Genomic DNA, 56,695 nt, shown 5'->3' with positions numbered 1-56,695 from the left:
GGGTCTGACCCCGATCCTGCAGGTAGCTGAGCGCCAGCTCGGTCAGCCCGACCGGCAGGTCGCGCGCGTCGCGCAGGGTGGTTGCTCGCTGCGCGAGGTCGGCCTGGAGATGTTCGGTGGCCTGCCTCAGACCGGCGGCGATCAGGTCGTCGAGGGTGGGAAAGTAGTAGGTTGTCGCGCCCAGGGGGAGTCCCGCCCGGGCCGCGACCGCCCGGTGTGTCGTCCGGCCGATGCCGGCCTCGGCGATCACCTCGATCACCGCGGTGGCGAGGGCGGCCCGCCGCGCCTCCGGGTTGCGGGTGCGGCGTTCCGGCGGTCCGGTCCGGGTCGCGGCGGTCAATGGGAGCCGTTCAGGTTGAGGGTGACCACGCCGGCGATGATCAGGGCCATGCCGGTCACCTTGGTCACGGTGATCGGTTCGCCCAGGAAGGCGGCGCCGATCGCCACGATCGCGGCGGTGCCGAGGCCGGACCAGATCGCGTACGCGACGCCGACCTGCACGCCCTTCACAGCCTGGGCCAGCGCCACGAAGGAGATCAGGTAGCCGGCCGCGCAGGCCAGCGTCGGCCAGAGCCGGGTGAAGCCGTCAGTGCTCTTGATCGTGCTCGTCGCGAAGACCTCGGCGGCTATCGCCGCAAGGAGGTACAGGTAGGCCACCATGCTTACCCACTTTCTGTACGGACGTACTAGTACGATCGTACAGATGTCGATGATCTCGGTGCCGGGCGGCCGTGTGACCCTGTCCGACCGGCGTACGCAAAGCTCCTGGACGCTCGACCTCGCGCCGTTCCGCCTGGCGTCGGTGCCGGTGACCCAGGGCGGCTACGCCGAGGTGCTCGGGGAGTGGCCGAGCGCGAGCCGACGGGACCGGTGCCCGGTCGACGGGGTCTCGTGGAGCGACGCGATTAGTTACTGCAACGCGCGATCGCTTCGCGAGGGGCTGACGCCGGCCTACTCCGGCGACGACGAGGTCACCTGGGACGCGGAGGCCGACGGATACCGCCTGCCGACCGAGGCGGAGTGGGAGTTCGCGTGCCGGGCCGGCACGAGCGGACCGCGGTACGGCCCGCTCGACGAGATCGCCTGGTATCGCGGCAACTCGGGCGAGCGAAGCCACGACGTGGGCGAGAAGCAGGCCAACGCGTGGGGCTTCCACGACATGCTCGGCAACGTCTGGAACTGGTGCTGGGACCTCTACGACTCCGACGTCTACGGTTCCTACCGGGTGCTGCGCGGCGGCGGCTGGTTCGACGAGCCGTGGAGCTGCCGGGCCGGCGTCCGCCGCCGCAGCCACCCGACCTTCCGCGTCGACGACGTCGGCTTCCGCGTAGCCCGCACCGGCCCGTGACCGGCCGAGCGGATGCAGGCCAGGCCAACTCGGGCCGGGCGGATGCAGGCTGGGCCAACCCGGGCCAGGCCGACGAGAGGGGGGCCGGCGCGGGCCGGGCCGGGCCACCGATTGGTGGGCCACCGAGTGGTGGGTCAACGTGGGGTGGGGTCAACGTGGGGTGGGGTCAACGTGGGGTGGGGTCAACGTGGGGTGGGGTCAACGTGGGGTGGGGTCAACGTGGGGTGGGTAGGCCGGCGTGGGCTGGGCGGCCGGCGCCGGCTGGCTAGCGCGAGTCGCGCGGGGGAACGGCTCCGGCCGGCCCCGCCTGGGCGCCGACCGCCTCGGCCGGCGTCAAGGTGTCGAGCGGCTCGACCACGTCGGCCACGGCGGGCCGGGCCGCGACGACGGTCTCGGCGGAGTGGCGGCGTAGTTCGATCGGGAGGACTGCCAGGGCGATCAGGGCGCCGGCTCCGCCGACCGCCACGAAACCCCACGGCGGGGAGAGGTGGTCGGCCGCCAGGCCGGCGAGTGGGCCGCCCAGCGCCACGCCGACCGTGAGCGACGAGTTGTGCAGGCCCATCGCCTCGCCGCGGGCGCCCGCCGGGGTCATCCGGCTGACCGCGTCGGCGCTGGCCGTGATCGTCGGTGCGCAGAGGGCGCCGGCCGGGATCAGCAGGATGGCGATGAGCCACCAGTGGGCGCCGCCGATGCCGACCACGATTGTCAGGACGGCCATCGGGGCGAGCATGAAGACGGCCGGGAAGCGGCGGCGGAGTGTGCCGTATGCGAAGCCGCCGAGCAGCGAATAGAACGCCCAGAGTGACATCACCAGGCCGGTCCACGACAGCTCGCCGTTGGACCGCAGGACGGCGACCACGCTGACGTCGGTGCCGGAGAGGACCAGGGTGGCGGCCATCGTCACGGCCAGCACGGCCAGGAAGCGGGGGCGCAGCCACGAGCGGCGGGGGATGCGCTCGCCGGCCTCGATCGGGGTCTCGTGCGCGGCGCGGACCGGCGGGTTGAGCAGCCACAGGCCGAGGCCCGAGACGCCGATGCCGGCGGCCAGCGCGTACATGGCGATGTGCGGGCCGGGGCCGGTGGCGAGCAGGACACCGAGCGCCGGGCCGGCCATGAACGACAGCTCGGTGGTGATCGAGTCGAGTGCGAAGGCGGGCAGCCGGTGCGACTCGGGGGTCAGCGCGGCCACCGACTGGCGGGCCACCGCGAACGCGGGCAGCGCCAGGAGGCCGCCGACCAGCGCGGCGACCAGCAGAGCCCAGTAGGGCAGGGTCGGGGTGAGGGCCCAGAACAGCACCTCGGCGACCGTGGTGAGCACCAGCACGATGCGCAGGCCGCGGCGGTCGACGAGGCGGCCCAGCACCGGCGCGCCGGCCGAGCCGCCGATCGTCCATGCGGCGCCGACCAGGCCGGCCGCGCCGTAGCCCCGGCCGAGGTCGGTGACGACGTGCAGGGTCAGGACCACCGCGCCGGCAGCGATCGGCATCCGGGCGAGCGTCGCCACCGCGAGCAGCGATTTGAGCCCGGGCAGCGCGAGCGTCTCCCGGTAAGGCTTGAGCAGCATGACAGTCCTGACCTCCGACCGTCATCCTGCCTCGGAGGTACGACATTTATCCAACTGCTTTAAGCGAGCTCACGGTCGGAAATCAGGGCGAAAGTGCCCAGGTCACACCGGATCGACGATCGGTGCACCGGTGGTGTCGACGGACGCGGTGCGGAACTCTTCGAGCGCGGCCTCGGTGGTGCCGGCCGAGACGCCGGCGGTCAGTTCCAGGACGACCGTGGTGGCGAAACCCTCCGCCTTCGCGTCGAGCGCGGTCGCGCGTACGCAATGGTCGGTGGCAATGCCGACGACCTCGACCTCGGTCACCGACCGGGACCGCAACCAGTCGGCGAGGGTCTCGCCCGCCTCGGTTCTGCCCTCGAAGCCCGAATAGGCCGCCTTGTGCTCGCCCTTGTGGAAGACCGCCTCGATCTCGTCGGTCCGCAACTCGGGATGGAACTCGGCGCCCGACGAGCCGACCACGCAGTGGGCGGGCCAGGAGTCGAGGTAGTCGGGGTGCTCGCTGAAGTGGTTACCCGGGTCGATGTGCCAGTCCTTGGTGGCGACCACGTGGTCCCACCGCTGCCGGGTCTTGCCGAGCACCAGCGAGATGCCCTTGGCGACCGCGGCGCCGCCCGGCACCGCGAGCGAGCCGCCCTCGCAGAAGTCGTTCTGTACGTCGACGATGATCAGCGCACGGGACATCGGGACCCCTCAGGTGGTCGGGACGATCGTGACGGGGATGGCCGGATCTCCGGCGGAGAGCTTGAGACCCTCCCACGGTATCGAGATCAGGCACTGCCGGAGGTGTTCGCGGGAATCGGCCAGCGTGGGCATCTCGGCCGGCTCGCCCGCGGTGATGAACGGCCGCTGGAGCAGCCGGTCGTTGGCCTCGTGCTGCGGCGCGCGCTGGGAGAGGATGATCTCCTCCGTGGCGGTGCCGGTGGGCTTGTGACGGCGTACGGCAGTCTTGCGGCCACCGACGGTGGCCTTGTTTTCCGAGCGTTTGACCACGGGTTTGCCTTCGACCTCGACGAGCTTGTAGACGAGGCCGGCGGTCGGCGCGCCGGAGCCGGTGACCACCGCGGTGCCGGCGCCGTACATGTCGACCGGCTCGGCGGCGAGCGCGGCGATCGCGTACTCGTCCATGTCGCCGGAAACGACGATCTTGGTGTCGGGGGCGCCGAGCGAGTCGAGCAACTCGCGGGAGTGCTGGGCGAGCACCGACAGGTCGCCGGAGTCGATGCGGACCGCGCGCAGACCCGGGCCGGCGGTGGCGATGGCATTGCGAATGCCTTGCGCGATGTCGTACGTGTCGACGAGCAGTGTCGTGTTTTTGCCCAGGGCCGCGACCTGGGAGCCGAAAGCGGCCGGCTCGCTGTCGTGCAGCAGCGTGAACGCGTGGGCCGACGTGCCGGTGGTCGGTATGCCGTAGCGCGCGCCCGCCGCCAGGTTGGAGGTCGAGGCGAAGCCGGCCAGGTAGGCGGCCCGGGCGGCGGCGACCGCGGCGTCCTCGTGGGTGCGCCGGGAGCCCATCTCGATGATCGGGCGGCCGCGCGCGGCGGTGACCATGCGCGCGGCGGCCGCGGCGATCGCGCTGTCGTGGTTGAGCACGGACAGGATCAGCGTCTCGAGCACCACGCACTCGGCGAAGGTGCCGGACACGGTCAGGATCGGGGATCCGGGGAAGAACAGCTCGCCCTCCGCGTACCCCTCGATGTCGCCGGAGAACCGATAAGCCGCCAGCCAGGCGGCGGTGTTGTCGTCGACGACCTGCGCCCGGCGCAGGAAATCGACGTCGGCGGGGCTGAAGCGGAAGTCGCGGATGAGTTCGATCAGGCGGCCGGTGCCGGCGACCACGCCGTAGCGGCGGCCGGTCGGCAGGCGCCGCGCGAACACCTCGAAGACGCAGTGCCGGTCGGCGGTGCCGTCCCGGAGCGCGGCGCTGACCATGGTCAGCTCGTACTGATCGGTGAGCAGCGCGGGGGCGAAGGAGTCCACCCGACCACCCTATTGCAGGAAACCGCTCCTTACGAAGGTCGTCATGACCTGCGGTTCGGTGCTCCGATTCACCGATCGGCGGCAACCGGTGGCACCATGGGGGGCATGGCGTTGCCACAGGTCGCTCCCGTCGAGACGCCGGGGATCGAGGAATTGCCGGCCGGTGACTCACCTTGGGTCACCATCGTCTGGGACGATCCGGTAAACCTGATGTCGTACGTGACCTGGGTTTTTCAGAAGCTGTTCGGCTACAGCAAGGACAAGGCCGAGAAGCTGATGATGGACGTGCACACCAAGGGCAGAGCGGTGGTCTCCGTCGGTGCCCGGGAGCGTATGGAAATGGACGCCAACCGACTGCACGGATACGGTCTCTGGGCGACGGTCGACCGGTCCTGAACTCATCTGGAGAGCTGATGTTCCGACGCAAGGGGAGCCATTGCGTGGCCACCTTCGCCGTCGATGAGGTGCGCGTGCTGCGCAAGGTCGCCGGCGAGGTGGTGGCACTTCTGACCGACGGGATGGACCACGGTGATCCGGTGGTCTCCCGGCTCTTCCCCGACATTTACCCGGATCGCCCGGAGGACTCGAGCGAGTTCCGGCAATACACCGAGGGCGATCTGAAGACCGGCAAGATCGATCAGGCCGGCGCGATTCTCGCGGCCCTGCCCGACGAGGGCGAGGGAGAGGTACGCCTCGACGGGGAGGCCGCCGAGGCCTGGCTGCGGGCGATCAACGATGCCCGGCTGGCGATGGGCACCCGGCTCGGCATCTCGGCCGAGACCGATCTGAGCGAGGAACTGGACGAGGCGCTCCTGGACGATCCCGGTTCCAGCCGGGTCTTCCAGCTCAGCGTCTACGCGTACCTGGGCTACCTGCAGGAGTCGCTGCTGAACGCGATTCCGGAGATCGACTGACCCCCGGGTCCGCGGTGTGTGCACGGCCACTCCTGGGCCGCGAAATACAAAGGTAATGTGAACCTCGTGCTGACCATCGACAGTGCGATCGTCGACGCGATCGTCGCTCACGCCCGCCGGGATCACCCCGACGAGGCCTGCGGCGTGGTTGCCGGGCCGGTCGGCGGCGACCTGCCGACCCGCCTCATCCCGATGGACAATGCCGCCCGGTCGATGACCTTCTACGAGTTCGACTCCCTCGAGCAGCTGCGCGTGTGGCGCGAGATGGACGACAACGACGAGGAGCCGGTGGTCATCTACCACTCGCACACGGCGACCGAGGCGTACCCCTCCCGGACGGACATCTCGTTCGCCGGCGAGCCGGGTGCCCACTACGTTTTGGTCTCGACTCGCGAGCCGGACTCCGAGGAGATCCGCTCGTTCCGCATCGTGGACGGTGTGGTAACCGAGGAAGAGGTCAACATCGTGGATGCGACGGTTGACGCGTGAACGTTTGCGCTGTGCAGTCGTACATGTTCGGGCAGAGCCCGGTGACAGTGGTCTACGAGTGTCGCTGACGACACCTCAGTAGACCCGTCCTCTGTTCGACCTCAAACGAGGAGCATTCACTGCCATGGCCATCGAAGTTCGCGTTCCCACCATCCTGCGCAGCTACACCGGCGGCGCCAAGATCGTCGAGGGTGCGGGCGACACGCTCGCCGGCCTGATCGACGATCTCGACAGCAAGCACAGCGGCCTCAAGGGCCGGCTCATCACGCCCGAGGGCGGCCTGCACCGGTTCGTCAACATCTACGTCAACGACGAGGATGTCCGGTTCCTCGGTGCGCTCGACGCCAAGCTCAACGACGGCGACTCGATCACCATTCTGCCGGCCGTGGCCGGTGGCGCGCTCGGCTTCGCGGCCGCCGCGGCGCTGCTCGGGCGCTGCCCGTCCAACCACCCCGACCGCCGCCCCTGAGAAGACTGAAGGCTGATTAAAATGGCTCGCTACGAGAGCCTGCTCGACGCCTTGGGGGGCACGCCGCTGGTCGGCCTGCCCCGCCTGTCGCCGACGGTGCCCGACGGGGCACCGCCGGTGCGGCTCTGGGCCAAGCTGGAGGATCGCAACCCGACCGGCAGCGTCAAGGACCGCCCGGCCATGTTCATGGTGCGCGAGGCCGAGGAGTCGGGCCACCTCCGACCGGGTGACACCATCCTGGAGCCGACCAGCGGAAACACCGGCATCTCGCTGGCCATGGTGGCGAAGCTGCGAGGCTATCGCCTGGTCTGCGTCATGCCGGAGAACGTTTCGGCCGAGCGGGTCCAGCTCCTTCGGATGTACGGCGCGGAAATCATCTTCTCGCCCGCCGCCGGAGGCTCCAATCAGGCCGTGGCGACGGCGAAGCAGATCGCGGCCGAGCATCCGGACTGGAAGATGTTGTTCCAGTACGGCAACCCGGCCAACGCCCGCGCACACTATGAGACCACCGGTCCCGAGCTGCTGCAGGACCTGCCGACCATCACCCATTTCGTGGCCGGCCTGGGTACCACCGGCACGCTGATGGGCACCGGCCGATACCTGCGGGAGAAGGTCGAGGGCATCCAGATCATCGCCGCCGAGCCGCGGTACGGTGAGCTGGTCTACGGCCTGCGCAACATCGACGAGGGCTACGTCCCGGAGCTGTACGACGCGACCGTGCTCGACCGCCGCTTCTCGGTCGGCACCCGCGACGCCGTGCTGCGCACCCGCCAGCTGGTCGAGGTCGAGGGCATCTTCGCCGGCTTCTCCAGCGGTGCGATTCTGCACGCCGCGCTCGCGGTGGCGCACGAGGCGGTCAAGGCGGGGCGCCGGGCCGATGTCGCGTTCCTGATTGCGGACGGCGGCTGGAAGTATCTGTCGACCGGTGCCTATGGCGGCACCCTCAATGACGCCGAAGAGGCCCTCGAAGGACAACTCTGGGCGTGACGCGCCCTTTTGTTGTGTTCCGTACGCCCGGCCGCAGGAATTAGCGTTCCTTCCGCGGCCGGGCGCAATTCGTTAATAGAGCGTGGCGAGCAACACCGCGCCGGCCATCGGAACGGAAGCGCCGAGGAGCAACATCCACGGTAACGACGGTCGATGGATGGACAGGAACGCGCCGACTGCCGCGGCCACGCTGACCAGGCTGAGCATCGCCAAGGCGGGCATGAACCAGAACGGCGTGCCGCCCAATGCCGTCAGAAGCCCGCGTGCGCCGACGCCGATGCCGGTCAGCCCTAAAGCGGCGGCATAGAGCGACATGCCCAGTAGCCGGGCTGGTGCCGGTGCCGGATCGTCCGCCGCCGGAAAGCGGAAAAGTATCTCGTCGTCACCGAATCCGCCGATGATCGGTGTAGTCTCCCACGCACCGAACGGCATGATCGTCGTCGCTTCGGTGTGCGTGGTGCGGCCCTGCTCGACCGTGGTCACGTTGCCCCCGTCTCCTGTCCACAAGTCCTCACTTTGTGCAACGCAAACGACTCACCGGACGTAACGGGAATTGCGTTAATGGCCGAGGTCACGGGCGGTGTGATGTACGTTGTCGATTTAGCGACAAATCGATCAGACGTTTACGTGGCATGCTGCTTCCGGCGTACGCTTCGCCACGTGAATGACTGGTCTGCCGACTGCACCACGGACCGGTCGGGCGGAGCGTGGTCGACCCAGCGTGAGCCAAAGGGACCCGTATGCGACTGACCGTTCTCGGCTGCGCCGGCAGTTTTCCCGGCCCCGAGGCGGCTTGTTCCGCCTATCTCCTCGAGGCCGAGGGCTTCCGCCTGCTCATCGACTTCGGATCGGGCTCGCTCTCCGCGCTCCAGCGGTATTCGGACGTGAACGGCGTCGACGCGATCCTCCTGACGCATCTGCACTGCGACCACATGTTCGACGCGTGCCTTTACGTGGTGGTTCGGCGCTATGACCCGGCCGGCCCCAAGCCACCGATTCCGGTCTATGCGCCGCTCGGAGCGGCCGAGCGGATCTCCACCGCCTACAGCGGCGACAACGAACCGATCGACGACGTCTACACGTTCTACGGCCTTCAGCCGGGCACGTTTCCGATCGGGCCGTTTTCGGTCACGGTGGATCAGGTCAATCATCCGGTGGAGACCTACGGCGTACGCGTGGAGCAGGGCGGCAAAATCCTCGCCTATTCCGCCGACACCGCGCCGTGCGAGGCGCTTCTGCGCCTCGCCGCCGGAGCCGACATCTTCCTGTGCGAGGCCAGTTACCTGGACGGCGCCGACAACCCGCCCGGACTGCACCTGACCGGCGGCGAAGCGGGCGAGGCGGCGACGAAAGCCGACGTCGGGCGATTGCTGCTCACGCATCTCGTCCCCGCGTGGGTCTCGGAGGCATCTATTGTGGATGCCGCGGCGGCTGCATACGCGGGGCCGGTTGAGGTCGTCCGCCCGGGCGCCCGGTACGATCTCTGAGCCGGGCTGGGGGGCGGAACGGCTTAGAGGACGTTCTGCACGACCGGACTGTGATCTTGGAGTTTGCTGCATGCGCATCGTTCGCCTGGCCAACTTCGTGACGACCCATTCCGGTGGCCTGCGAACGACCCTCCGCAGTCTCGGCGAGGGATATCAGCGCGCCGGGCACGAGGCGGTGCTGATCGTTCCCGGTCGGCAGCGTTCCGACGACATGACCTCCCAGGGCCGCGTCATCACGCTGCCCAGCGCACCTCTGCCGCGCACCGGTGGTTACCGCGTGATGGCCGGCCGGCGCGAGCTGACCCGGCTCCTCGACGAGCTCGAACCCGACCGCATCGAGGTCTCCGACCGGGCCACCCTGCGCTGGACCGGCGGCTGGGCCCGGCAGCGCGGCGTCGGGTCGATGATGGTCTCGCACGAGAGCCTGGCCGGGCTGCTCGGCGTCTGGGGCATGCCGATGCGCGACTCGGTCGCCGACCGGCTCAACCTGCGTACGGCCGAGGCGTTCGACCAGATCGTCTGCACGACCGCGTTCGCCGCGACCGAGTTCCGCCGCCTCGGCGTGCCCAACCTGGTCGAGATCCCGCTCGGCGTCGACCTCGACATGTTCCATCCGAGCCGGGCCGACGAGACCGTCCGCTCCCGCTACGCGCGCCCCGGCGAGCTGCTCCTGGTGTTCTGCAGTCGGCTCTCCGCGGCCAAGCGGCCCGAGCTGGCGGTCGACGCGCTCGCCGCGCTGCGCAACGCCAAGGTGCCGGCCGTGCTCGTGGTGGCCGGCGACGGCACCCGGCGGGCGGCGCTCGCCTACCGCTCGGCCCGGCTGCCGGTGCGCTTCGCCGGGCACATCGCCGAGCGGGCCGACGTGGCGGCGCTGCTGGCCAGCGCCGACGTGGTGGTGGCGCCGGGACCGGTGGAGACGTTCGGGCTGGCCGCGCTCGAGGCGCTGGCCTGCGGCACGCCGGTGGTGGTCAACGACGCGAGCGCGCTTCCCGAGGTGATCGGCGACGCGGGGGTCGCGGTGGCCGGGACGGCGGAGGCGTTTGCCGACGGCGTACGCGCCCTGATGGCACGCCCGGAGCGGGAGCGACGGGCGGTGGCCCGGGACCGGGCCGAGAATTTCGGATGGCCGCAGGCCGTCGAGGGGTTCCTCCAGGCGCACGGCGCGATGCCCGCGCCGGCCGCCGGTCCGGTGACGATCAGCCGGCAGCGTCCCGGCGCGGTGCTGCGGCCGGCCGTTCCCGGGCCGGGGGCTCCCGCGACCTGACGCGGGTTATCCACAGGGGTGGCCCGGGCGAAGCGGTCCGGTGACGCAGAGCATAGGGTTGAGACATGGCACGACCCGACGGCCGAGCGGCCGATCAGCTGCGTCCCGTGACCCTCACCCGGAGCTGGAGCATCCATCCTGAAGGCTCGGTTCTCGTCGAGTTCGGCAACACCCGGGTGCTCTGCACGGCCAGCGTGACCGAGGGGGTTCCGCGCTGGCGCAAGGGCTCCGGCCTCGGCTGGGTCACCGCCGAATACGCGATGTTGCCCCGCGCGACCAACACCCGGGGCGACCGCGAGAGCATCAAGGGCAAGGTCGGCGGGCGCACCCACGAGATCTCCCGGCTGATCGGGCGCAGCCTGCGCGCCTGCCTCGACCTCAAGGCGCTGGGCGAAAACTCGGTCGTTCTCGACTGTGACGTGCTGCAGGCCGACGGCGGCACCCGCACCGCCGCGATCACCGGGGCCTACGTCGCTCTGCACGACGCGGTGAGCTGGCTGGCCGACCGCAAGTCGCTGGCCGGCAAGGTCGAAAAGGTCATGCACCGCTCGATCCAGGCGGTCAGCGTCGGCATCATCGACGGCGAGCCGCGGCTCGACCTGATGTATCTGGAGGATGTGTCGGCCGAGGTCGACATGAACGTGGTGTGCACCGGCGACGGCGATTTCGTCGAGGTGCAGGGCACCGGAGAGAACGGCGTGTTCCGCCGCGACCAGATGGATGCGCTGCTCGACCTGGGTGTCCTCGGCTGCGCGGAGCTGGCAGCCGCCCAGCAGAAGGCACTGGCCCAATGAGCGCCAAGCTGCTGCTCGCCACCGCCAACAAGAAAAAGCTGGTCGAGCTGCAGCGCATCCTCGACTCGGCGCTCGGCAACAACCGGGTCAGCCTGGTCGGGCTGGCCGAGTTCGACGACTATCCGGACGTTCCCGAGACCGGTCTGACCTTCGGCGAAAACGCGCTGATCAAGGCGCGGGCCGGGGTGTCCCGCACCGGGCTGCCCACGGTGGCCGACGACTCCGGGCTCGCGGTCGACGCTCTCAACGGGATGCCCGGGGTGCTCAGCGCCCGCTGGGCCGGCCGGCACGGCGACGACCAGGCCAACCTCGACCTGGTGCTCGGCCAGATCAGCGACGTGCCCGACCAGCATCGGGGCGGGGCGTTCGTGTGCGCGGCGGCCCTGGTGCTGCCCAACGGACGCGAGCACCTGGTCGAGGGCCGGCAGGCCGGCAAGATCCTGCGGTCCCGGCGGGGCGAGGGCGGCTTCGGCTACGACCCGATCTTCGTGGGCGACGGGCAGAACCGCACCAACGCGGAGCTCAACCCGGCCGAGAAGGACGCGATCAGCCACCGGGGCAAGGCGTTCCGGGAGCTGGCCAAGGTGATCGCCAAGGAACTGCCGAGCTGAGTCCGGCCCGGCTTCACGGGGCCGGGATGACCAGGTTGACCAGCTTCGGTGGGCGGACGATCGTGCGCGTGATGCGCCGGCCGGCTACTGCGGCGATCACGCTCGGAGAGTCCAGGGCGCGAACCGTCAGGGCCTCCTCGCTGATGTCGGGCGCCACCTCCAGGCGGTCGCGGACCTTGCCGTTGATCTGGACGGCGCAGACGACGGTCTCCTCCGCCGCCAGCGCGGGGTCGATGGCCGGCCAGCCGGCGCGGGCGATGCCGGGTCGGTGGCCCAGGCGCGACCACATCTCCTCGGCTGTGTATGGCGCGAACAGCGACAAAACCACAGCTATGGCCTCGACCGCCTCGCGTGCCGCGCCGCCCTCGTCGATCGCCCTGCGCGCCGCGTTGGCCAGTTGCATCGTGCGGGCGACGGCCACGTTGAAGCGGTGCGCCTCGACCAGGCCGGTGATCTCCTGCAGCAGGCGGTGGGTCGTGCGGCGCAGCGCCGGATCAGCCGGCCCGGCCGGCGCCTCCACATCATCGGCCAGGCGCAGGGGCGCCTCCACATCATCGGCCAGGCGCAGGACGCGGGACAGAAAGCGGACGGCACCGGCCGGGGAGACGTCCGCCCAGTCGATCTCGTCTTCCGGCGGGCCGGCGAAGACCATGGTCAGGCGCACGGCGTCCACGCCGTACGTGGCCAGCTGCTCGCTCAGATCGACCAGGTTGCCCTTCGACTTGCTCATAGCCGCGCCGTTCAAGATCACCTGCCCCTGGTTGAGCAGGGCACGGAACGGCTCGACGAAATCGACCAGGCCCATGTCGTGCAGGACCTTGGTGAAGAAGCGGGCGTACAGCAGGTGCAGAATCGCGTGCTCGACGCCGCCGACGTACTGATCGACCGGCAGCCAGCGCCTCGTGGCCTCGGGATCGAACGGGCCGTCCTGGTAATCGATCGAGGGGTAGCGCAGGAAGTACCACGACGAGTCGACGAACGTGTCCATCGTGTCGGTGTCGCGGGTGCCGGGGCGGCCGCAGCGGGGACACGGCACCGACGTCCACTCCCGGTTGGCGGCCAGCGGCGACTCGCCGCGCGGGGTCAGCGCGGCGCCCCGCATGTCGGGCAGCGTGACCGGCAGCTGATCGTCGGGCACCGGCACCTCGCCGCAGGCCGGGCAATGCACGATCGGAATCGGACAACCCCAGAACCGCTGCCGGGACACCAGCCAGTCGTGCAGGCGAAAGCTGGTGCCGGCCCGGCCGACCCGGCCGGCCTCGGCCGGCTCCAGCAGCGGGGCGTCGACCACGGGCAGGCCGAAGGCCTCGGCGAAGACACGGTCGCGATCGTCGTGGGCCGGGACACCCATGATCGCCCCGGTGCCGTGATCCGGCCGGACGTAGCCGGCGACGTAGATCGGGATCGATGCACCGGTCAACGGATGCCGGGCCGAACGGCCCAGCGGGACACCGACCCCGACGGCCGTTCTGCCGTACGCGTCGAGCGCCGCCCGTTGCGTCGGCGCGCACAGCTCGGACGCCAGAGGGGAATCGGGGGCTACGGCCAGGAAGGTCACGCCCCGGACGGTGTCGGGGCGAGTGGTGAAGACGGTGACCGTCCGGTCGTCGTCTTCCAAGGCGAACTCCAGATAGGTGCCCCGGGAACGGCCGATCCAGTTGCGCTGCATGGTCAGGACCGGCTCGGGCCAGTGGCCGGTCAGGGCGTCCAGGTCGTCCACCAGGCGGTCGGCATAGGACGTGATGCGGAAGAACCACTGCGTCAGATCCCGGCGGACGATCTCGGTGCCGCAGCGCTCGCAGCGGCCGGCAATGACCTGCTCGTTGGCCAGCACGGTCTGGTCGGCGGGGCACCAGTTGACCGCCGCGCGGACGCGATAGGCCAGGCCGCGTTCGAAGAACCGCAGGAACAACCACTGGGTCCAGCGATAGTAGGAGGGGTCGGAGGTGTGCAGGCGGGTGCGCCAGTCGACGCTCAGCGCGTACCGGCGGAACGACTCCGCCTGGGTCTCGATGTTGGCGTACGTCCAGGTGGCCGGGTGCTGGTCGCGTTTGATCGCCGCGTTCTCGGCCGGCAGCCCGAACGAGTCCCAGCCGATCGGGTGCAGCACGTCGTAGCCGCGCTGGATCCAGTAGCGGGCGATGGCGTCGCCGAACGCGTAGGCCTCGGCGTGACCCATGTGCAGATCGCCGGACGGGTAGGCGAACATGTCGACGACATAGCGCCGCCCGCGGGACGCCGCGCCGGGATCGCGGGGCGTGAAGAGATCGAGCGATTGCCAGACCGGTTGCCACCGCCGCTGCATCGCCTCGAAGTCGTACCCCTCGATCGCCATGCCGGGACCTTAACGACCCCTCAGTGGCCGCGCAGTCGATTTCCCACGCCCGGCGAGCACGACACGCCGGCCGGTCAGGGGTCAGGAGCGGTCGGCGGCGGTGAGGGGCGGTGCCTCCGAGCGGAGCCGGCGTCGGGCCTGCCTCAGCACCCGCAGCACGAACCGTGGCTTGAACAGGACGTCCGGCGGGACCAGCAGCTGCTGCACCCCGACGAAGGCGCGGTTGACCTCGGAGTCGACCTGGGAAGCGTACGCAATGCGCCGCGAGAACCAGTTGCGGAGTGCGATGCCCCGCGGCCGCGGGCCGGTGGTCTCCGGATAGCCGAAGTCGCTGCCGACCGCGAAACTCCACGGGATCGCCACCAGCGCGGCCACCGCCGCGTAGTAGTGCCGGGCGAACGACTCCGGGGAATGCGCGTCGAGCGCCGCCCCGAGAGCGGTTGCCTCGCGGGCGGCGCAGGTCATCCCCTGCCCGTAGATCGGGTTGAAGCTGCACACCGAGTCGCCCAGCGCCACATAGCCGACCGGCAGCCGGTCGAGCTTCTCGAACAACCGTCGCCGACTGGACGGGAACCGGAACATCACCACGTCGCTGAGCGGCTCGGCCCGGGTCAGCAGGTCGGCGATGATCGGGTCGGGCAGGCTGCGGGCGGCCGCCTCGAAAGCCGCCGGGTCGGTGGGCGGGTCGGCCAGGTGCCAGCCGCCCATGCCGATCAGCCAGCGGTCTCCCTCGATCGGGACGGCGAGCCCGGTCGCCTTCTCGGCCGGTGCCGTGGGCAGCGTGAAGGCGGCCTGCCAGCCGGGCAGATCGCCGGGCCGGCGCCGATAGACGCGGGTGGAATAGGAGACGCCGACCTTGATCTCGACCTGCTCGGGCGCGGGCAGACCGAGCGCGGCCAGCCAGCGGTCGGAGCGCGCACCGCGGCCGCTGCAGTCGACGACCAGGTCGGCCGCGAGGGTCTCGCCGGAGTCGAGCACCACGCCGGTGACCCTTCCGTCGGCACCGGCCAGGCCGGACACCGCGGTCTCGTCCCGGATCTCCACGCCGGGCAGCACCACGACCCGGGCCCGCACCAGCGCTTCCAGGTGCGGGCGGCTCACCGAGATCAGCTCGTAGCCGACCGGTTCCTGCGGCCAGCGCCGGTCGTACCGGTAGGTGCACAGGCCGGATCCGGTGTCGAGGCGGGTGCCGCCGGACGCGACCAGCTCGTCGTCGAAGCCCGGAAACAGCCCGGTCAGCTCCTGCAGGCCGGAGACGAGCAGGATGTGCGGCTGAGTGCCCTGGGGGACGCCCCGCCGCGGGTCGGGCCCGGTCGGCAGGGCGTCACGGTCGAGCACGACGACGGTCGTGAAACGATCGCTGAGCACGCGGGCGGCCACCAGCCCCGCCATTCCGGCGCCGATGACTACGGCCGTGTTTTCCACAGTGGCAGATTAGCTACAAAAGCTCGCCGAGGGACTCCCGCAGCTCGCGGCCCCCGACGACCGCCCTGGCCTGCTCCAGCACCGGCGCGAGGAAAATGTCGGGCCCGGGCCGGCCGGCGAACGGCTCGACCGCCGCTATCGCGGCCCGCCCGGCCGCCGACGGCGTCAGCGGCGCCCGCAGCTGCAGGCCGCGTACGGCCGCCAGCAGCTCGACCGCGAGCAGGCTGGTCAGGTTGTCGAGGACCGTACGCAGCTTCTTCGTCGCGGCCCAGCCCATCGAGACGTGGTCCTCCTGCATGCCGCTGGTCGGCAGCGAGTCGACCGAGGCCGGTGCGGCGAGTCGCCGGTTCTCGGCCACGATCCCGGCCGCCGTGTACTGCGCGATCATCAGGCCCGAGTTGACCCCGGCGTCCGGGGAGAGGAACGGCGGCAGCTCACGCGATCGGGTCACGTCGAGGAGCCGGTCGACCCGCCGCTCGGAGATGGCACCCACCTCGGCCGCCGCGATGGCCAGGAAGTCGGCCGCGAAGCCGAGCGGCGCCCCGTGGAAGTTGCCGGTCGACTCGACCCGGCCGTCCGGCAGCACGACCGGGTTGTCGACCACCGACACCAGTTCACGGCCGCACACCGAGACCACGAAGTCGAGCGTGTCGCGAGCCGCCCCGGCCACCTGCGGCGCACAGCGCATCGAATAGGCGTCCTGCACCGCGTGATCGAGGTTGTCGCGGTGCGAGTCCATGATGCGCGAGTTCTGCAGCAGCGAACGGATGTTGGCCGCCGACGCCGCCTGCCCCGGATGCGGCCGGATCTCGTGCAGCTCGGGCAGGAACGGCCGCTCCGAGCCGAGCATCGCCTCGATCGCCAGCGCCGCGGTCACGTCGGCCATCGTGAACAGGTGCCGGGCGTCGTCGATCGCCAGCAGCAGCATGCCGAGCATGCCGTCGGTGCCGTTGATCAGCGCGAGGCCTTCCTTGGCCGCGAGCGTGAGCGGCTCGATCCCGGCCGCGTGCAGGGCCTCGGCCGCGCTCTGCCGGGCGCCGTCCTTGGCCATCACCCAGCCCTCGCCGAGCAGCACGAGCGCGCAGTGAGCCAGCGGTGCGAGGTCGCCGGACGCGCCGAGCGAGCCGTGCTCCGGCACCCACGGCGTGACGTCGTGGTTGAGCAGGTCGGCCAGGCCCTGGGCGAGCACCGGGCGGACACCGGAACGGCCCAGCGCGAGCGAGCGCAGCCGCAGCAGCATCATCGCCCGCACCACCTCGCGCGGCATCGGCTCGCCGATCCCCGCCGCATGCGAACGGATCAGCGCGTGCTGCAGCTCGGCGCGGCGTTCGGGCGCGATCGACGTGCTGGCGAGCGCGCCGAAGCCGGTCGACACGCCGTAGACCGGGCGGCCCGAGGCCTCGATGTTGTCGACGATGGCGCGGCTGGTCGCCATCGCCTCGACGGTCGCCGGGTCGATTTCGACCCGGGCGTCGCCGCGGGCCACGAGCAGGACGTCGGCGGGCGTGACGCCCGTGGTTTTCACTGTGACGATCATTGGAGCACCCCGTCGTGCAGAACGGTCCGGATCAGATGGACGCCCGGCCGGTAGGCCAGGTGCAGGTGGGACGGCGCGTCGAGCACCGTCAGGTCGGCCTTGGCGCCGACCACGAGGCGCCCGATGTCGTGGCGGCGCAACGCGTCCGCGCCGCCCGCGGTCGCCGCCCGGACCGCCTCGGCCGGGGTCATCCCCATGTCGCGGACGGCGAGAGCGATGCAGAACGGCATCGAGCTGGTGTAGGAGGAGCCGGGATTGCAGTCGGTCGCCAGCGCCACGCGCACGCCGGCGTCGATCAACCGGCGGGCGTCGGGATAGGTCGAGCGGGTGGAGAACTCGGCCCCCGGCAGCAGCGTCGCCACGGTCGTCGAGCCGGCCAGCGCGTCGACGTCGGCGTCGGTCAGGTGGGTGCAGTGGTCGGCGCTCGCCGCGCCCAGTTCGACCGCGAGCCGCACGCCCGGACCTGCCTCCAGCTGGTTGGCGTGCACCCGAAGGCCGAGGCCGCGCTTCGCGCCGGCCGTCAGCACGGTGCGGGCCTGCTCTTCGTCGAACGCGCCGCGGTCGCAGAAGACGTCAACCCACTTCGCGTACGGCGCGCAGCCGTCCAGCATCGACCCGGCGACGAGCGCGACGTAGTCGTCGGCGCGCCCCGCATATTCGGCCGGGACCACGTGCGCGCCGAGGAAAGTCGTCTCGCCGGTCAGCTCGCCGGCGATCCGCAACGACCGGGCCTCGTCGTCGACGTTGAGCCCGTACCCGCTCTTGATCTCGATCGTGGTCGTGCCCTGCCGCCGGGCCTCGCCGACCAGCCGACCGGCCCCGCGGCGCAGCACCTCGTCGCTCGCCTCACGAGTGGCCGCGACCGTGGTGCGGATGCCGCCTCCGGTGTAGGGCTCGCCGGCCATCCGGGCCGCGAACTCGGGCGCCCGGTCACCGGCGAAGACCAGATGGGAGTGGCTGTCGACGAACCCGGGCAGCACCGTCGCCCCCCGGGCGTCGATCCGCGCGTCGGCGGCCGGCGCCGCGCTGCGCGCCCCGACCCAGGCGACGCGGTCACCGTCGATCACGATCGCCGCGTCGCGCCGCAGGCCCAGCGGGCCCTCGCCTTCGCCATTGGTGACGAGCTCACCGATGTCATCGACAAGAACGCTCATGCCCCGACCACCGCCCGGCTCGCCGTTTGCAGTTCGCGGCCTGCATCGATAAGGGCGCTCATGCCGTGACCACCGCCCGGCTCGCCGTTTGCAGTTCGCGGCCTGCATTGATAAGGGCGCTCATGCCGTGATCACCGCCCGGATCGTCGTGTCGAGTTCGCGGGGTGCGTCGATGCTGACGTGCCGGCCGTCGACGACGATCGGGCGGCCGTCGGCGATCACGTGGCTGACGTCGGCCGCGGTCGCCGCGTAGATCGCACCGCCCGGGCCGGCCCCGGCCGTCCGCACGCTGTCGAGCCGCACCACCACCAGGTCGGCTCGCATGCCGGGCGCGATGGCTCCGGCGTCGTCCCAGCCGAGCGCGTCGTGGCGGGTCGCCGCGCCGGTCAACTCGGCGGTCGTGAAACGGCCCCGCTGCTCGCTGGCCAGCCGGTCGTTCATCTCGAGGCCGCGCATCTCCTCGAACATGTCGAGTACGGCCTGGCTGTCGCTGCCCAGGCTGAGCCTGACACCCGCGTCGGCGAGGGCCCGCGCCGGTCCGATGCCGTCGGCGAGGTCGCGTTCGGTCGTCGGGCAGAAGCAGACACCGGTGCCGGTGCGGGCCAGCGTCTCGATGTCGTCGTCGCTGAGATGGGTGCCGTGGACCGCGGTCGTGCCGGCCCGCAGCAGCCCGTGGCGGTCGAGCAGTTCGGTCGGCGTGCAGCCGTGGACCGCGCGTGTCTGCTCATTTTCGGCCCGCTGCTCGGAGACGTGGACGTGCAGCGGGCCGCGCACGATCAGACCCGTGAGATGTCGCGCGGGCACCGCGCGTACGGAATGGATGGCCGACCCGATCGTGGCGTGCGGGGCATCGGAAAGCTTGGCCACCCGTTCGGCCCAGGCCTCGGCATCGGCGTCGCCGAAGCGACTCTGAGGGTCGGTCAACGGCTTTCCGTCCACACTGGACGAGAGATAGAGCGTATCGAGCAGGGTGATTCGGATGCCGGCGTCGGCGGCCGCCGCGATCAGAGCCTCGCCCATCGCGTTGGGATCGGCATAGGGCGTGCCGCCCGGCGTGTGGTGCAGGTAGTGGAATTCGCCGACCGCAGTGATGCCCGACAATGCCATCTCGGCGTAGACGGCCCGGGCGAGCGCGAAGTAGCTGTCGGGATCGAGGTTTCCGGCGACCTGGTACATCAGGTCGCGCCAGGTCCAGAAGCTGCCGCGCTGATCGTGCGTGCGCCCGCGCAGCGCCCGATGGAAAGCGTGCGAATGCGCGTTGGCCAGGCCGGGCAGCACGAGACCGGGCAGTTGCTCGCCTTCGGCCGGCTGATCGGGGGCCACCGCGGTGATCCGGCCGCCGGCCGTCTCGATGCGCACGTTCCGGGCGATGCGATCACCCACCCAGGCGTACGCGGCGTGGAAGACCGTCATGACAGTTCTTTCAGGACGGCCGCGAGTGCCTCGACACCGGCCGCGCAGTCGGCGTCCTCGGCGTGCTCGGCCGGCGAATGCGAGACGCCGGTCGGATTGCGCACGAAGAGCATTGCCGCCGGCAGCAGCGCGGAGAGCACGCCCGCGTCGTGGCCGGCGCCGGTCGGCAGAATCGGTGCGCCGCCGAGCCATTTCGCGATCCCCTGCGCGAACGAGGTGTCGAAAGCGACCTCGGCGCTGACCGATTCCGGCGTCACGCTCACCCCGGTGCCATCCCGCCCGGCGCGATCTTCCGCCCGCTTGATGACCGCCTCGACCAGTGTCTCGAGCGTCGGCGTGTCCGCAGCCCGGGCGTCCAGCCACGCGCGGACCAGCGACGGGATGGCGTTGGTGGCGTTCGGCGTGATCTCGGCCCGCGCCACGGTGGCGTGCGCGCCGGCCAGCCGGGCCTCCTTGTTGGCCGCCAGCACCGTGTAGGCGAAGGTCAGCATCGGGTCGTTGCGGTCGCTCATCCGGGTCGTGCCGGCATGGTCGCCCCGGCCGGTGAAGTCGAATCTCCAGCGGCCGTGCGGCCAGATCGCGCTGGCCACGCCGACCGGGACGTCGAGCGCCCGGCCCTGCTCGATGTGCAGCTCGACCAGGCCTCCGATGCGGCTCTGCAACTCGGGGAGCCGGCCCGCCGGTTCGGTGCCGAGCGCCTCGGCGAAGGTGACGCCGTCGCGGTCGGTCAGCCGGGCCGCCGCGGCCGGTTCGATCGCGCCCGTCATCAACCGGGAACCGAGGCAGGGCACGCCGAACCGGCCGCCCTCCTCCTCGACGAAGGCGACGATCGCGATCGGGCGGCCCGGTCGGTGGCCCGCGGCGCGCAACTGGTCGACGGCCAGGAAGGCGCTGACGATGCCGAGCGGGCCGTCGTAGCCGCCGCCGTGCGGGACCGAGTCGAAGTGTGAGCCGGTGAGCACCGCGTTGCGCCCCCACGGATCGCCCCACCAGGCGAACAGGTTGCCGTTGCCGTCCTCGGTCACCGGCATGTCACGCCGGTCGGCCTGGTTGCGGAACCAGTCGCGGAGCACCAGTTCGGGCTCGGTCAGCGCGTAGCGCAGGTAGCCGCCGCCGTCGGCGCGGCCGATGCTCTCGATCTCGGCCCACAGGGCCGTGAAGGCTTCGGCGCTCATCGCTTCATCGGGATGTGGACGCCGGCCGCCGCGGCCGACTCGTAGCCCGCGTCGACATGGCGGATGACGCCCATGCCCGGGTCGTTGGTCAGCACCCGCTCGATCTTCTGACCGGCCAGCTCGGTGCCGTCGGCCACGCAGACCTGACCGGCGTGGATCGACCGGCCGATGCCGACGCCGCCACCGTGGTGGATCGAGACCCAGCTGGCGCCGCTCGCGGTATTGATCATCGCGTTGAGCAGCGGCCAGTCGGCGATCGCGTCGGAGCCGTCCATCATCGACTCGGTCTCGCGGTAGGGCGAGGCGACCGATCCCGAGTCGAGATGGTCGCGGCCGATCACGATCGGCGCGCTGATCTCGCCCCCGGCGACCATGTCGTTGAAGCGGACGCCGGCCTTGTCGCGTTCGCCGTAGCCGAGCCAGCAGATGCGGGCCGGGAGGCCCTGGAAGGCGACCCGTTCGCCGGCCATCTTGATCCAGCGCGCGAGCTGCTCGTTGTCGGGGAAGAGTTCGAGGATCGCGCGGTCGGTCGCGGCGATGTCCTTGGGGTCACCCGAGAGGGCGGCCCAGCGGAACGGGCCTTTGCCTTCGGCGAAGAGCGGCCGGATGTACGCCGGGACGAAGCCCGGGAAGTCGAACGCGCGCTCGAACCCGCCCGCCTTGGCCTCGCTGCGGATCGAGTTGCCGTAGTCGAAGACCTCGGCGCCGGCGTCGAGGAAGCCGACCATGGCCGCGACGTGGCGGGCCATGCTCGCCCGCGCGCGGTCGGTGAACTCCTCCGGCTTGTCGCGGGCGAGATCTCGGGCGTCGTCGAGCTCGACCCCGACCGGGATGTAGCTCAGCGGGTCGTGGGCGCTGGTCTGGTCGGTGACGATGTCGATGCCGACGCCCTTGACGAGCAGCTCGGGGAAGACGACCGCGGCGTTGCCGACGACACCGATGGAGACGGCCGAGCGGTCGGCCTTGGCCTGCTCGGCCCGCCGCACCGCGTCGTCGAGATCATCGGCGATGACGTCGAGGTAGCGGTTGTGAAGGCGGCGCTCGAGCCGCGAGCGGTCGATGTCAACGATCAGGCACACGCCGCCGTTCATGGTGACCGCGAGGGGCTGGGCGCCGCCCATGCCGCCGCAGCCCGCGGTCAGCGTGAGGGTGCCGGCCAGGCTGCCGTTGAAGCGCTTGGCGGCGACCGCGGCGAACGTCTCGTACGTTCCCTGGAGGATGCCCTGGGTGCCGATGTAGATCCACGAGCCGGCGGTCATCTGGCCGTACATGGTGAGGCCGAGCTTTTCCAGCCGGCGGAACTCGGGCCAGGTCGCCCAGTCGCCGACGAGGTTGGAGTTGGCGATCAGCACCCGCGGCGCCCACTCGTGGGTGCGGAACACGCCGACCGGCCGCCCGGACTGCACCAGCAGCGTCTCGTCGCCCTTGAGCTCGTCGAGCTCGCGCACGATCGCGTGGAAGGACGGCCAGTCGCGGGCCGCCCGCCCGGTGCCGCCGTAGACGACCAGATCTTCGGGCCGCTCGGCGACCTCGGGATCGAGGTTGTTCATCAACATGCGCTTGGCGGCCTCCTGAGGCCAGCCCTGCGCCGTGTACGTGCTGCCGCGCGGTGCCCGGATCTCCACTGCTCGCCTCCTAGGCTTCGAAAATGTGACGTCGGGTGGCGGCCGCCTCGAACTCTTCCAGGCGGCGCTGCGCCGGCTCCGGATCGGCGTCGCACATCGCCTGCAGCAGCACCATCGCCATCGCCATCGGCCCGGTGTGCAGGTCGAACACGAGCTGGGTGCCGACCGCGGCGGGCAGCGCCACGTCGGCGGCCTGCGCGGCCGGGCTGACCGCCGAGTCGGTGATCACCACGACGGCGAGGCCGGCCTCCTTCGCCTCGCGGATCGCGTCGAGGGACTCCTTCGGGTAGCGGGGGAGCACCACCGCCAGCACCGCCGACGCGCCGGCATGCCGGGCCTGGTCGAGCCGGTCGAGCAGGTTGGTGCCGCCGGTGTCGAGTATTCGCACGTCGGGCCGCACCTTGGCGGCAAAATATCCGAAATAGCCGACCAGGGGGGCGGCGGCGCGGAGCCCGATCACCGCGAGGACCGGCGTCTCGACCAGGAGCCGGGCCGCCCGCTCGACGTCGTCGAGCCGCCCGAGCTGATCGCGGAGCCGCACCAGATGGTCGGCCTCGGCCTGCACGGCGAGCTGCATCGGGTTGTGCTCGGACTCCTGCTGCGGAGCCTCGTCGACGGCGAGCCAGCGCAGCTCCTTGCGGAGTGCAGGATAGCCCTCGTAGCCCAGCGCCATCGCGAAGCGGGTCACCGAGGGCTGGCTGACTCCGGCCAGGTCGGCCACCTCGGATGCCGACAGGTAGGCCACCCGCTGCGCGTGCTCCATCAGGCAGTGCGCGATGCGCCGCTGGGTGGGCGTCAGCCGCGCACCATGAAAGAGGTCGAGCACCCGCTCGGCCGTCCTGACCGGTCCGTCATTCACGGTACCAATCTATGCATAGAAACTTTCAACACGCCAGGCTTCCGGTCGGCCGTGTGCTTGATCCGTCGAAGAAACTGCTACCGTCCCGGAAGCCGTGCGAGAGAGACCGAGGAGGTGGTACCCGTGAACCTAGCGACATGGGTGCTCCCCTCAGGGGTCACGGTCGGACGATAGGTCGTCCGGGAGCGCCGCTCACCAGCACTCCCGAAAGGCACGACCATGGACTTCACTTCCGAACAGCGCTTCGACGACAGCGTCCTCGAACGCGAATTCACCCTCGGCGAGATCCCCGGCATCCTGTGGACACCCGCGTCCGCGTCCGCATCCGCACCGGCGCCGCTGATCCTGCTCGGCCACCCCGGCGGACTGCCCAAGATGTACCCCCGGCTGGTGGCCCGGGCCCGGCACTCCGCGGCCGAGGGCTACGCCGCCGCCACCATCGAGCTCCCCGGAAGCGGTGACCGGCCCCGTCTGGCCGCCGTCGATGAGGCCCGCGCGGACCTGCGCCGGGCGCTGGCGGCCGGCGAGCCGGTCGACGACGAGATCGTCGACCGGCTCATCCTCCCGCTGGTCGACAAGGCGGTCCCGGAATGGCGGGCCACCCTGGACGCCGTCGGATCGTTGCCCGAGATCGGCGGCCCGGTCGGGTTCGCGGGAGGGGTGATCGCCATCGGCATCCGGCTGGCGCTGGTCGAGCCGCGCATCGCGGCCGCGGTTCTGTTCGCCGGGAGTTTCGTGCCCCGCACCATGGTCGAGGAGGCCCGGAAGGTCACCATTCCGCTGCTTGTCCTGCTGCAGTGGGACGACGAAGGAAACGACCGGCAGCTGGCCCTCGACCTGTTCGACGCCTTCGGTTCCAAGGAGAAGACGCTGCACGCCAACATGGGCGGGCACACCGGCGTTCCGCAGTTCGAGGGAGACGCCGGCAACCGGTTCTTCGCCCGGCACTTGAAGTGAGACCGGTGTCCGGGCGGTGCACCTGGCTACGATCATGATCGATGAAGAACATGCGCGACTTCGTTCTCGGTTTCTTCATGCTCGCCGGATTATGTTGCGTACTGGCGCTCCCGCGGGTGGTGATGATCGCGCTGCCCCGGTCCTTTCAGATGGGGGCCTACCTCGGCGTCTTCGTCCTCCTGCTCGGGCTCGTCGCCCGGGACCAGAGGCGCGACCGCCAGGCACTCGACCGGATCGGGGCGTGGGTCTCGGCCGGCGGCTGGATCTCCGTCCCGGCCGGCCGGTCCTGGCCCTGGGAGTCGCTGCTGCGAACCCGGGGCACGGTCACCGTGAAGTGGGCCTGGCAGTCCCTGGTCGACGGCCTCTTGATCACGGTCGGCGAGGCCAAGTGGGACGACAACGCGCTCGACGGCGCGGTGGTCGGCTGGGCGGGCAAGGGCGTCTTCGTCGAGGTCCAGCTTCCGGTGGCCACCGAGCCGATGGGGATCCGGCGCCCGCACCGCACGATCGGTACCTCGCACCGGCTCGACCTGCCGGCACTGCACGACGCGTTCGAGAACGGCGAGATTCCGCCGTTCACCACCCGCGATCGGTCGCTGTTCACGTTCGAGGCCTTCGAGGGGCGCCTGAGCCCCGCCTCCTTCGACCGCCTCATCGAGCGCACGCTGCGCATCGTCCGCCTGCTCGACCTCGGCCCCGACACCGTCCGCGACCACTGACCCGGATCAGCCCACGGTCAGCCGGCGAAACGCACGGTCAGCGGCAGTTCGCGACCACTGAACCGGGTCAGCGCACGGTAAGTCGGTGAAACACACGGTCAGCGGCAGCGTGAGGCAGCGGCCGCCCCGGCCAGGTCGAGGGACGTGTCGGCCGGTGCCGTCGTGCCGGCAGCCGACAGCGGCGCGGCCGGTGCCGATGACGATGAAGCTGCGACCGACGGGACGGCCGACGAGACCGACGGCTTCGGCGACTTCTTCTTGGCCGGTGTCGGAGGGGACGAGCGCGGGGCCTGCACGCCGCCTCCACCCGACAGACGGACGGATGTCGTCTGCGTCTTCTCGGGCGAGAGTGAAATGCCGGTGAGCGTCGCGCTCCGCCCGTACACGTCCGAGACCTTGATCTTGAAAGGGCCGGAGCCGGCGCCGCCGTCGATTATCCAGTTGTTGTAGTCGGCGCGCTTTGCGGTGTGGAAGGTGCCGCCCGGGCCCGCGACCTTGACCGACGCCAGCTGGTTGCCGTGGTTGTCGATCAGCGCCGCCCAGTAGTACCGCGACGTGCCGTCCTGCATGCGGACGCTGAGCGGGCCCGGCGTGGCCGGATTGACCACGGTCTTGTAAGTGATCGGGATGACCCCGGCCGACTCGGCGCCGATCTTCTTGAACGCGGTGCGGCTCAGGTCGAGGTGGCCCGGGTCGCACTCCGGGCACTTGTCGATGACCTTGACGCGGACCTTGCCCGTGGGGCCGCTGACGTCGAGGTAGGTGCCGCAGGCGGCCGCACCCGAATACTCGGCCGGGCCGAGCGCCACGAACAGGTCGTCGTCCGGCGCGGACGGGTAGGAGCAGTTGGGCACGCCGCCGTCGAGGTCGTAGAACGTGGCCTTGCCGGAATGGGCCGACGTGGCCGGTGGGGAGGCGCAGGCCGAGCCGCCGTTCTGCAGGATCAGGGCGACACCGACGATGGCGGCGAGCACGACCGCCCCGCCTGCGGCGAGCCACCGGGGGTTGGGTCCGATCCGGCGGTGCGATCGCGGGCGCGTTTCGGTCACGCTGACGCATCCTTCGGCGCCGCATCGACCGGCGCAACAAATCTAAGAGAGGCCTAAGACAACGGGGTCACCCACTCGGACGACGCCGTACGGCGCATCCGGGATCAAATTGATCGCGAACAGCAGGCCCTCGGCGTAGCGGCGGTGCCGGCCGAGGATCTTCAGCGGCTGGCTCGCGCGCTCGCCGGTCTCCTGATCGATCGTGGTGACCAGGCAGCGGGTGCACGCGGTGGCGGCCCGGAAGGAAACCTCGCCGACCTGCAGCCGGCGACCCAGCCAGCCGTCCTCGGCCCAGGCCGGGGCGCCGCCGACGACCAGGTTGGGCCGGAACCGGGTCATCGGGACCGGTTCCTCACCCGCCTCGGCCAGCCAGTCGTTGACCGCATCCAGCGAGCCGGTGCTGGCCAGCAACACCGGGTAGCCGTCGGCCAGGTTTGTCACATCGCCGGGCCGGGACGGCCCCTGCACCTCACGCCCGGTCGGGTCGGCCTGCCAGGCGAGCCTGGCCGGCCTCCCGAGGTACGCGGTGACCCAGCTCGACTCGGCGATGCGCGCCGGCGCCTGGTCCTGGCTGCTGAAGACCCGTACGTACTCTTCCGGTGCGTCGACCGGCTCGGGCACATCAAGATCAGGGAGATCGGGCGCGCTGAGCGTCAGGCCGCCGGGCCTTTGCCGTACGCGCAGAAGAGTCAGCCGCGGATCGTCGCGCTGGGTGATGCCGACCCCGTCGTCGTCGACCAGCATCCAGCGGCGGTCGCCGGCCAGCCCCCACGGATCGACCGCCACACTGTCGTGTTGCAGCCGGTGGGCGCCCTTGACCGGGTGCGTGTAGACCGCCGTGATCCGCATCGGTCCAGCTTTACACGGCGGCCAGGGCCGGCAGCACCTCGGCCGCCGGGCCGTGCAGATTTACCCGGGCGACGGCGTCGAGCGGCGTCGGCTCCGGATTGACCTGGATCATCGCACCGCCCATCCGGGCCGTCACCTGCGGGATCTCGGCGGCCGGGAACACCACGGCCGAGGTGCCGACGGTGATCAGCAGGTCACAGTTGGCGGCCGCGGCCACCGCCGCCTCGAACGCGTCGGCCGGCAGCGCCTCGCCGAACCACACCACGCCGGGTCGGATCGGCGCGCCGCAGTGATCGCACGGCGGCGGGGGCACGCGGCCCTCGACCGCCGGCGCACCGTTCGCAACGGTCGCCGGTCGCCCGCACGCCGAGCACCGCGGCGCGAACAGGCTGCCGTGCAGGTGGATCGGCTCCTTCGAACCGGCCCGCTCGTGCAGGTCGTCGACGTTCTGCGTGACGACCACGCACTCCGGCGCCCGCTGCTCGATCACGGCCAGCGCCCGGTGCCCAGCGTTGGGCTCGACCTGCTGGACGGCCGCGCGGCGCCACTCGTACCAGCCCCAGACCAGGGCCGGATCGTCGCCGAACGCTTCCGGCGTGGCCAGCCGCCGCGGATCGAACTGCTCCCAGAGCCCGCTCAGCGCGTCCCGGAAGGTCGGGATGCCGCTCTCGGCCGACACGCCTGCCCCGGTGAAGATCACGATCCGCCCGGCCCGGTCGATCAGGTCGGCGGCTTCTCGCAGGTCGGTGTCGCGCATGGCGAAGAGTCTGGCAAACCGTCAGCGAAGCGGCATCCACATAAAAATCTCGTCCCGCTCGTCGTCCGGCCCGATCCGCAGCGCACCCGGCAGCCGGCCCACCTCGGTGTAGCCGAGCCGCTCGTAGAACTTCTCGGTGTTCGTGCCGGCCCGGACCGTGACGTGCAGCGCGGCCAGGCCCATCGCTCGCCCGATCCGCTCGGCCTCGCGCATCAGCGCCGTGCCGAGCCCGCGCCCCTGCTCCCGCGGCGTCACCATGACCCGCTTGAGCACCCGCCAGTGATCCTTGAACGCGAACCGGTTGTCCACCATGAACAACAGACCGGTCAGTTCACCGTCGTCGGTCTGAATCAGCAGGCGGTCGGGCCCGTTCTCCACCGCGGCCAGTGACGCCTCGGCCAGCGGCCGCACATCGTCGGCGGCGACCGGCGCCACGAACCCGACCGCCCCACCGGCATTGGTCACCTCGACCCACAGTGCGACGATCCGCTCCCGCAGGTCGTCGGTGAGCGGCGGATCGAGTTCGAACGCAACGGCCATGCGCCCATCCTCGCGGACGGTGAAGTGCCCTGCGGCGGGAGCATCGGCCTGCGTACGGGCGAGGCCGCCGGCGCAGATGCTGCCAGAATGCGACGCATGAAATACATGCTGCTGATCTGCGACGACGAGTCGGTCTCGCCGAGTCCGCAGGAACTGGCGTCCGATCCCGTCATGCGGGAGTGGGAGCAGAACCTGCGCGAGCGGGACGCGCTCAAGGCCGGGGCGCGGCTGCGGCCGATCGCCGACGCCACTTCGGTACGGGTCCGCCGGGGCGAGACGCTCGTGTCGGACGGCCCGTTCGCCGAGACCAAGGATTTCGTCGGCGGCTTCGCGGTCGTCGAGTGCGCCGATCTCGACGAGGCGATCGCCGTGGCCGCCGGGCATCCCTGGGCGCACCGGGGGGTCGTCGAGATCCGTCCGGTCTGGGAATGACCGATCCGGTCGCGGCGGCGGTCGACGCGGCCTACCGCACGGAGTGGGGCCAGGTCGTCGCCACCCTGATCGGCCTGACCGGCAACTGGGATCTGGCCGAGGACTGCGCGCAGGAGGCCTTCGCGAGCGCGCTGGCGACGTGGCCTCGCGACGGCATCCCGAGGCGGCCCGGCGCGTGGCTGACCACGGCCGGTCGCAACCGCGCGAACGACTGGCTGCGCCGGGACGCGACCGGGCGCGCCAAGCTGCGCGAGATCGCGGTGCTGGCCCCGGCCGAGCCCGACGACTCCTCGGGGGAGGAGATCCCCGACGACCGGCTGCGGCTCATCTTCACGTGCTGTCACCCGGCTCTGCCGTTCGACGCCCGGGTTGCGCTCACCCTGCGTACGCTCTGCGGGTTGACCACGGCCGAGATCGCCCGAGCGTTCCTTTCCGCCGAGCCCGCGATGGCGCAGCGCCTGGTCCGCGCGAAGCGCAAGATCGCAGAGGCCGGCATCCCCTACCGCGTGCCGCCCGCCGAACTGCTGCCCTCGCGGCTCGCCGCGGTCCTGGCGGTGCTCTACCTGATCTTCAACGAGGGGTACGACGAGCAGGACGGTCGCCGGGCGCTCACCGCCGAGGCCATCCACCTCGCGCGGGCGCTCGCCGGCCTTCTGCCGGGAGAACCCGAGCCGCGCGGCCTGCTGGCCCTGATGCTGCTCACCGAGGCTCGACGCCGGTCACGCGTCGAGGACGGCGTGCTGGTCACCCTGGAGCACCAGAACCGCTCCCGATGGGACCGTGACCTCATCGCCGAGGGTGTCGCCGTGCTCGATGACGCGCTGGCCGTGAAGCGCCCCGGGTCCTACCAGGTGCAGGCCGCGATCGCCGCCTGCCATGCGACCGCGCCGGACGCCCAGAGCACCGACTGGCCCCGGATCGCGGCCCTCTACGCGCAGCTTTCGGAGCTGGTGCCGTCCCCGGTCGTACAGCTGAACCGGGCCGTCGCGGTAGCGATGGCCGACGGTGTGGCGGCCGGTCTCGCGCTCGTCGACGAACTCGCCGATTCGGGCCGGCTGGCCGGATATCACCTGCTGAGCGCCACCCGGGCCGACCTGTTGCGGCGCGGTGGGCGCCTGGGCGAGGCGCGAGCGGCCTATGCGGAGGCGCTGCGGCTGGCGCCGACCGAGGCCGAGCGGCGCTATCTGAGCGGCCGCCTGAAATTACTTTCGTAGCGATGTCGATCCACCGCCGGCCCGTCCGTCGGTGGGGCATGACGGAACCTGACACCAACTCCCGGACCCGGCAGCATCTCGTTCTGACCCTGGCCTGCGCCGCCATGGCGATGGTCGGCCTGGACACCGCGATCGCGAACGTGGCCCTGCCGTCGATCCAGCGCGACCTCGGCATGAGCCGCGGCGCGCTGCAATGGGTCGTCGTCGCCTACGGCCTGCTCCTCGGCGGCTTCCTGCTGGTCGGCGGCCGCATGGTCGACAACTTCGGTCGCCGGCGCATGTTCGTCGCCGGTCTGGCCGCCTTCACCCTGGCCTCCCTGCTGGCCGGCACCGCGCACCACGCCGGGCTGCTGGTCGCGGCGCGGGCCGCGCAGGGCTTCGGCGCGGCGCTGATCGTGCCGTCCGCCCTGTCGCTGCTGGCCGTCACCTTCGCGGAGGGGCCGGAGCGCGACCGCGCGCTCGGGCTGTTCGGTGCCGCCGGTGGAGCGGCCGGCTCGGTGGGGGTCGTGGCCGGCGGTCTGCTCGCCGCCGGGCCGGGCTGGCGCTGGGCGTACTTCATCAACGTGCCGGCCGGGATCGGCTTCATCGTGCTCGCCGCCGGTTTTCTCGCCCCGGACCGGTCCGGGGCCCGCGCCCCGCGGCTCAACATCGGCGGGGCGGTCACGGTGACTGCCGGGTTACTGATCTTCGTGTACGCCGTGCACCACCCGATGTGGTTCCCGGCCGCCGCGCTGCTGCTGGCCTTGTTCGCCCGCATCGAGGCGCGGGCCGCCAACCCGCTGGTGCCGGCCGCCCTGCTGCGCAACCGCTCGCTCGTCGCCTCGAACGTGACCGCCTTCCTCGCCAGCTGCGCCCTGCTCTCGTTCATCTTCATCGGCTCGCTGTTCATGCAGCAGGCGCTCGGATATTCGCCCGCGATCACCGGCCTGGCCTGGCTGGCCACCACGGTCACCGTTTTCCCGGCGTCGATGGCCGGCGCGCGGCTGGTCAGCGTGGCCGGGGTGCGGCGGGTGCTGTTCACCGGCCTGTCGGTCCTGGCAGCCGGCGCGCTGTGGCTCGCACTGGGCCACGACCGGTACGTCACCGGCCTGCTGCCCGCCTTCCTGCTCACCGGGCTCGGGTTCGGCCTCTGCGGGCCGGCGCTGCAGATCGGCGCGCTGACCGGCGTCCGCCGTTCGTCCGCCGGACTGGCCTCCGGCCTGGTCGAGACCATGCGCGAGGTCGGCGGGGCGGCCGGCGTAGCGGCGGTGTCGGCCGTCCTCGTCGCCGGCACCGGCGGGTTCCGCGCGGCCTTCGCCGGTGTGAGCGTTCTCGCCGTTCTGGGCGTGGTCTCGGCCTACTTCATCCCGGCCCGCGCGATCCCGTCCCGCCCAGTTCCGTCCCGCTCGATCCCGGCCCAGTGAGCAGACCGGCCCAGTCCTGAGCAGACCGGCCCAGTCCTGAGCAGACCGGCGCGGGCCGACACCGGGTGTGATGGAGCCTGGTGCGGAAGAAGGGACTTGAACCCTCACGCCCTCTCGGGCACGGGAACCTAAATCCCGCGCGTCTGCCTGTTTCGCCACTCCCGCAAGCGAACGCGACCGCCGGTCGCGGGTCTCTGACCGGCGGAGCGTTGCAAGGAGTGTAAACGCTGGCTACCGGCAGCGTCTGTCCCCGGTCTGCCGTCAGTCGAGGGCGAGGTCGCGGCGGAGTTTGGCGACGTGGCCGGTGGCCTTCACGTTGTACATCGCGCGCTCGATCGTGCCGTTCTCGTCGATCACGAAGGTGGAGCGGATCACGCCGGTGACGGTCTTGCCGTACATCGTCTTCTCACCCCACGCGCCGTAGGCCGTCAGCACGCTCTTGTCCTGGTCGCTGACCAGCGGGAACGTGATGGCGTCGCGCTCGCGGAACTTGGCCAGCTTGGCCGGGGCGTCGGGGGAGATGCCGACGACCTCGAAGCCGGCCGCCTGCAGCGAGCCGAGCGAGTCGCGGAAGTCGCACGCCTGGGTGGTGCAGCCGGGAGTCATCGCGGCCGGGTAGGCGTACAGGATGACCTTGCGGCCGCGCAGGTCCTTGAGCGTGAGCTGGTCGCCGTTGTCGGTCGGCAGCGTGAATTCGGGCGCGGCGTCGCCGGGGGAGAGTCTCTCAGTCATGCCGACGACGATAGACCGGCGACCAGGTCAGGCTCGGGGAGCGGCTCGGCCGGGGCGCGGAGCCGCCGGGCGCCGATGACCAGGAGGGCCGGACCGAGCCCGGCCGACAGCAGCACCAGCACCCGGGTCAGCCAGGCCGGGCCGGCGGTGGGAAGCACCGCCCCGCCGAAACCGATGGTGAAGCCGCCGAAGACGAAAACCACCAGACCGGTCAGTGCGAGTGAGAACGGCGAATGCCGCCATACGGCGGCCAAGGCCAGCAAACCGACCGGGAACAGCACGAGAGGGGGACTTCCGCCGTCGGCGGCACGGCTCACCGCGTACGCAAGGGGAGCCAGACCGGCGACCAGCGCGAGGGGCCGCACCGAGCCGGGCCACCGGAGCGCGAGGCCGGCGGCCGCCAGGCCGAGAAGGCCGGCGCCGAGCCACCAGAGCCCGACCCGCGGCGACGGGACCCAGTCGAGGGTGCCGGTGATCGCGAAGGTGCGGGCCTGTTCGCGCAGCGGAACCGACCAGGTGCGCAGGCGGTGGGTGCGGGACGGGTCGTTCTTCGCGGCCGGCGGCACACCCGGGCTGAGCCAGTGGGTGCGCTGATCGTGCCAGCGGACGCTGGTCGAGGTGGAGATGCGCCGCCAGGACGGCACCGCGGTGGGGTCGGCCGAGGACGGTACGGCGTTGTCGCCCTCGAGTGTCTCGTTGAGGTAGGCCGCGGGGGAGTTGACGTTCTGATAGGTGCCGTCGGGGCGGACGTCCAGGTAGGGCTCGCCGGAGTAACCCAGGATTTCGATCGGGTGACCGGTGTGGTTGGTGAGTTCGAGCCGCGCCCCGGCCTCGACCGCGCGCACCGACAGCCCCTTCTGGGGCGTGCTGATGCCGGTTACCGCGGTGCGGTAGGCGGTCGCGGCCGGCGCGTCGCCGCCGTGCGCGAACGCGGGCGTGGCCGGCGCGACGAACGCACCGGCCACGAGGACGGACAGGGCGAGACGCCTCACCCGGCGGCCGCGTCGACGGTCTGGGTGAACAGCTGGGTGGACGGAACGGTCTGCTTGGGGCCCTGGAGAAGCTTGCCGTTGACCACGATCGTCGGGGTGCCGTTGTAGCCGCGCTGGGTGAACTGGTTGGTCACGGTGGTGACCCAGGCGTCGTACGTCTGGTTGTTGACCGCGTTGACGAACGCGTCGCTGGTCAGCCCGACCGACTTGCCGAGGTCGACGAGTTTGGCGTTGTCGAGGCCGCTGCTGCCCTCCTCGGGCTGGTTGGCGTAGAGCGCGTCGTGGTATTCGACGAACTTGCCCTCGGTCGCCGCCGCGGCGGCCGCGCCGGCGGCCCGCGTCGAGTACTTCGTGCCGTTCGAGCTGTCGTCGAGGATCGCGACCGTGTGGTATTGCACGGTGATCTTGTTTTGCTGCACCAGCTGCTTGATCGTCGCGCCGGTCTGATTTTCGAAGTTGTGGCAGATCGGGCACATGAAATCTTCGTAGAGGTCGACCTTCACCGGTCCGGTGCCGATCTTCCAGGCGGTGCCGCCGTCGACCACGCCGGCCGGCACGGTCAGCTTGCTCGCCGTGGTCTTGTCCTGATGGGACAGCACACCCCAGCCGATCAACCCGGCCGCCACCAGCACCACGACCACCGCCACCGAGGTCCAGACCGTCACCCGGCGGCGGCGCTCGGCCGCCTTCTGCTGCTCGACGATGCGCCGGGCGTTGCTGCGTTCCCGGGCGCGGTCACCCTTGCTCATTGCTCTCCCATCAGAAGCCCGTCCACCGACAGGCGGGAGCGGGGTTTGACCAGCAGAATTCCGGCGAGAACCAGGAAGCCGACGTCGCGGAGGATCTCCGGCAGGTATTGCGCGGTCTTCCCGGCGGCGAGCTCTCCACCCTTGTTGAAGCAGCCGCACTCGATCTGCAGGCCGCGGGCCCACGCCGAGACGATGCCGGCGATGAAGACGACCAGGAACAACGCCCCGATCGCCGCGCTCAGCCGGGTGGCCAGGCCGGCCAGCAGCAGCAGGCCGACGGCGATCTCGAGGAACGGCTGGACGGCACCGACCAGGCGGGCCGCGTCGTAGGACATCAGGTGGTAGGCGTTCACCGCGCGGCCCGAGGCGGCCAGGTCACCGACGTGCAGGCCACCGGCGATGAGGAAGACCGCGGCGAGGCCGAGGCGGGCAACCGTGGAGATCCACGGCCAGACGGCAGCGGCCCGCCCTGTTTGCATGGTCGTCACGCCCACTTAGTCGCCACCCGTCGCTTCTCGGTTCCCCTTCATTGTGCTGAGGCTTTCCTGGGTAATCCCGGGGAAACAGAGGCGAAGGTCCTGTGAGTACTCCTAGACCGCCCTGGCCTGGGCCACCGCGGCGATCAACTCGTCGCGGGCCCGGGCGACCCGCGACCGGATCGTGCCCACCGGCACGTCCTCGACGTCGGCTGCCTCGGCATATGACAGCCCGAGCACCTGGGTGAGCACGAACGCCGTACGCCGCTCCGGGCTCAGCTGGTCGAGCAGGGCGGCCGTGCTCAGCCGGTGAGCCGGGTCGGGCGACGGCGCCTCGGTCCAGGCCTGCGCGGCCAGGCGGGCGTCCAGCCGGCGCCGGCGTACGACCGCGCGCAGGTGATCGGCGCAGGTGCGCCGGGCGATGCCGAGCAGCCAGGTGCGCACGCTCGAGCGCCCCTCGAACGCCGGCAGCGCCTTGAACGCGCGCAGGTAGGTTTCCTGGGTGAGGTCGTCGGCCGCACCGGGGTCGACGAGCGCGGCGGTGAACCGCCACACGTCGGTCTGCGTCGCGCGCACGAACGACGCCTGTGCGGCGGCGTCGCCCGCGCGGGCCGCGAGGGCCAGCTGCGTGGTCGGGTCCGGGCCGTTCTCACCCACGGTCACGAGCGGTCATGCTACGCGGGCCGTCTTCGGGGGAACCATCTGCGCTTGGCGGACGACTACTCCGCCAGTGGGACTCATTCACGACCCCCCGCGGGTGGGTGATCCACGCGCAATCAGGGAGCATGGCTCGCATGAAGTTTGATCGACGCCGCTTCGTCGCAGCCGGCGGTGGCCTGCTGATCGGCCTCTTCTGGGTGCTGATGGGCCCCGTCGCCCCGGCCTTCGCGCACGCCGCGCTGGTCGGCAGCGACCCGGCGGCCGACTCGATCGTGCCGGACGCCCCCAACAAGATCACGCTGACCTTCAGCGAGTCGATCCAGCTGCTCCCGGGCAAGATTCAGGTGCTCGGCCCGGACGGCTCCCGCGCCGACCAGGGCGACCCGACGGTCGACGGGGCAAACGTCACCATCCCGCTGCGGTCGGGCGGCGGCCGGGGCACCTACCTGGTCAGCTACCGGATCATCTCGGCCGACTCGCACCCGGTCGGCGGCAGCATCACGTACTCGGTCGGCGCGGCGTCGGCGCCGCCGAAGGCGACGATCGACGACACCAAGGTCGACCCGGTGGTGCGGGGGCTCATCCCGGTCGGCAAATACCTGGGGTACGCCGGGCTGGTGCTCCTGGTCGGCCCGTCGCTCGTGCTCGCGCTGCTGTGGCCGCATCGGCTCAGCCGCCGGGGGCCCGCCCGGCTCATCCGGACCGGCATCGGGCTGGTCACGTTCAGCACGCTGATGGCGGTCTGGCTGCAGGTGCCCTACTCGATCGGCACGAGCCTGTTCGACGTCCGGGCCGGCGACCTGCGGGACGTGCTCGGCAGCACGTTCGGCGCGGTCATGTTGGTGCGTCTCGGCGTGGTCGCGGCGGCCGCGCTGCTGCTGCGGCCACTGCTGCGCGGCCGGGGCGGCGAGTCCAAGGCCGACCTGGCCCTGCTCGGCGTGCTCGGCGTGGCCGCGCTGGCCACCTGGCCGCTGACCGGGCATCCGACCGCCTCGCCGGTGGCCGGCGTCTCGGTGGTGATCGACGCGATCCACCTGGCCGCCATGTCGGTCTGGCTCGGTGGGCTGGTCATGCTGGTCGGCTTCCTCCTGCGGCAGGCCAGCGAGCGCGAACTGGCGGCGATCCTGCCGATCTGGTCGCGCTGGGCGGCCACCGCGGTCGGCGCACTGATCCTGGCCGGCGTGGTGAGCGCGCTGATCGAGGTGTCGTCGGTCAACGGTCTGCTGCACAGCACGTACGGGCAGCTGATCCTGGTCAAGGTCGCGCTGGCCGCCTGCGTGCTCGGCGTGGCCTGGTGGTCGCGCCGGCTGGTGCGTTCGCGGGCGGGCGAGCAGAAGCCGCGCCGTCTGCGCAAGGCGGTCTTCGTCGAGCTGGGCATCACGGCCGTGGTCCTCGGCGTGACCGCGGCGCTGGTGCAGATCTCGCCCCCGCGGACCAGCGCGGTGGCCGGGGGAGCGGCCGCCACGAGCACCGTCACCAAGACGCTGACCAGCAGCACGATGGCTCTGCAGGTCGACATCTTCCCGGCGACGGTCGGCAACAACTCACTGCATCTCTATGCATACACGCCCGACAACAAGCCGCTGACCGTGGTCGAGTGGAGCGCAACCGCGGCACTGCCGTCGAAGGGGATCGAGCCGATTTCGATCCCGCTGTTGCGCATCACCGACTTCCACGCGATCGGTGACATCGCGCTGCCGCAGGCCGGCCAGTGGACGTTCAAGTTCACCGCCCGCACCAGCGATATCGACGAGCAGACACTCTCGATGACGGTTCAGATCAACTAGCCGTCTTTTGTCATATCCATCAGCGATTTAGCAGCAGTTTGACCACTTTGGGGTTATTTGGATCTGTATGGTCACCCGCAGTACGGCCTGAGAAGGGGGCGACACATGCGGGTGCTCCGCACCATCCTCGGAATGCTGCTGCTGACCGCCGGCCTCCCGGCGCTGCTCGCCGGCGCCGGACTCTGGGCGGCCATGCAGCACCGCGACGCCGGCGGCGCCTACACCGCGTCCCTCCAGCGTCTGGCCACCCCCGGCTACGCGTACGTCGTCGAGGACGTCGACCATCTGCTCCGCTCCGACGTACCGTTCGCCCGCTTCGGCAGCTCCCGCCTCGGCGTCGCCGCCGGCACCCCCGACGGGCCCGCCTTCGTCGGACTCGCCCCGGCCGACCAGGTCTCGCGCTACATGGCCGGCGTCCCCCACAGCACCGTCGACACGGTCGACATCGGAACCGGCGCCCTCCCGGTCGCCACCACCGCGGTGGCCGGCGCCCACGCACCGGTCACGGTCCCGGGCGACATGAGCTTCTGGACGCGTACGGGGATGGGCCGGCTCTCCTGGGAACCCGGCGAGCTGCGCGGCACGGCGTACAGCCTGGTCATCATGAGCCCCGGGGCGAAACCCGGCCTCCAGGTCGCGGCGGTAGCCGAACTGCGCCCCGGCTGGCTCGACTCCAGCACCTGGGGCCTTCTCACCCTAGGCGCTCTGCTGCTCATGGTCGGCCTGATCCTGCTGGCCTGGCCGGCCGCCCGCCGCGAAGTCGTCTACATCGTCGACCCGAGCCAGGTACCGGCCCTGATGAAGGCCATCGGCGCCCCGATGCCACTGAACCGGCTCCGCCCAGCCGGCGCCCACCGGCCGAGCACCCTGGCCGAAGCGCAGCGAGCCAACTTCCCGGCCCTGCCCCCGGCGATGCCGTGGCCCCCGCAGGCGGCCCCGGCTTTCGCCCCGGCCACGACCATGCCGCCGACGGCCGCCGAATACGCGGCGGCCACAGCGATCCCGGTCGGCGAGCGGGTGCCGGCGCCCGGCGAGCCGCTGAGCTTCTTCGGCGCCACCGGCAACACCCCGGAATCCGCGGAAGACCCGCTCTTCGGCCGCCGCGGCCGCCGCCCGGAACCGGACCCCCACGACGTACCGCCGTTCCAGGCGTCGGCGGTCGGAGCCTGGGTCGCCGAGACGGCACCGCAGCGGGCCCGCGAGGCCGAGGCAACAGCGGCGGCCCGTCTGGCCGAGGCAGCCCGAAACCGGGCAGCCGCCCACGGTACGACCGCGCCCACCCCCGAGGCCGCCCCCGCGCCCGCCGCCGGACGCGCGGCGGGCAGCCGTCCGTCGTCCGTCGCGGCCGCTGACAACGCGCGGGACGCATTCGCCGACCTGGACAGCCGCCACGAAGAGGCCGCAGCCGCTGCCGGAAGTGACGACGCGGCGGAGGTCGCGACCGCTTCGGGCCGCGGGGACGCGGCCGAGGTTGCGGCCCTCTCCGGCAGTGCGGACGCGGCCGAAGTCGCGGCGGCCGCTACGGCCGGGGCGCTCGACGCCACGGCGGCCATGCGTGACGCATCCCAGTTCGCCGACCAGGACCAGCGGTCGGTAGAGGGCGCGCCGGAGGCGCTGTCCGCACCGGTTGCAAGCGGCTCGGCCGACGCGAAGCCGGTAGTCGCCGGTTTGCGCCGCGCAGCGCCCGGACTGGTCGAGGTAGGGAAGTCGTCGGTCAAGGAGGCCTCGACCGGCACGAAGCGCGGCAGCCGTTCCTCCCGCGCAAAGAAGCAGGAACCGGTCGCTGACGGACTCTCTGCTGCGCGTGAGGGCGAGGACGCGACTGAGGTCGCGGGCCGCCACGACAAGCAGGGCGAGGTTGCTGGCGGCGACAAGTCCGAGGCTATTCAGAGCACGACCGGCTCGACGACGGCCGAGAAAGACGCCGTCGAACGCAAGACGCCCGAACCCGCAGCCGTCGGCAAGTCCGCCGCCGCCGGAAACGTCGCGGATGCCGGGAAGGTCGCGGCCGAGTCTGCGGAAGCGAGCAAGAGCGCGGCTCCGGCGGCCGGGAAATCGGCACCTGAGTCGGGCACGGCGGCCGGATCCACCTCCGCTGACAAGGTCGTGGCTGAGAAAGTCGGGGCCGAGGCCGCGGCGCACGAGTCGGCGGCGCACGAGTCCGGGGTAACGGCCGAGCGGGCCGCGACCGGATCTACGGCTCCCGGGAAAGAGACCGTCGAGCGCCGGGTGGCTGGGCGTGCGGCGGCCGCGAAGGAAGCACTCGGGCGCCCAGCAGCCGGGACCTCGGCGACCGAAAAGGAGGCTGCCGAGCGGATGGCAGCCGACTTCGCGGCGGCTGAGAAGGCGGTGGCCGAACGAGTGGCGGCCGAGCAGACGGCGTCAGAAAAGGCAGCGTCAGAAAAGGAAGCGGCCAGGCATGCGGCGGCCGGCAAGGTAGCGGCTAAGCACGCTGCGGCCGACCCTGCGGCCGACCCTGCGGCCGACCCTGCGGCTGAGCCTGCGTCGGCGAACTCTGCGGTGGCCAACTCTGCGTCGGCGAACTCTGCGGTGGCCAACTCTGCGTCGGCCATCGCTGCGTCGGCCATCGCTGCGTCGGCCGAGCCTGCGTCGGCCGAGCCTGCGGCGGCCAACCGCGCGGCGGCCAACTCTGCGGTGGCCAACTCTGCGTCGGCCAACTCTGCGGCGGCCAAACCCGCGGCCAAGCGTGCCGCAGCCAAGCCTGGCGTGGGTGGTCTTGACGCGGCTGGTCCTGCGGCGGCGGGTTCTCTCACCGCTGGGTCGGCGGCTGATGGGTCGGCGGTGGCTGCGTCTGCGCTGGCTGGGTCTGCGGTGGCTGCGTCTGCGGCGGCGGAGAAGGAGGCGGCTGAGCGCTCGGCAGTGCAGAACTCGGCGGCCGCGGTGTCGGCGTCCGAGCGGATGGTGGCTCAGGTTGCGGCTGCTGTCGAAGAGGTTGCCGGACGTGAAGCGGCTGGGAGTGCGGCGGTCGAGGAAGCGGCGGCCGAGCGTTCGGCCGCTGGGAGCGCGGCGGGCGAGAAGGATGCTGCTGTGCTGGCCGGCGAGAAGGAAGCCGGGGTTGAGGGCAAGGCGGCTCATCGGGCGGCCGACAAGCAGGCGGATTCCGATGACCAGGGTGGGCCGGGTCGTTCCGGCGGCTCGCGGCGGGACCGTCGGGGGCGGTCGACGACGCCGCCGGGTGGGGGTTCGGGTGGGCTGCCGAGTGAGAGTCTCGCGGCCGCCTATGCCGCTGGGGCTGCGGATGCCCGCGCGGCTCGGGGCAACTTCACCCGGGCGCCGGAGGAGGAGCGGGTGGGCAGCGGTGCCCGCCGGCCGTCGCCGGGGCCGGGGGCGCAGCAGGAGGTGCACCCGTCGGACCAGCTCGTGTCGGTAGTGACCGGTCCGGCCGCCACCGACTGGGCGGCTACCGGGCTCACGCGGGCCGACTCCCCGCGTGTCGGGCGGCCCATGCCGGAACGGCCGACGGCATCTTCGCCTGCCGACACCAAGCCGGAGAACGGGCACGGACCGGCTTGGAACCCGGCGCGTCCGGGTCGCCACAGCACCGACCGGAACGTAGACGCCCCGTCCACTCTCGACAGCAAGCCGGCCGTGAACGGTGACGCAGCCGCCCGGCCCACGAACGGCACCACCCCGGCCCGCCCGGCCGACACCGCTCCAGCCGTACCGCGCCCGGCTCCGACTCCCCGCCCGGTCGGGCCCCAGCGCCCCGCGGTGCCGTCGCCTGCGAGGCCGTCCGGTCCCGACCAGCCGGCCCGCCCCGAACCGGGCGCCGCCAACCCGCCCGTCCCCGGGCGGCCGGCGTCGCCGCCTCCGGGCGCGACCGGGCCGAACGTTCCCCCGTCCTCAGCCCAACCAGGTTGGCCGCCTTTTGCGCCGCAGCCGGGCTCGGTTCCAGCTCGGCCGGCTTCAGGTCAGCCGGGTCGGCCGAGCCCGACCCCGACCTCGGGCGCCCCGACGCCCACGGGCCGGCCGGGTGCGGCCGGGACGCCTTCCGCTCAGCCGACGGTCCGGCCCTCCGCCGGTCAGCCCGGCGTTGCCCAGCCGCCGCGCGTAACACCCGTGCCGTCGGGGCAGCCGGGCACGCCCACGGTGCCGACCAGCGCGGAAGCGCAACGGGGACCGGCGGGAGCGAACCCGCAGTACGGGCGCCCCGCCGCGACGCACCCGGCAGCGGCCCAAACCGCGGGCCAGCCCGGAGCGTCTTCGGGGCGGCCGGATTCGACGCAGCCGTCCGGTTACCCGGGCGTGGGAGGCGCAGCCGAGGCATCAGGACAGCCGGGAACAATTGCCGGCCAGGCGGGCGCGGGCTACCCGGGGACGGATCGGCCGGAAGCGGTTATCCGGCCGGGCGGCCCCGGAGCGGGTTCGCCGAATCCGGGTCAACCCGGCGCAGCACCGTGGTCGGAGCGTCCGGGTGCGACTCCGGCATCGGGGCGGCCAGCGGGTCAGCCCGGCGCGGCGTCGTGGCCGGAACGGCCGGGAGCTTCGTCGGGACCAGGTCAAACGACCTCAGGTCAGACCGGTCCGGGACAAACGGCGAACCGGCCGAACGGGATCCAGCCGCCGGGCTACCCGAGCGCGACGCAGCCGATCCCGAGGCCGGGGGCCAACCCGGCACCAGGTCAGTCAGGGTCGGGTCAATCAGCGTCGGCTCAGTCGGCACTGGGTCAGCTGGCACCTATTCAGTCCGCACCGGCTCAATCGGCACCGGCTCAATCGGCGCCGGGTCAGCTAGCGCCGGGTCAGCCGGGAGCGACCCGACCAGGAGTTGCGCAGCCCGGGCCGAGGACGCCGGGCTCCCGAAACGAGGCGCCGGGCGCCGTTCCTGCGGTGGCGGCCCAGTCCGGGACGACGCGTAGTGAGGCCGGGCCGGCCGGGGCCGCCGCGCAGGCCGGTCAGGCCGGTCAGGCCGCGCAAGCCGGGCAGGTGGGGGCGGCTCGGGGTGACGGTGGGTCCGGTGGCGGCGATGGTGGGGCGGCCGAGGGGGCGGCGCCGGATCAGGAAGCGGGTGGGCGGGGTGACGGGGCGGCGTGGGAGGTCCGGGTTGATGGGCCTCGGCCTACCGCCGCGTCGGTGATTGCGCGGGTTCAGGGGCAGGGGACGCCGGCGACGGTGGCCAGTGACTGGATGCGGGTGCAGGCCGAACCTACACAGGCGATCCACCTTGTCATTCCGGGGCATCCGGCGGCGGCCCGGGCCCGGACTGAAGCGGGCGAGGCCGACGGGATCATCGACACGGGAGAGACCGTCGCCGCGGAGCCGTTGGAGAGCATCGGTGATCTGACCGGGCCGGCCGGGCCCGCCGAGGTCGGGCGGCCGGGTAAGGCGGAGCAGCCGGGGATGCTGGCGCAGGCCCAGGGGCGCGTCGACGGGACGTTCACGCCGAGCCACACCACGGCGCGGCCGGCGGGGCTCGGGCTCGGCCGGCCGGCGCCGGCGGCGTGGCGGAAGGCCGCGGAGACGGTTGCGGCGCGCGCGGCCGGGCTGGCGTCGCCGGAGGACGAGACGCCGGTGCCGGCCAAGCCTCGCGCCGCTCGCGCCGCGAAGAAGGCGGACCCCGAGGTGGAGACGGCCGGGCGCTCTACGCGTACGGCAAAAGCGAAAGTGGACGCCGAGACCGTGACCAAACGGCGGTCGTCCGCGAAAGCGGACGTCGACCCGGGCGAGACCCGCAGCACCCGGACGGCCGCAGCGAAGCCGGCAAAGTCCGCGGCGACCCCCGCAAAGCCCGCGGCGACCCCCGCAAAGCCCGCGGCGACCCCCGCGAAGCCCGCGGCGGCTCCCGCGAAATCCGCGGCGACCCTCGCGAAGCCCGCGGCGACCCCCGCGAAGCCCGCGGCGAGCACGGCCAAGCCGACGACGAGCACGGCCAAGCCGACCGCGGCGGCAGCCAAGCCGGCGGCGGCTGCTCCGGCGAAGCCCGCGAGCCGGGCGGCGGCCGGAAGCTCAGCGGCTGGGGGCTCAGCGACCGGGAGCGGAACCACCCGGGCGAGTTACCGGGACGAGGCGGCCGAGTTGCTTGCCGCGAGTACGCAGCGGCGCCGGCGGCGTACCCCGGCCGAGGCGGAGGCGGCGGCCGAGAAGCCGAGGCGCCGTGGCGCAGGCCCCACGCAGGGATAACGGTGACACGAAAGGGCCCTCCACGCTGCCGACGTGGAGGGCCCTTTACCGGGGGGAACGGAGTAACCGAAGGGGGGCTTCGTCCGTTATCACCAGTTTAGCCAATGATCGCCGGAACTGGGAAGTCCCCTCCCTAACGCGGACAAATGTCATCGACGTCCGGATCGTGGCGGCCGAGGGACGTGACAGCGTTCGCGCCCGCTCGGGCGTAGGCTGTCGGCGTGGCTGATCATTTGGTGTGGATCGACTGTGAGATGACCGGTCTCGATCTCGGCAAAGACAAGTTGATCGAGGTCGCGGCGCTGGTCACCGATGCCGACCTGCACATTCTCGGCGACGGCGTCGATCTGGTCATTCATGCCGACGACGCCGCGCTCGACGCCATGCCGCCGGTCGTCCGCGACATGCACGCCAAGTCCGGCCTGACCGAGGAGGTCCGGCGGTCGACGGTCACGATGGCCGAGGCCGAGGAACTCGTCCTGGCGTACATCAAGGAGTTCGTGCCCAACCCGCGCACGGCTCCGCTCTGCGGCAACTCGATCGCCACCGACCGCGGCTTCCTGGCCCGTGACATGCCGGCGCTCGACTCGTTCCTGCACTACCGCATGATCGACGTCTCCTCGATCAAGGAACTGTGCCGCCGGTGGTACCCGCGGGTCTACTTCGGTCAGCCGGCCAAGGGTCTCGCGCACCGGGCGCTCGCCGATATCAAGGAGAGCATCCGCGAGTTGGAGTACTACCGGCGCGCGGTCTTCGTGCCGCTACCCGGCCCGGACGTCGAGGCGGCCAAGGCCATTGCGGCCGGGTTGCTCGAGCCCTAGGGGAGTAACCCGCTCGACGACCCCGCCCGAGGCCCCGCTATGATGGGATCGCGCCGCAAGGTGCGATGGTGGTCGTAGCTCAGTTGGTAGAGCACCGGGTTGTGGTCCCGGGGGTCGCGGGTTCAAGTCCCGTCGGTCACCCCATTCGCAGAAAGCCCGCTCGTGAAAACGAGCGGGCTTTTCTGACTTCTGGGCACCGCGCCACTACCAGCACAAATCCCCCGAAAAACGCGTAACGTCGGATCGCAGCGAGACGGGGGTCGCGGGAGTGGGAACGCCGGCGTCGGCGGTGGTGCGCCGCCATTACGTGTGGTTGCTCGGTGTGCTCATCGTGGCCGGCGCGGCCCAGCTGGCCAGCGGGCTGCTGCTGCTCGCCCGGTTCGACGGGCAGGTGGGGCGGTTCGACCGGGCCGAGAGCGCCCACATGATCATGCTGCAGTCGATGACCGACGCCGAGACGGGTCTGCGCGGCTGGCAGCTCACCGGCGAGCAGCTCTATCTGCAGCCTTACCAGGCCGGCGTGCAGAGTTTCCCGGCCGCGGCCCGCCGGGTGCTGTCCGATGTCGGCGATCCCGAGCTGCGGGCCCTGATCGGCTCGGAGGAGGCGGCGGCCGACGAGTGGCTCAATGACTTCGCCGCTCCGACGGTCGCGACCTCGGCCCGCTATGCGGATGTCGGACAGGGTAAGGCGCTTTTCGACGCGTACCGGGAAAGGCACGGCGCCGCGGGCGCCGCGCTCACCGCAAGCCGCCGCCGGGCCGCGCATTCCTTCCGGGTGGCCAGCACGGTGGTGCAGGGCGCGCTGGCCGGGTTGACATTGCTTGCGGTGCTGGTCACCGTGCGCTTGGGTGTACGGACGCAGCGTCTGCGCGAGGAGCAGCGCCGCTACCTGGGCGAGGTGCTCGACACGCTGACGATCGGTGTGGTGGCGGCCGCGGCCGACGGGTCGATCGTGTGGATCAACCGGGCGGCGCGGGACGGGATCGAGTCGATGCTGCCGACCCACATCGACGAGTTCGACAAGGCGCTGGAGCGGACCGGCGCGCAGCCGGCCGACGGGCATCCGCTGCGGGTGGCGCTCGCCGGTCACACGATCCGCGGGCGTGAGATGACCTTTGTTCCGCCGGGTCGTCCGCCGATCGAGGTGATGGTCGACGCGGGGCCGCTGCGCGACGAGCGCGGCCGGATCATCGGCGCGGTCGCGTCCCGGTACGACATCACCGCCCTGCGTGATCGTGAGGCCGAGTTGACGGCGTTCGCCGGGATCGTCGCGCACGACCTGCGGGCGCCCCTGGCCGCGATCGCCGGGTACATCGAGCTGCTCGAGCAGGATCTGGCCGCGATCGACGAGCTGGACGAGTTCCGCGACACGCTGGGGCGGGTCCGCTACAGCACCGACCGCATGTGCCGGCTGATCGACGACCTGCTGGCGTACGCGACCGCGCGGGACGCACCGTTGCGCCTGGAGCCGGTCGACCTGGGCGAGGTCGTCGACGAGGTGGTGCACGAACGGACCGCTCACCTCCGGACGGACCGGGCGCCTCGCATCGAGTTCGGTCCGCTGCCGACCGTGCACGCCGACCCGGCGATGATCCGCCAGATGATGGACAACCTGATCGGCAACGCGATCAAGTACACCCGGAACAGCGAACCGGCCCAGGTGCGGATCACCGCCGACCGGCTGGACGACGAGTGGGCCGAGATCCAGGTGTCGGACCGGGGCATCGGCATTCCGCCCGATCAGCGTACGTCGATCTTCGAGTCGTTCTCGCGTGCGCACCGCGGGCAGTCCTATGCGGGCACCGGGCTGGGTCTGGCGATCTGCCGTCGCGTGGTGGACCGGCACGGTGGAACCATCACTGTCGATGACAACCCGCTTGGCGGGGCGAGGTTCCACATCGTGCTCCCGACCGAGCCTGGGGAATAGGTCTCCTTATTACAGGCCGCAAGTCGAATCCTTGCAATAACTTGTTTCGATATTGCGCCCGTGTGTCGTAGAGGTTACGGTCCCCGTAGCCCCACCCCCGTCCCCCGCTTGCTCCGTCGAAAGTGAGCAACACATGTCCAGAAGAAGGCTCGGCGCCGCCGTACTCGGTACAGCGCTCGTCGCCTCCGGGATCGGCGCGCTCGCCGCCGCAGGCCCGGCTCTCGCCGCTGCCACCGGTGGCGTGGGCGCGACGCTGCCCTACGTGGAGGTTCAGGCCGAGAACTCGGCGACCACCGGCTCGGTGATCGGCCCGACGGCGGCCTACGGCCAGCTGGCCGACGAGGCGTCCTACCGCAAGGCGGTCACCCTCAACGCCGGGCAGTACGTCGAGTTCACCACCCCGGTCGCCACCAACTCGATCGTGTTCCGCTACAGCATCCCCGATTCGTCCGGCGGCTCGGTCTACACGACGCCGATCAACTTCTCGGTCAACGGGGCCGCGTCGAGCGGGTTCACCCTGACCAACGCCTACAGCTGGTACTACGGCGGCTATCCGTTCACCAACTCGCCGGGCAGCAACCAGCACCACTTCTACGACGAGACGCACCGGCTCTTCTCGACGACGTACGCGGCCGGCACCAAGTTCCGCCTGACCGCGACCTCGAACACCACGATCGACTTCGCCGACTTCGAGAACGTGGCCGGCGCTCTTTCGCAGCCGAGCGGTTCGGTGAGCGTGACTAGTAAGGGCGCCGACCCGACCGGCGCGGCCGACTCGACCGCCGCGTTCAACTCGGCGATCCAGGCCGCGGGCGCCGGCGGCACGGTGTTCATCCCCGAGGGCACCTTCAAGATCCCGGGCCACATCGCGGTCAACAACGTGACGATCAAGGGCGCCGGCATGTGGCGTTCGACGGTCACCGGCGCGGCGCCCGGCTTCTACGGCCAGGACGCCCCGAACGCCAGCACCAACGTGCACCTGTCCGACTTCGCGATCTTCGGCGACGTGCAGGAACGCAACGACGGTGCCCAGGTCAACGGCATCGGCGGCGCGATGAGCAACTCGACCGTCGACCGGCTCTGGATCGAGCACGACAAAGTCGGCGCCTGGATGGACGGCCCGATGGACAACCTCGTGTTCTCGGGGATGCGGATCCGTAACACCACCGCGGACGGCGTCAACTTCCACAAGGGCGTGACCAACTCCAAGGTCACCAACAGCGATCTGCGGAACCTCGGCGACGACGGCCTGGCCACCTGGTCGGAGTCGGTCGCCGACGCGAACGACTCGTTCGACCACAACACCGTGCAGTACCCGATCCTGGCCAACGGCATCGCGATCTACGGCGGTCACGACAACTTCGTCACCGACAACCGCGTGATCGACTCGGGCCTCACCCAGGGTGGCGGCATCCACGTCGCGCAGCGCTTCGCGTCGACGACGCTCGGGCGTACGGACGTGCTGCGCAACACACTCATCCGGGACGGCGCCCTCGACCCGAACTGGCAGTTCGGCGTCGGCGCGCTCTGGTTCGACGCCCGCGACGCCGCGATGAGCGGCCTGGTCAACGTCGACAACATCCTGATCCAGCAGAGCCCCTACGAGGCGATCCAGTTCGTCTCCGGCTCCAGCATCACCAACGTGAAGATCAACAACGCGACGATCCAGAACACCGGGACGTTCGTCGTCCAGGAGCAGGTCGGCGGCTCGGCGACGATCACCAACAGCACCGCCACCGGTACGCAGGGCCCGGCCCCGATCTACTCCTGCGGCGTCGGCTTCACGCTCACCGACGGCGGCGGCAACTCCGGCATCTTCGGAGCCACCGCCTGCACGATGCCCACCCCGTCCTTCCCGCCCTACCTGCCCGACAACGGCTCGCTGATCTCGATCAGCCCGACCGCGGTCGGCTTCGGCTCGGTCGCGACCGGCGCCACCAGCGCCGCCCAGTCGGTCTCGGTCACCAACAGCGGCTCGTCCGCGGCGCCGGTCACCGCGGTCAGCACGACCGGTGACTTCTCGCAGACCAACACCTGCGGCACCAGCATCGCCGCCGGCTCGTCCTGCGTGGTCAGCGTCAAGTTCGCGCCGAGCGCGGCCGGGTCACGCAGCGGCAACCTGACGATCACCGCCTCGGGCATCACCAACACCGTGCCGCTGTCCGGCACCGGCGTCGCCCCCGGCCCGATCCTCAACCCCAGCCCGAGCAGCCTGACCTTCGCCGGCACGATCGTCGGCAACACCGCGGCCGGCCAGACGGTCACCGTCACCAACAGCGGCACCACCGCCGCCACGGTCTCCGGCGTCACCGCCTCGGGTGACTTCTCGCAGACCAACAACTGCACCTCCCTTGCGGTCGGTGCCTCCTGTACGGTCACCGTCTCCTTCAAGCCCACCACCGGCGGTACGCGTACCGGCTCGATCTCGATCGCCAGCAACGCCAACAACAGCCCGACCACCATCGCCCTGACCGGCAGCGGCATCGGCAGCACCACCAACATCGCCGCCGGTCGCCCGGCCACTGCGAGCAGCCAGGTCAACGCCACCCAGGCCGCGACCACGGCCACCGACGGCGACGCCAACACCTACTGGGAGAGCGCGAACGGCGCCTTCCCGCAGTGGCTCCAGGTCGACCTCGGTGCCACCTACGCGATCGGCAAGGTCACGCTGAAGCTGCCGCCGTCGACCGCGTGGGCCACCCGCACCCAGACCCTGGCCGTGCAGACCAGCACCAACGGCTCGTCGTTCAGCGACGCGGTCGGCTCGGCCACCTACACCTTCAACCCGGCGTCGGCCAACACCGTCAACATCACGGTGCCCGGCACCAGCGCCCGCTACGTGCGGATCAACATCACCGCCAACTCGGGCTGGGCGGCCGGTCAGATCAGCGAGTTCGAGGTCTACCCGAGTGGTGGGGGAAGCAACCCGACGGCGTCGCTCGGCGCCAACCCGTCGGCGCTCACCTTCGGTAGCCAGGCTCTGAACACGACCAGTGCCACGCAGGCGGTCACCATCAGCAACACCGGCTCGGCGTCGGCGACCGGCGTCGGCGTCTCGACGAGCGGCGACTTCTCGCAGACCAGCAACTGCGGCACGACGATCGCGGCCGGGGCGTCCTGCACGGTCAACGTGAGCTTCCGGCCGACCGCCTCGGGTACGCGTACGGGAAGCGTCTCGATCGCCGGAAGCGCGCCGGTGACCGTGAGCCTCACCGGCACCGGTGCCGGCGGCACCACGAACACCAACCTGGCCGCTGGCAAGCCGACCAGCGAGTCCAGCCACAATGACGTCTACCCGTCGTCGAACTTGACCGACGCCGACCAGAACACCTACTGGGAGAGCGCGAACAACGCCTTCCCGCAGTGGGCGCAGGTCGACCTCGGGTCGGCCCAGAGCGCGAGCCGGGTCGTGCTGACCCTGCCCGCCGGCTGGGGCGCCCGCAACGAGACCCTGTCGATCCAGGGCAGCACCAACGGCAGCACCTTCACGTCGGTCAAGGATTCGGCGAGCTACGCCTTCAACCCGTCCGCCAACAACACCGTGACCATCACCTTCACGGCCACGACGCAGCGTTACTTCCGGCTCAACGTCACCGCCAACAGCGGGTGGCCGGCCGCCCAGATCTCGGGCTTCCAGGTCTGGAACAGCTGACCTCGCGGTAACCGACGGCCGTCGCCCTCCAGGGGGGTGGCGGCCGTTCGGCCGTTTTTACGCGCTCCAGCCCCGGCGATCAACCGCTGGCTCGAGCGCTACATCGACACCCGTTACCCGGCCGGTCCGAGGGGCTCGGCCGTGGCCCGCACCCGGATGATCGACGACCTCACCGGAGAAGCGTCGGCCGACGGTGCCCGGCAGGTGGTGCTCCTCGGTGCCGGTTACGACAGCCGGGCCTACCGGCTTCCCGCGATGGCCCGGACCACCGTCTTCGAGGTCGATCACCCGGCCACCCAGAGGTCCAAGCAACGCCTGCTCCGCGGTGCCGTCCACCCGGGACTCCGGACGCACGTGCGGCTGGTGCCCGCCGACCTGACGGTCGACGATCTTGCGGCGTCGCTGCGGGCCGCGGGATTCGAGGCCCTCGAGCGTACGGTCGTGGTCTGGGAAGGCGTGACCAACTACCTGACCGGGGAGGCCGTCGACGCCACGATCCGCGGCCTGGCCGCGCTCGCCGGCAGCGACAGCCGGCTGATCTTCACCTATGTCGACCGCGACCTGACCCTGTTCCTCGACCTGTCGGCCCGCGAGGCCGCCGACCGCTACCTGCTCCCGCTGGGTCGGCACGACCCGGCCTCGTCGTTCTACCGCATCGCCGCCGCGGAGATCCGGTGACGCATGTCTAAGGTTTCCGACGAGCACAAGGCGGCCCGCCGCCGGCAGATCCTCGACGCCGCCGCCCGCTGCTTCGCCCGCGACGGCTTCCACCGCACCTCCATGCAGGACATCGTCCGCGAGTCGGGGATCAGCGCCGGCCTGGTCTACCGCTATTTCGAGGGCAAGGACGACATGATCGCCGCGATCGTCGCCGAGTGGCACGAGCAGCGCCAGATCGTGCTCACCGAGGCCGCCTACCTCGATCTTCTCCGCGCGGTCGGCGACCCGGACGCTCGCGAGCGCATGCGACTCGGCGTACAGATCTGGGCCGAGGCGATCCGCTCGCCGCGTGTCGCCGAGGTCGCCCGGCGCACGATCGACGAGCCACGGGCGGCGGTCGCCGGGCTCTTCGCCGACAACGGCGACGGTTTCGCCCGCGTCCTCATCGCGCTCTACCAGGGGCTGCAGCTGCAGACCGCCTGGGACGAGACGGTTGACAACGAGGCGTACGTCGTCGCCGTTCAGGCCTTGCTGCGGAGGATGGACATCACCTCGGGCGACGGCCAGCCCTCGACGCGATAGCGGAGCGGGGTCAGCAACGGCTCCGGCTGCAGGTCGATCTCGTCCGCGACCACCGACCAGGGCACCTGGAGCGCGACCGCGCCGTCGCGCGCGAAGACGATCGAGCGGGCGGCCGGTAGCAGCGTCACGATCCCGTCGACCCAGGTCGCCACCGTCTCGGCCGGCCCGTTCGCCGGGGCCACCGCGATCAGCTCGCCGACGTGCACGTCGATGCCCGCTTCCCGGTACTGGCCGGTCAGCCACGCGGTCTGGGCGCCGTACTCGCTGGCCGCGAGGATCGCCTCGGCCCGCCGTACGGCGATCTCATGCGGATGGCCGGGCGGTGGGGAGTAGGGCACCGTACGCCCGTCCGGACCGGCCACGTAGCCGACCGGCGACACGCTGCGGGTCGCCTCGGTGAAGTGCTTCTCGACCAGGTCGTAAAGCGGGCCCAGGTCCTCCGGCGGCGAGCAGAGCACCAGCGTGTGGTTGTCCGGCGCGAACGCCATGATCGGCGTGCCGACCCGCTCGCTCACCCCGGCCAGCCAGCCCGGCGCGAGCAGAAGCGAGGTGAAATATGCGTCGCCGTCGTCGATCATCGTGATCATGGCCGTCCCGCGGTTCTGCTCCCACGGGCCGTCCAGCGAGCGCGCGGCGATGCCGGCCAGGTTGTCCCGGGCCGCCGCGAACACCTCGTCGGCGGTCACCTCCCACTCCGGCAGCCGGGCCGCGGTCACGTACGCCATCGCCTCCTTGTGGTCGACGACCACCAGTTCGTGCAGGAACGGCAGCGCCGGGCGGGACAGCGGCGGCTGCATCCCGGGCGGTCCGGCCTGCCCGAACGTCTGCCCGCGCAACACCGGGCGCAGCCTCGGGCGTACGGACTCCCAGCTGTCTTCGGACCGGGGCGCGGTCATGATCCGGACGAGTTGTTCGATCCGTTCCTTGCGCTGGGGGGCCGGCGCACCGGCCGCTTCCTGATAGATGTTCGACAGGTAGAGCCAGGCCGCCGAGCCACCCTCGTCGCGATGGAGCGCGATCGCGAACCTGTCCGGATGGTAGGTCGCGCTGCGCACGCCCGGCATCCGGCGCACGATCCGCAGCGCCTGGGCGGCGAACCGCCGGCGCGAGGGCTGACCGAGCGACTTGAACCATCCCACCGGCGCACCGTAACCGATCATCGCACCCGGGCGGCGACCGGTAGCGGACAGAATGGGGACATGGAATCCACGGAATACGACCTGATCGTGCTGGGTGCCGGTCCGGTCGGCGAGAACATCGCCGACCGCGCGGTTTCCGACGGCCTCACCGCCGCGCTGGTCGAGCACGAGTTGGTCGGCGGCGAGTGCTCGTACTGGGCCTGCATGCCGTCCAAGGCGCTGCTCCGGTCGGGCCAGGTGCTGCGGGCCGCCCGAGCGGTGCCCGGGGCGGCCGAGGTGACGCGCGGCGGCGTCGACGTGCGCGCGGTGCTGAAACGCCGCGACGCTTTCGCGTCGAATTGGAACGACGACGGCCAGGTGCAATGGGTCCGGGGTGCGGGCATTTCCCTGGTACGCGGTCACGCCCGGCTGTCCGCACCGAAGCAGGTGACCGTGACCGCCGCCGATGGCACCGAGACGGCGCTGACCGCCCGGCACGCCGTGGCCGTCTCCACCGGGTCGGACGCCCTCGTCCCCGACATCGACGGGCTGGCCGACGCCGACCCGTGGACCAGCCGGGAGGCGACGAGCGCCCAGGAGGTGCCGGCCAGCCTCGCGATCATCGGCGGCGGGGTGGTGGCGACCGAGATGGCCACCGCGTACGCCGATCTCGGCTCGGAGGTCACGCTGATCGCCCGGGCCGGCCTGCTCACCGGCACTGAGCCGTTCGCCGGTGAGATCGTCGCGCGCGCACTGTCCGCCCGCGGCGTGAAGGTGCTGCTCAAGACCCATGCCGTGGCGGTAAACCGCGACTCGGGCGGGGTCGCGCTGTCGTTGAGCGACGGCCAGCGGGTCACCGCCGAGGAGGTGCTGGTCGCGACCGGCCGCACCCCGCGCAGCGTCGGCATCGGGGTCGAGGCGGTCGGCCTGACTCCGGGGGAGTGGCTCCGGACCGACGACACGATGCGGGTCGAGGGCTTCGACTGGCTCTACGCGGCGGGCGACGTCACCGGCCGTGCCCTCCTCACCCACCAGGGCAAATATCAGGCCCGGGCGTGCGGTGACGTGATTGCGGCGCGGGCGCTCGGCCGGCCGGTGGACGAGAGGCCGTGGGGCACCCACGTCGCCACGGCCGATCACCGCGCGGTCCCGCAGGTGATCTTCACCGATCCGGAGGTGGCGACGGTCGGGCTCACGGCCGAGGCGGCGCGCGCGCAGGGGTACGAAATCAGGGTCGTCGACTACGAGATCGGCAACGTCGCCGGGGCCGCCCTGCACGCCGACGGCTATCAGGGCACGGCCCGGATGGTGGTCGACGAGAAGCGCAAGGTGCTGCTCGGCGTGACGATGGCCGGTCCCGACGTGGGGGAGATGTTGCAGGCGGCCACGTTCGTGGTCGTCGGCGAGGTGCCGCTCGACCGTCTATGGCACGCGGTGCCCGCTTATCCGACGGTCAGCGAGGTCTGGCTGCGACTGTTGGAGGCGTACGGCCGGCCGTAGCAGTTCTGGAAATGGCGCGACGGCCGAGGTGTGCACGCCTCGGCCGTCGCGTTTCCATTCTTCGATCAGTGGTGGAACGGCGGGCGGTGCGTCGGCCGGCCGTGACCGAACGGGCCCCGGTGCGAGCTGACCGACAGCTGCCAGTCACCGTGGTGACGGCCGAAGCGGACCAGGTTGCAGTCGTGCCGGTCCCAGCGGTCGCGCATCTCACCGAAGCGGCCGCTGCGCTCGCACTGCAGCCGGCTGTGGAAGTAGCCCACGACGCGGTCGTGACCGCCGTGGTCCTTGGCGGCGGTGGCCGTAGAGGCCGACGCCGGGCCGGCACCCATGGTCAGGGCGGCCGCAACAGCCATTCCCGTCATTGCCAGCAAGCGAGTCGCTTTATTCATGGAAATCACCTTCATTTCTAACCGTGATCGGGGGTTGTGTGCCGAGCATAGGAGCCTTCCGGCATTCGCGCCGTCGGCAACGCGCACACGATAAGGTGACTTTTCGCGGCAATGTGAAGGAATAGACGAATTGTTCAACAAATGATCAGAGGCGCGTTTATTTTGACGCGCCAGCACATTTAAGTATTGCATTTAGAATTGGCCGTGAGCTGCACTGTTCCGGCCGCGCCGGCCCGATCGGGCCGACACCCGGTCCAGTGTGGACGGCATCCGTGCGCCACGACGTGCCGCCCCGACCCCAGGCCGTCGTCCTGGCGATCCTCTGAACCGCGGTGGGCGCGCCCACGCCGCCGAGGCCTCCGTCCCATCCCCGCCGGCCCGCCCCAGCCCGATCCACCACGTCGACGCGCACACGATCGTCCGGCACCGGCATCACGCCGCACACCCCGGGGCCTGGCCGTGGTCACCACGCCATCAGTCGGCTCTGCGAACCGTGAGCGCCCAGCTCAGGATGTGGCGACTGCGCTGGTCGTGATCGACCCGACCGACGGTGGCGTACGTACGCCCGTACTCCGACGGTGACAAGAGCAGCTGCCGCTACGACAACGCCTCCGCGCTGCATCCGGCCGCATCGACCGTCAAAGCGGTCGTGCCGCCGGCGCGCTCACGGAAGGTGTCGGCTATAAGTCACGCTGGGGCGCCGGCTCGCCCCCGCCGCCTCCCGACCCGACGAGCGGGCCCGGCTTTCACCGGGCCCCATCCATCGGTTCGGTCAGGGCTTGGTCAGGAGGCAACCGGTGACGGTCAGGTCGATCGTGCGGCTGGAGCCGACGCAGGTGGTGAACCAGTACGTCTCCTCGCCGTAGCTCTGGCCCTGGTACGCGTGCGTGGTGCCGTTCGCGTCGACCTCGCACGGGTTGTTCAGCGTGCACATCTCGCCGTCGTCGTTGCCGGTGTTGTTGATGCCGACGATCTGCCCGGACGAGGCGTTCACGATCGGCGAGCCCGATGTGCCGTGGATCGTGTCGCAGTTCGGGTCGTAGCGCAGCGAGTCGTGCCAGGTCCACTGGTCCTCGCGGAGCGTCGGCACGAAGCTGGAGATCTGGCAGCTCCAGATCTCCTTCCAGTAGCTGGACGGGATCGAGACCGCGGTGCCGGCGGCCGGGTGCGCGCTCGAGATGGTCAGCGCGGTCGCGCCGTAGCGGCTCGAGAGCGTGGCGAACGTGCTCGTCAGGCGGTAGAGGGTGACGTCGGTGCCGGTCATCGTCGCGTAGATGACGCGGTCAGCCTTGACCGTGGCCAGCGCGCGGCCGCTGCTGTTGAGCAGCGTGCCCGACCGGCTGCTGGTGCGGTTCTGCAGGACCACGCCGGCGTTGATGAATCCGCCCTCGTAGCAGTGCCCGTTGGTGAGCATCATGGCCCGGTCGCTGCTGACCGAGGTGGGGAAGCGCACCAGTGACGCCGAGCAGTTGCTCAGCGAGATGGTGTTGGCGAGGGTGACCGCCGTGGCGGCCTGGGCCGGTGCTCCACCGATGAGGACACCGGTCGCGGCGGCCAGACCGGCCGCGACCATTGCGAGCGCCCGTCGTACGCGCATGAAGGATCCCTTCTTGCCGGTGCGGCGGGTGGCCGAGGTCGGGCAGCCCGCCGCACGGTGAGGCGGCGCGGCGCGTGACGGGTCGGCGGCACGCTAACGCCGAACAGGTTGCCCGTACCCTGGCATCTACATTGATCAATGTCAATTAGGAGGGAACCATCCAGCCCAGCACCGGCGTGCCCTGCAACGCGACGATCGCGCACATCACCAGCAGCAGGACGACACTCCACAGCACCACCCGCCGGAAGATGTCGCCCTCCCGGCCGGCCATGCCGACCGCCGAGGCGGCGATCGCCAGGTTCTGCGGACTGATCATCTTTCCGAGTACGCCACCGGACGAGTTGGCCGCCGCCAGCAGCACCGGGTCGAGCCCGGCCTTGGCCGCGGTCTGCACCTGCAGCGCCCCGAAGAGCGCGTTGGCCGAGGTGTCCGAGCCGGTGACCGCGGTGCCGATCCAGCCGAGGATCGGCGAGAGAATGACGAAGACCCCGCCGGTTGCGGCGAGTGCTTCGCCCAGGGTGTTCGTCTGCCCGCTCTGGTTCATGACGTACGCGAGGGCCAGCACTGCCATCACGGTCACGATGGCGTGGCGCAGGTTGGCGTAGGTCAGCCCGTACGCCCGCAGCGCCTTGCCCGCCGATATGCGCAGGACGACCGCGGTGAGGATGCCCGCGACGATCATCATCGTGCCGGCAGCCGGTAGCCAGCCGAAGGCGAACGTGACCGAGGAGAGCGGCTTCCCGTTGGCGCCCAGCACGTGCAGGCCGGGCCACGCGAAGCTGACCGTCCACGGCGACTTGGCCAGCGCCGCCTTGACCGGCCCGATGCTGATGATCGAGAAGATCGCGATGATGATGAGGTAGGGCGCGTAGGCCCGCACGATTTCCGCCGGGCTGTCCCGCCGCTCCAATGAGGCCGATGCGGCCGCGGAGGCCCCGGTGGCCCCGGTGGCTCGGGACAACTGCGGGGTCGGCGAGTCCTTACCGCCGCGCGCCGTCCCGTCGGGGTCACCGTCGTCCGGAGGAGACCCCGCAGGCGCCGCCGAGGCCCCGGAGCCGACGGCGGCTCCGGACCCGGCCGAGGTACCGGAGTCGCCCGACGAGCCAGAGCCGCCCGACGAGCCCGAGCCGGCCGACGAGCCGGATGCGACCGCAGGGCCGGAGCCGGCCGACGAGCCGGGAGCGCCGGATGTCGACGCCGCCAAAGTGGCCACCGACGACGGCGGAGCCGCGCCGGCCGTCACCATGTCCGGCTCGTGGGACGGTTTCCAGATGCGCAGGAAGCCGATCACCGAAGCCGCCGACAGCAGCGCCGCCACGATGTCGGTCAACGGCACCGACAGATAGTTCGAGGCCGCGAACTGCGCCACCCCGAACACCAGCCCGGCCGTGAGGGCGACCGGCCAGGTCTGGCGGAGTCCCCGCTTCCCGTCGATGACGAGGACGAGGACCAGCGGCACGACCACGGCCAGTATCGGCGTCTGCCGCCCGACCATCGCACCGAGCGTGTCGCTGTTCAGCCGCGGGTCGTCACCGGCCCCCGCGGCCACCGTGCCGAGCGTG

General features: G+C 71.2%; 49 protein-coding genes, 2 tRNA genes and 1 pseudogene (2 of these 52 running past the window's edge). 24 read left to right on the top strand and 28 right to left on the bottom strand.

Features of this window, described 5'->3' with window-relative positions:
• Positions 1-340: the 5' portion of a TetR/AcrR family transcriptional regulator gene (locus ACIA5C_RS18775; protein ID WP_396056155.1), read on the bottom strand. 263 nt of this gene lie to the left of the window's left edge; 340 of the gene's 603 nt are visible here — the first part of the coding sequence; its start codon is at positions 338-340; its stop codon lies beyond the left edge, outside the window.
• Positions 337-660, bottom strand: a complete 324-nt coding sequence (locus tag ACIA5C_RS18770; RefSeq protein WP_396056153.1) for a DMT family transporter — start codon at positions 658-660, stop codon at positions 337-339. The genes ACIA5C_RS18775 and ACIA5C_RS18770 overlap by 4 nt, the downstream gene beginning before the upstream one ends.
• Between ACIA5C_RS18770 and ACIA5C_RS18765 the strand changes: the two genes are divergently transcribed.
• Entirely contained in the window at positions 659-1,348 is a 690-nt protein-coding gene (locus tag ACIA5C_RS18765; RefSeq protein WP_396056151.1) for a formylglycine-generating enzyme family protein, read from the top strand. The two genes, ACIA5C_RS18770 and ACIA5C_RS18765, sit on opposite strands and share 2 nt — an antisense overlap.
• A gap of 265 nt (positions 1,349-1,613) precedes the next feature.
• On the opposite strand, the gene ACIA5C_RS18760 is transcribed toward ACIA5C_RS18765, so the two are convergent.
• From ACIA5C_RS18760 to ACIA5C_RS18750, 3 genes are all read right to left on the bottom strand, one after another.
• Positions 1,614-2,912, bottom strand: coding sequence for an MFS transporter (locus tag ACIA5C_RS18760; RefSeq protein ID WP_396056149.1), 1,299 nt, complete (start codon positions 2,910-2,912; stop codon positions 1,614-1,616).
• Positions 2,913-3,014: 102 nt separating this feature from the next.
• Positions 3,015-3,596: a nicotinamidase gene (locus ACIA5C_RS18755; RefSeq protein WP_396056147.1), complete on the bottom strand. Its 582-nt coding sequence runs from the start codon at positions 3,594-3,596 to the stop codon at positions 3,015-3,017.
• 9 nt (positions 3,597-3,605) lie between these two features.
• Positions 3,606-4,892, bottom strand: a complete 1,287-nt coding sequence (locus ACIA5C_RS18750; protein WP_396056145.1) for a nicotinate phosphoribosyltransferase — start codon at positions 4,890-4,892, stop codon at positions 3,606-3,608.
• 105 nt (positions 4,893-4,997) lie between these two features.
• On the opposite strand from ACIA5C_RS18750, the gene clpS reads away from it, so the two are divergent.
• The 5 genes and pseudogenes from clpS (at position 4,998) to ACIA5C_RS18725 (ending at position 7,751) form a co-directional block, all read left to right on the top strand.
• Complete coding sequence (gene clpS, locus ACIA5C_RS18745; protein WP_396056143.1) at positions 4,998-5,288, top strand: ATP-dependent Clp protease adapter ClpS; 291 nt, start codon at positions 4,998-5,000, stop codon at positions 5,286-5,288.
• Between the two features lie 17 nt (positions 5,289-5,305).
• Positions 5,306-5,806: a DUF2017 domain-containing protein gene (locus ACIA5C_RS18740; protein ID WP_396056141.1), complete on the top strand. Its 501-nt coding sequence runs from the start codon at positions 5,306-5,308 to the stop codon at positions 5,804-5,806.
• 66 nt (positions 5,807-5,872) lie between these two features.
• Positions 5,873-6,363 (top strand): annotated as a pseudogene (locus tag ACIA5C_RS18735) (Mov34/MPN/PAD-1 family protein).
• A 56-nt stretch (positions 6,364-6,419) separates the two neighbouring features.
• Positions 6,420-6,764: a MoaD/ThiS family protein gene (locus tag ACIA5C_RS18730; protein WP_396056139.1), complete on the top strand. Its 345-nt coding sequence runs from the start codon at positions 6,420-6,422 to the stop codon at positions 6,762-6,764.
• 21 nt (positions 6,765-6,785) lie between these two features.
• Positions 6,786-7,751 (top strand): PLP-dependent cysteine synthase family protein, encoded by a 966-nt coding sequence (locus tag ACIA5C_RS18725; RefSeq protein WP_396056137.1) that lies wholly within the window; start codon positions 6,786-6,788, stop codon positions 7,749-7,751.
• 72 nt (positions 7,752-7,823) lie between these two features.
• On the opposite strand, the gene ACIA5C_RS18720 is transcribed toward ACIA5C_RS18725, so the two are convergent.
• Positions 7,824-8,234 (bottom strand): hypothetical protein, encoded by a 411-nt coding sequence (locus ACIA5C_RS18720; RefSeq protein WP_396056135.1) that lies wholly within the window; start codon positions 8,232-8,234, stop codon positions 7,824-7,826.
• Between the two features lie 257 nt (positions 8,235-8,491).
• Between ACIA5C_RS18720 and ACIA5C_RS18715 the strand changes: the two genes are divergently transcribed.
• The 4 genes from ACIA5C_RS18715 to rdgB all read left to right on the top strand — a co-directional run bounded on the left by ACIA5C_RS18715 (position 8,492) and on the right by rdgB (position 11,907).
• On the top strand, positions 8,492-9,238 hold the full coding sequence (locus tag ACIA5C_RS18715) for an MBL fold metallo-hydrolase (RefSeq protein ID WP_396056132.1): 747 nt from the start codon (positions 8,492-8,494) through the stop codon (positions 9,236-9,238).
• A 70-nt stretch (positions 9,239-9,308) separates the two neighbouring features.
• Positions 9,309-10,502 carry a glycosyltransferase gene (locus ACIA5C_RS18710; RefSeq protein WP_396056130.1) on the top strand — a complete coding sequence of 398 codons (1,194 nt, stop codon included), beginning with the start codon at positions 9,309-9,311 and terminating at the stop codon, positions 10,500-10,502.
• 65 nt (positions 10,503-10,567) lie between these two features.
• Positions 10,568-11,296 carry a ribonuclease PH gene (rph, locus tag ACIA5C_RS18705; protein WP_396056128.1) on the top strand — a complete coding sequence of 243 codons (729 nt, stop codon included), beginning with the start codon at positions 10,568-10,570 and terminating at the stop codon, positions 11,294-11,296.
• Entirely contained in the window at positions 11,293-11,907 is a 615-nt protein-coding gene (rdgB, locus tag ACIA5C_RS18700) for an RdgB/HAM1 family non-canonical purine NTP pyrophosphatase (protein WP_396056126.1), read from the top strand. Before rph ends, rdgB begins: the two co-directional genes overlap by 4 nt.
• A gap of 13 nt (positions 11,908-11,920) precedes the next feature.
• Here the strand turns inward: rdgB and ACIA5C_RS18695 are convergent, their stop codons facing one another.
• The 8 genes from ACIA5C_RS18695 to ACIA5C_RS18660 all read right to left on the bottom strand — a co-directional run bounded on the left by ACIA5C_RS18695 (position 11,921) and on the right by ACIA5C_RS18660 (position 23,430).
• A complete protein-coding gene (locus tag ACIA5C_RS18695; RefSeq protein WP_396056124.1) occupies positions 11,921-14,242 on the bottom strand; it encodes a leucine--tRNA ligase in 2,322 nt (773 codons plus the stop codon).
• Between the two features lie 81 nt (positions 14,243-14,323).
• Positions 14,324-15,667, bottom strand: a complete 1,344-nt coding sequence (locus tag ACIA5C_RS18690) for an FAD-dependent oxidoreductase (protein ID WP_396056122.1) — start codon at positions 15,665-15,667, stop codon at positions 14,324-14,326.
• A gap of 13 nt (positions 15,668-15,680) precedes the next feature.
• Positions 15,681-17,204, bottom strand: a complete 1,524-nt coding sequence (gene hutH, locus ACIA5C_RS18685; protein ID WP_396056120.1) for a histidine ammonia-lyase — start codon at positions 17,202-17,204, stop codon at positions 15,681-15,683.
• Entirely contained in the window at positions 17,201-18,358 is a 1,158-nt protein-coding gene (gene hutI, locus ACIA5C_RS18680) for an imidazolonepropionase (protein WP_396056118.1), read from the bottom strand. The genes hutH and hutI overlap by 4 nt, the downstream gene beginning before the upstream one ends.
• 120 nt (positions 18,359-18,478) lie before the next feature.
• Positions 18,479-19,771: a formimidoylglutamate deiminase gene (locus ACIA5C_RS18675; RefSeq protein ID WP_396056116.1), complete on the bottom strand. Its 1,293-nt coding sequence runs from the start codon at positions 19,769-19,771 to the stop codon at positions 18,479-18,481.
• Complete coding sequence (locus ACIA5C_RS18670) at positions 19,768-20,946, bottom strand: allantoate amidohydrolase (RefSeq protein ID WP_396056113.1); 1,179 nt, start codon at positions 20,944-20,946, stop codon at positions 19,768-19,770. Before ACIA5C_RS18670 ends, ACIA5C_RS18675 begins: the two co-directional genes overlap by 4 nt.
• Positions 20,943-22,571 (bottom strand): urocanate hydratase, encoded by a 1,629-nt coding sequence (gene hutU, locus ACIA5C_RS18665; RefSeq protein WP_396056111.1) that lies wholly within the window; start codon positions 22,569-22,571, stop codon positions 20,943-20,945. Before hutU ends, ACIA5C_RS18670 begins: the two co-directional genes overlap by 4 nt.
• Before the next feature lie 10 nt (positions 22,572-22,581).
• Positions 22,582-23,430 carry a MurR/RpiR family transcriptional regulator gene (locus ACIA5C_RS18660; RefSeq protein WP_396056109.1) on the bottom strand — a complete coding sequence of 283 codons (849 nt, stop codon included), beginning with the start codon at positions 23,428-23,430 and terminating at the stop codon, positions 22,582-22,584.
• Between the two features lie 219 nt (positions 23,431-23,649).
• Here ACIA5C_RS18660 and ACIA5C_RS18655 point away from each other — a divergent pair, with 219 nt between their 5' ends.
• Both ACIA5C_RS18655 and ACIA5C_RS18650 read left to right on the top strand, forming a co-directional pair.
• A complete protein-coding gene (locus tag ACIA5C_RS18655; protein ID WP_396056107.1) occupies positions 23,650-24,387 on the top strand; it encodes an alpha/beta hydrolase in 738 nt (245 codons plus the stop codon).
• A 41-nt stretch (positions 24,388-24,428) separates the two neighbouring features.
• The gene (locus ACIA5C_RS18650; RefSeq protein WP_396056105.1) at positions 24,429-25,106 is read left to right on the top strand and encodes a hypothetical protein; all 678 of its coding nucleotides are present in this window, start codon (positions 24,429-24,431) and stop codon (positions 25,104-25,106) included.
• 98 nt (positions 25,107-25,204) lie between these two features.
• Here the strand turns inward: ACIA5C_RS18650 and ACIA5C_RS18645 are convergent, their stop codons facing one another.
• From ACIA5C_RS18645 to ACIA5C_RS18630, 4 genes are read right to left on the bottom strand one after another with little or no spacing between them, the layout of a single operon-like run.
• The gene (locus ACIA5C_RS18645; RefSeq protein ID WP_396056103.1) at positions 25,205-26,155 is read right to left on the bottom strand and encodes an expansin EXLX1 family cellulose-binding protein; all 951 of its coding nucleotides are present in this window, start codon (positions 26,153-26,155) and stop codon (positions 25,205-25,207) included.
• A 42-nt stretch (positions 26,156-26,197) separates the two neighbouring features.
• Positions 26,198-27,004, bottom strand: coding sequence for an MOSC domain-containing protein (locus tag ACIA5C_RS18640; RefSeq protein ID WP_396056101.1), 807 nt, complete (start codon positions 27,002-27,004; stop codon positions 26,198-26,200).
• A 10-nt stretch (positions 27,005-27,014) separates the two neighbouring features.
• On the bottom strand, positions 27,015-27,761 hold the full coding sequence (locus ACIA5C_RS18635; protein ID WP_396056099.1) for an SIR2 family NAD-dependent protein deacylase: 747 nt from the start codon (positions 27,759-27,761) through the stop codon (positions 27,015-27,017).
• A gap of 21 nt (positions 27,762-27,782) precedes the next feature.
• On the bottom strand, positions 27,783-28,301 hold the full coding sequence (locus tag ACIA5C_RS18630; RefSeq protein ID WP_396056097.1) for a GNAT family N-acetyltransferase: 519 nt from the start codon (positions 28,299-28,301) through the stop codon (positions 27,783-27,785).
• Positions 28,302-28,397: 96 nt separating this feature from the next.
• Between ACIA5C_RS18630 and ACIA5C_RS18625 the strand changes: the two genes are divergently transcribed.
• From ACIA5C_RS18625 to ACIA5C_RS18615, 3 genes are read left to right on the top strand one after another with little or no spacing between them, the layout of a single operon-like run.
• Positions 28,398-28,733 (top strand): YciI family protein, encoded by a 336-nt coding sequence (locus ACIA5C_RS18625; protein ID WP_396056095.1) that lies wholly within the window; start codon positions 28,398-28,400, stop codon positions 28,731-28,733.
• The gene (locus tag ACIA5C_RS18620) at positions 28,730-29,947 is read left to right on the top strand and encodes an RNA polymerase sigma factor (protein WP_396056093.1); all 1,218 of its coding nucleotides are present in this window, start codon (positions 28,730-28,732) and stop codon (positions 29,945-29,947) included. The genes ACIA5C_RS18625 and ACIA5C_RS18620 overlap by 4 nt, the downstream gene beginning before the upstream one ends.
• A gap of 38 nt (positions 29,948-29,985) precedes the next feature.
• Positions 29,986-31,350, top strand: a complete 1,365-nt coding sequence (locus ACIA5C_RS18615) for an MFS transporter (protein ID WP_396056091.1) — start codon at positions 29,986-29,988, stop codon at positions 31,348-31,350.
• Between the two features lie 78 nt (positions 31,351-31,428).
• On the opposite strand, the gene ACIA5C_RS18610 is transcribed toward ACIA5C_RS18615, so the two are convergent.
• The 6 genes from ACIA5C_RS18610 to ACIA5C_RS18585 all read right to left on the bottom strand — a co-directional run bounded on the left by ACIA5C_RS18610 (position 31,429) and on the right by ACIA5C_RS18585 (position 34,962).
• Positions 31,429-31,515 (bottom strand) — tRNA-Leu (locus tag ACIA5C_RS18610).
• 96 nt (positions 31,516-31,611) lie between these two features.
• On the bottom strand, positions 31,612-32,082 hold the full coding sequence (bcp, locus tag ACIA5C_RS18605) for a thioredoxin-dependent thiol peroxidase (protein ID WP_396056089.1): 471 nt from the start codon (positions 32,080-32,082) through the stop codon (positions 31,612-31,614).
• A complete protein-coding gene (locus ACIA5C_RS18600) occupies positions 32,079-33,074 on the bottom strand; it encodes a hypothetical protein (protein WP_396056087.1) in 996 nt (331 codons plus the stop codon). Before ACIA5C_RS18600 ends, bcp begins: the two co-directional genes overlap by 4 nt.
• Positions 33,071-33,823, bottom strand: a complete 753-nt coding sequence (locus tag ACIA5C_RS18595; protein ID WP_396056086.1) for a DsbA family protein — start codon at positions 33,821-33,823, stop codon at positions 33,071-33,073. Before ACIA5C_RS18595 ends, ACIA5C_RS18600 begins: the two co-directional genes overlap by 4 nt.
• Positions 33,820-34,317: a MauE/DoxX family redox-associated membrane protein gene (locus tag ACIA5C_RS18590; protein ID WP_396056084.1), complete on the bottom strand. Its 498-nt coding sequence runs from the start codon at positions 34,315-34,317 to the stop codon at positions 33,820-33,822. Before ACIA5C_RS18590 ends, ACIA5C_RS18595 begins: the two co-directional genes overlap by 4 nt.
• Positions 34,318-34,413: 96 nt before the next feature.
• A complete protein-coding gene (locus ACIA5C_RS18585) occupies positions 34,414-34,962 on the bottom strand; it encodes a sigma-70 family RNA polymerase sigma factor (RefSeq protein ID WP_396056082.1) in 549 nt (182 codons plus the stop codon).
• Positions 34,963-35,093: 131 nt separating this feature from the next.
• Between ACIA5C_RS18585 and ACIA5C_RS18580 the strand changes: the two genes are divergently transcribed.
• From ACIA5C_RS18580 to ACIA5C_RS18545, 8 genes are all read left to right on the top strand, one after another.
• On the top strand, positions 35,094-36,746 hold the full coding sequence (locus tag ACIA5C_RS18580) for a copper resistance CopC/CopD family protein (protein WP_396056080.1): 1,653 nt from the start codon (positions 35,094-35,096) through the stop codon (positions 36,744-36,746).
• Positions 36,747-36,851: 105 nt separating this feature from the next.
• Positions 36,852-42,887 carry a hypothetical protein gene (locus ACIA5C_RS18575; RefSeq protein ID WP_396056078.1) on the top strand — a complete coding sequence of 2,012 codons (6,036 nt, stop codon included), beginning with the start codon at positions 36,852-36,854 and terminating at the stop codon, positions 42,885-42,887.
• A 221-nt stretch (positions 42,888-43,108) separates the two neighbouring features.
• Complete coding sequence (orn, locus tag ACIA5C_RS18570; RefSeq protein ID WP_396056076.1) at positions 43,109-43,708, top strand: oligoribonuclease; 600 nt, start codon at positions 43,109-43,111, stop codon at positions 43,706-43,708.
• Positions 43,709-43,776: 68 nt separating this feature from the next.
• Positions 43,777-43,852: transfer RNA gene (locus ACIA5C_RS18565), tRNA-His, on the top strand.
• 124 nt (positions 43,853-43,976) lie between these two features.
• Entirely contained in the window at positions 43,977-45,635 is a 1,659-nt protein-coding gene (locus ACIA5C_RS18560; protein WP_396056074.1) for an ATP-binding protein, read from the top strand.
• Positions 45,636-45,768: 133 nt separating this feature from the next.
• A complete protein-coding gene (locus ACIA5C_RS18555) occupies positions 45,769-49,287 on the top strand; it encodes a choice-of-anchor D domain-containing protein (protein WP_396056072.1) in 3,519 nt (1,172 codons plus the stop codon).
• A gap of 36 nt (positions 49,288-49,323) precedes the next feature.
• Complete coding sequence (locus ACIA5C_RS18550) at positions 49,324-49,965, top strand: class I SAM-dependent methyltransferase (protein WP_396056070.1); 642 nt, start codon at positions 49,324-49,326, stop codon at positions 49,963-49,965.
• Between the two features lie 3 nt (positions 49,966-49,968).
• Entirely contained in the window at positions 49,969-50,529 is a 561-nt protein-coding gene (locus ACIA5C_RS18545) for a TetR/AcrR family transcriptional regulator (protein WP_396056068.1), read from the top strand.
• On the opposite strand, the gene ACIA5C_RS18540 is transcribed toward ACIA5C_RS18545, so the two are convergent.
• Entirely contained in the window at positions 50,469-51,668 is a 1,200-nt protein-coding gene (locus ACIA5C_RS18540; protein WP_396056066.1) for a hypothetical protein, read from the bottom strand. The two genes, ACIA5C_RS18545 and ACIA5C_RS18540, sit on opposite strands and share 61 nt — an antisense overlap.
• A gap of 60 nt (positions 51,669-51,728) precedes the next feature.
• Between ACIA5C_RS18540 and ACIA5C_RS18535 the strand changes: the two genes are divergently transcribed.
• Positions 51,729-53,147 (top strand): dihydrolipoyl dehydrogenase family protein, encoded by a 1,419-nt coding sequence (locus ACIA5C_RS18535; RefSeq protein WP_396056064.1) that lies wholly within the window; start codon positions 51,729-51,731, stop codon positions 53,145-53,147.
• Positions 53,148-53,212: 65 nt separating this feature from the next.
• Here ACIA5C_RS18535 and ACIA5C_RS18530 read toward each other — a convergent pair whose 3' ends face one another.
• The 3 genes from ACIA5C_RS18530 to ACIA5C_RS18520 all read right to left on the bottom strand — a co-directional run.
• Positions 53,213-53,536: a hypothetical protein gene (locus ACIA5C_RS18530; protein WP_396056062.1), complete on the bottom strand. Its 324-nt coding sequence runs from the start codon at positions 53,534-53,536 to the stop codon at positions 53,213-53,215.
• Positions 53,537-54,308: 772 nt separating this feature from the next.
• The gene (locus tag ACIA5C_RS18525; protein WP_396056060.1) at positions 54,309-55,133 is read right to left on the bottom strand and encodes a serine protease; all 825 of its coding nucleotides are present in this window, start codon (positions 55,131-55,133) and stop codon (positions 54,309-54,311) included.
• 145 nt (positions 55,134-55,278) lie between these two features.
• Positions 55,279-56,695, bottom strand: partial view of an L-lactate permease gene (locus ACIA5C_RS18520; RefSeq protein ID WP_396056058.1) — the 3' portion only. 548 nt of this gene lie beyond the right edge of the window; the window shows 1,417 of its 1,965 coding nt (coding positions 549-1,965); its start codon lies off the right edge, out of view; the stop codon is at positions 55,279-55,281.

It is taken from the genome of Actinoplanes sp. NPDC051343 (assembly GCF_044455125.1).
In the GTDB taxonomy this organism is placed as follows: domain Bacteria; phylum Actinomycetota; class Actinomycetes; order Mycobacteriales; family Micromonosporaceae; genus Actinoplanes.
Note: the sequence above shows the minus strand (reverse complement) of the source record. Positions and strands in the feature narration are given on the sequence as shown.

Bases quoted from the DNA above. Each gene is read 5' to 3' on its own strand.
- ACIA5C_RS18675 (WP_396056116.1), bottom strand. From the start codon at position 19,771: ATGACGGTCTTCCACGCCGCGTACGCCTGGGTGGGTGATCGCATCGCC.
- bcp (WP_396056089.1), bottom strand. From the start codon at position 32,082: ATGACTGAGAGACTCTCCCCCGGCGACGCCGCGCCCGAATTCACGCTG.
- ACIA5C_RS18625 (WP_396056095.1), top strand. From the start codon at position 28,398: ATGAAATACATGCTGCTGATCTGCGACGACGAGTCGGTCTCGCCGAGT.
- ACIA5C_RS18530 (WP_396056062.1), bottom strand. From the start codon at position 53,536: ATGAATAAAGCGACTCGCTTGCTGGCAATGACGGGAATGGCTGTTGCG.
- ACIA5C_RS18635 (WP_396056099.1), bottom strand. From the start codon at position 27,761: ATGCGCGACACCGACCTGCGAGAAGCCGCCGACCTGATCGACCGGGCC.
- ACIA5C_RS18760 (WP_396056149.1), bottom strand. From the start codon at position 2,912: ATGCTGCTCAAGCCTTACCGGGAGACGCTCGCGCTGCCCGGGCTCAAA.
- ACIA5C_RS18655 (WP_396056107.1), top strand. From the start codon at position 23,650: ATGGACTTCACTTCCGAACAGCGCTTCGACGACAGCGTCCTCGAACGC.
- ACIA5C_RS18650 (WP_396056105.1), top strand. From the start codon at position 24,429: ATGAAGAACATGCGCGACTTCGTTCTCGGTTTCTTCATGCTCGCCGGA.
- hutH (WP_396056120.1), bottom strand. From the start codon at position 17,204: ATGATCGTCACAGTGAAAACCACGGGCGTCACGCCCGCCGACGTCCTG.
- ACIA5C_RS18740 (WP_396056141.1), top strand. From the start codon at position 5,306: ATGTTCCGACGCAAGGGGAGCCATTGCGTGGCCACCTTCGCCGTCGAT.
- ACIA5C_RS18575 (WP_396056078.1), top strand. From the start codon at position 36,852: ATGCGGGTGCTCCGCACCATCCTCGGAATGCTGCTGCTGACCGCCGGC.
- ACIA5C_RS18595 (WP_396056086.1), bottom strand. From the start codon at position 33,823: ATGAGCAAGGGTGACCGCGCCCGGGAACGCAGCAACGCCCGGCGCATC.
- ACIA5C_RS18755 (WP_396056147.1), bottom strand. From the start codon at position 3,596: ATGTCCCGTGCGCTGATCATCGTCGACGTACAGAACGACTTCTGCGAG.
- ACIA5C_RS18765 (WP_396056151.1), top strand. From the start codon at position 659: ATGCTTACCCACTTTCTGTACGGACGTACTAGTACGATCGTACAGATG.
- ACIA5C_RS18630 (WP_396056097.1), bottom strand. From the start codon at position 28,301: ATGGCCGTTGCGTTCGAACTCGATCCGCCGCTCACCGACGACCTGCGG.
- ACIA5C_RS18535 (WP_396056064.1), top strand. From the start codon at position 51,729: ATGGAATCCACGGAATACGACCTGATCGTGCTGGGTGCCGGTCCGGTC.
- ACIA5C_RS18670 (WP_396056113.1), bottom strand. From the start codon at position 20,946: ATGAGCGCCGAAGCCTTCACGGCCCTGTGGGCCGAGATCGAGAGCATC.
- ACIA5C_RS18525 (WP_396056060.1), bottom strand. From the start codon at position 55,133: ATGCGCGTACGACGGGCGCTCGCAATGGTCGCGGCCGGTCTGGCCGCC.
- hutI (WP_396056118.1), bottom strand. From the start codon at position 18,358: ATGAGCGTTCTTGTCGATGACATCGGTGAGCTCGTCACCAATGGCGAA.
- ACIA5C_RS18555 (WP_396056072.1), top strand. From the start codon at position 45,769: ATGTCCAGAAGAAGGCTCGGCGCCGCCGTACTCGGTACAGCGCTCGTC.
- ACIA5C_RS18770 (WP_396056153.1), bottom strand. From the start codon at position 660: ATGGTGGCCTACCTGTACCTCCTTGCGGCGATAGCCGCCGAGGTCTTC.
- ACIA5C_RS18730 (WP_396056139.1), top strand. From the start codon at position 6,420: ATGGCCATCGAAGTTCGCGTTCCCACCATCCTGCGCAGCTACACCGGC.
- ACIA5C_RS18725 (WP_396056137.1), top strand. From the start codon at position 6,786: ATGGCTCGCTACGAGAGCCTGCTCGACGCCTTGGGGGGCACGCCGCTG.
- rph (WP_396056128.1), top strand. From the start codon at position 10,568: ATGGCACGACCCGACGGCCGAGCGGCCGATCAGCTGCGTCCCGTGACC.
- ACIA5C_RS18545 (WP_396056068.1), top strand. From the start codon at position 49,969: ATGTCTAAGGTTTCCGACGAGCACAAGGCGGCCCGCCGCCGGCAGATC.
- ACIA5C_RS18695 (WP_396056124.1), bottom strand. From the start codon at position 14,242: ATGGCGATCGAGGGGTACGACTTCGAGGCGATGCAGCGGCGGTGGCAA.
- ACIA5C_RS18715 (WP_396056132.1), top strand. From the start codon at position 8,492: ATGCGACTGACCGTTCTCGGCTGCGCCGGCAGTTTTCCCGGCCCCGAG.
- ACIA5C_RS18710 (WP_396056130.1), top strand. From the start codon at position 9,309: ATGCGCATCGTTCGCCTGGCCAACTTCGTGACGACCCATTCCGGTGGC.
- ACIA5C_RS18620 (WP_396056093.1), top strand. From the start codon at position 28,730: ATGACCGATCCGGTCGCGGCGGCGGTCGACGCGGCCTACCGCACGGAG.
- ACIA5C_RS18640 (WP_396056101.1), bottom strand. From the start codon at position 27,004: ATGCGGATCACGGCGGTCTACACGCACCCGGTCAAGGGCGCCCACCGG.
- rdgB (WP_396056126.1), top strand. From the start codon at position 11,293: ATGAGCGCCAAGCTGCTGCTCGCCACCGCCAACAAGAAAAAGCTGGTC.
- ACIA5C_RS18615 (WP_396056091.1), top strand. From the start codon at position 29,986: ATGACGGAACCTGACACCAACTCCCGGACCCGGCAGCATCTCGTTCTG.
- ACIA5C_RS18580 (WP_396056080.1), top strand. From the start codon at position 35,094: ATGAAGTTTGATCGACGCCGCTTCGTCGCAGCCGGCGGTGGCCTGCTG.
- clpS (WP_396056143.1), top strand. From the start codon at position 4,998: ATGGCGTTGCCACAGGTCGCTCCCGTCGAGACGCCGGGGATCGAGGAA.